Source organism: Frankia torreyi, assembly GCF_000948395.1.
Classification (GTDB): Bacteria; Actinomycetota; Actinomycetes; order Frankiales; family Frankiaceae; genus Frankia; species Frankia torreyi.
In genome coordinates, this window is the sequence record NZ_JYFN01000006.1 from 115,344 (window position 1) to 173,014 (window position 57,671).

Here is a 57,671-nt window from a genome sequence, read left to right on the forward strand (position 1 = left end):
GCTTCATGCTCGAGACACAGGTGCGGCACAGCCGGCCGGATTTGGCCGAAGTCAGTCGGAGTCAGTCGGAGTCAGCTGGAGCGGTGGTAGATCATGCCGGCACGGCCGATACCGGCTCTGGCCTGCGGAATCCAGCACGGAATTCGCGTGGTGAGCGGAGGGCGTGGGATTCGAACCCACGATGAGGATCACTCCCCATAGCGGTTTTCAAGACCGCCGCCATCGGCCTCTAGGCGAGCCCTCCCACCTGGCGTTACGCCAGACAAGCGAGTTCATCCTACAAGATCCGATCATCGCCCGGTCGCCGCCGCGACGCGACGGGCGGGCGGCTACCGGTCCGAGACGCGGGTGGGACGGGGCCAGGGATAGCCGTTCTCGCGCTCGCAGGTGATGTTGAAGCGGCCGAGCAGGTCGGCAAGGCATCGCCGGTCCTCGGCGGACCAGTCTCCGAGGACCTGGCCCAGCCCTCGCAGGACCACGTCGCGGTCGGCATGCAGGCGCGCCAGCCCCTGCGGCGTGACCGCCAGCTTGCGGGCCATCCCACCGTCGGGATCGGGGATACGCTCGACCAGGTCGGCGTGAAGCATCGCCGCGGCCTGCCGGTTGACGGTGGAGACGTCGAGGGCGAAGGCGTCGGCGAGCTGCCCGATGGTCATCGGCCCCTCCGCCTCGATCCGGCTCAGCAGTAAGTACGCCGAGCGGTCGAGGGTTCGGCCGTGTTGCTTGTGGCTGGACGTGGGCAGGATGTGATGGCGGGCGAGCAGCAACAGCTCTCGCTCGATCTCCTGCAGGTCCTCGAGCACGCTCGCCTCCGCCGCGCATCCGGGCACCTATGCCCTCGTCTGACCGTGACCTTTATCCCAGACTATGCGCAGCACCGGCGTCTGTGCACGGCACACATAGCATGTACGGTGCACATCAACGATCGTCCGTGGCAACCGAAACGATCTCGCAAACTCTCCTTGCAAGCGACATGGTCGTGCCGCACCCGCGGTCACTCGCGGTCCGCGCGCAGACGGTCACCTTCCGTCGGTGTTCCTCGCCGTCATCCACCCGGAGGCTCCCATGGCACAGGCGTCCGCCGACCCGACCAGTCGGCAGGAGGGCGCGCCCGCGCCCGGGCTGATGATCGGGGCCCTGGCCACAGCCGGGGTCGTGGTCTCGGTCATGCACACCCTCGTGGTGCCGCTCATCTCGGACCTTCCCGAGCTGCTGCACTCCTCCGCCTCGAACACGGCCTGGGTGGTGACCGCGACCCTGCTCGGCGCCGCGGTCTCGACGCCGATCGTGGGCCGCCTCGGCGACATGTACGGCAAGAAGCGGATGATGATGGTCAGCCTCGTGGTGCTGATCATCGGCTCGGTCGTCTGCGCGCTGAGCACCGCTCTGCTACCGATGGTCGCCGGGCGCGCGCTGCAGGGTCTGGCCACGGGTCTGATCCCGCTGGGGATCAGCGTGATGCGCGACGAGCTCCCGCCCGAGAAGCTCGGCTCGGCGCTCGGGCTGATGAGCTCCTCGCTGGGCATCGGCGGCGCCCTCGGCGTCCCGCTGTCGGCGATCATCGCCCAGCAGGTGAACTGGCACGTGCTGTTCTGGGGGGCTGCCGGGCTCGCCGTGCTGGTGCTGCTGGTCATCTGGAAGGTGATCCCCGAGTCGCCGGTGGGCGACAAGACCCACGGCCGCTTCGACTTCGTCGGCGCCCTCGGGATGTCCGCCGGCGTGCTGTGCCTGCTGCTCGTCATCTCCAAGGGCAGCGACTGGGGCTGGACCAAGAGCACCACGCTGGGGCTCGGCGTCGCCGCCGTCGTGATCCTGCTCGCCTGGGGCTTCTGGGAGCTGCGCACCCCGAGCCCGCTGGTCGACCTGCGGATCAGCGCCCGCCGTCAGGTCCTGATGACCAACCTGACCTCGGTCATCATCGGATTCGCGATGTACGGCATGTCCCTGATCATCCCGCAGCTCCTGCAGGCCCCCAAGGGCACGGGTTACGGATTCGGCCAGTCGATGATCGTCGCGGGACTGTGCTTCGCGCCGTTCGGCCTCGTGATGATGCTGGCCTCCCCGGTCACCGCCCGGCTGTCCGCGGCCTTCGGATCCAAGGTCACCCTGATGCTGGGCGCGCTGACCATCTCGATCGGCTACGGGCTGGGCCTGGTGCTCATGAACGAGGTCTGGGAGATCATCTTCCTGGCCTGCATCATCGGCCTCGGGGTCGCTCTGGCCTACGCGTCGATGCCCGCCCTGATCATGGCCGCGGTGCCGCCGACCGAGACCGCCGCCGCCAATGGCCTGAACACCCTGATGCGCTCGCTCGGCACCTCGTCCTCCGCCGCGGTGGTCGGCGTGGTCCTCGCGCACATGACCACGACCTTCAACGGCGCCACGCTGCCGTCCGAGGGCGGCTTCCGGCTCGCGTTCGTCCTCGGCGCGGGGTCCGCCCTGCTCGCGCTGCTGCTGGCCACCTTCATCCCCGGCCGGCGGGCGAGCGCCGCGGTCACCGTCCCCGCCCAGCGGGAGATCAAGACCACGGTCACCGACGCGGAGACGGTGGACGCGGTCCAGGCCTGAGCCGCATCCCGATCCGCCGGACGCGCGGGCGCCCACGGTGTGGGTGCCCGCGCGTCCGGGCATCCCGCCAGGGTGAGCAGACACCCCCGCCAGGACGCCGATCGCGCCCACAGCCAGCCGGGCGCCCGCGGCGCGAGCCGTGCCGCGGGCCGGGGCGGTGATCCCGGACCCGCGGACGGCCACCGCGGCCACCTGGATGGACAGCGCGGCGAGCGGTTGGACCGCACCCGGCCGGACCTCGACGACGCCACCGCCGAGGCGGTCGGCCGCCTCAGCGAGGCGCTGGAATGGGTGGAACGCGCCCGCGGTGCGCTGTATGAGTTCCACCAGCTCTCCGGGCGGGCGGACCGCACCCTGACGGAGGCGATCACCGGGCTGGAGGACGCCGGACACGCCCGGATCGCCGGGTTCGTGCGCAGCGAGCTGTACGGGCGCAACGTGCTCGACGGACGCTGGACCTTCCAGATCGTCGAGGAGTACGACGAGCTGTACTACCGCCCCTTCGCCGACGTGGACGAGGAGGTCCGGCGGCGGCTCACCGACGGGATGCGCCACGTCCACGAGGCCCGGATGAAGTCGCGGGAGCGCGCCCGGGCCGGCCGCGATCTGTGGGGCCCCGGCGCCTGAGCGGCGTCACCCCCGCCGGTGGCCAGGATGCGGACCGCCCCGGCAAGCCGACCCCGCAGGTCCTGAAGCACGGCGAGATGCTCCGCGCGCTCGACGATGTCGAGTGCGGCCACCACCCCCGCCCGGTCTCCCGTGGCGAGCGCCGCCCGGACCCGGACGAGAGCACAGCCCCGCACCGCGTCGACCGGGGGCGTCGAGGAGACCGGCGCGGGTGGCGGCGGCTCGGCCCGATCGGCCAGGGCGTCGGCCAGGCGCAGATGCCATCGCCGCAGCTCGTCAACGCTCGCGAGGAGCCGCGGACGGCAGCGGAGCAGCCCCGCCCAGGCGCCGGCCCGGCCCGCGGCCGGCGAGCCGGCTCCGACGATCTCGGCCCGCAGCGGGTGGGGGCCGGTCAGCCGCAGGGCCTGCGCGGTGCGCCGGATCCGCAGGGCACCCGCGGAGACCAGCATGAGCGCGTCGACGTCGAGCGGGCCGGCGGGCCGCTCGGACAGATATTGGCGGATCGCGTCGTCCAGCAGCCGGCCGGCGCGGACGGCCGTGCGCGCCATCCGGGCGATCTCCCGCGCGCTGCCCGGCTCCGGCGCGGCACAGGGCGGCTCCACCGCGACCCGGACGAGGAACTCGCAGGCGGCCCGGTACGCGGTGGCGGCCCGCTCGCGCACCAGCCGGGCCGCGGCCCCCGTCGGCCACAGCAACGCACCGACGACGACGCTGATCGCAAAGCCGAGGACCACGTCCTCGATGCGAACGAGACCGACCCGCCAGCCGGCCGGCTCGACGATGTTGAACAGCAGCACGACGGCGACGGTGAACCCGGCCTGGCCGGCGGCAAACGCGTTCGCCTTCCGGGCGTACCCGGCGATCAGGACCGCGACCGGCAGCAGCGCCCACAGGACCGGCCTCGCCGTGCCCGCCGCGACGACGGCGACCCCGCCGACGGCGATCCCCGCCACCGTGCCGACCAACGCGCGCGCGACGGTGATCCCGGTCGCCAGCGCGTTCGACCGCAGCACCGACAGGGTGCCGAGCACCACCCAGAACCCGTGCTGCAACCCCGTCGTGCGGGTCACCGCCACGGCGAGCGTGAGGCCGGCGGCGCCGCGCACGCTGTTGCGGAACCAGATCGCCCGGACGTCGGCGTACCCGGCGGCGAGCTCGCGGGTCAGGCGCAGGCGGGCCCGGACCCGCTGCCATCGCCCCGCGCCCGACATCGGCCGCCACAGCCGACGCTCCCCCGTCGCCACCAGTGTGTGCGCCGCGAGCTGCCGGGTGCCGAGAGCCAACTGGCGCAGCCGGAACGCCTCGGCCGCCGCGGCATCCGGTCCGGTCGGGCCGGTCGGGCCGGTCGGGTCTGTCGGACCGGTCGGGTCGGTCGGACCGATGGGCTGCCCGGCGGTCCGGCTGACCGCGTCGAGCAGCGCCTGTCCGATCCCCCGAGCGGCCCGGTCGAGTCGCTCCACCCCAAGCCCGCCGCCGCGGCGCCCGTCCCCGGCCGCGCGTCCCGCCCGCGCCGCGTGGCCCGCCCGCGCCGGGCGGGACGTCCCGTCGCGAGGGGCGAACCGGTCGAGCCGGTCGGCGACGCCGTGCAGGGTGTCGACGGCGGCCGCCAGGAGTTCGGCGGCCGGCTCGGGAAAGCAGTGCCGGCGCATCCGATCCCCGGCGGGGACGGCGAGCGCGAAGGGGACGACCCAGTTCAGATCGGCGATGGCGTGGCCGAGAGCGGCCGCGGAGCCGCCCGCCCCGGTCGGGCGGTACGACGTTGCGGCGAAGCGCCGGCGGACCTCCGCCACCGCAGAGCGCACCACGGCGCCCATCACCTCGGGCCCCCCGGACGCCTCCGACCCCCCGGACGCCTTCGACGCCCCGGACGCCTCGGACCCCCCGGACGCCTTCGACGCCCCGGACGCGGGCGCCTCCGACGTCTCCGACCCCGCGGCCGTGACGCCGGCAGGGCGGACGGCGACGCAGTCGGCCAGGGCCCGACAGGCTGCAGCCAGGGCCCGGCGGACCTCATCCGGCGGCCGGGCCGGCCACAGCACCACCAGCGAGAGCAGGGCGGCGACTGCGCCCAGACCCCAGCCGGCGAGCCGCTCCGGCACGGCGGACAGACCCGCCGGACTCGTCACCGGCAGCACGAAGGACAGCAGCAGGGCCGGCGCCGCGACCGCCAGGTACACGTTGATCACCCCGGCGAACAGGGCAACGAAGGCCACCACCGCCATCCCCCCACACGCCGCCCACGATGAACGGGAACACAGCGTGCCCAGGGTGATCAATGGCAGCCCGGCCACGGCCAGCCCGGCGTAGGCGGCGAGGCGCACCCGAGCCGGACCGCCGAAGTCGACGAAGACGAGCAGGGCGAAGACCGCGAACCAGGCGAACAGGCTCAGCAGGATCCGGTCGAACAGGTAGTAGCCGGTGGCCAGCACGGCGGGTGCAACGACGGCGGCCCGCAGCGCGCTGCGCAGCAGAAACGGATCGATACCGGCGAGGACGACCCGGCGCCGGCCGAGCCGCGACGGCCCGACACCTCCGAACCGCCCGAAACGCGCGCGGGGCCCGGCCAGCATCGGACCGCCGGCCGGTCCGATGCGGCCCGGCGGCCCGACACGCCCGGGCGCAGGCGCGATCCCGNCCCCCNCCCCCNCCCGTGAGCAACAGCACCCGCCAGCAGCGTCACTCAATGCAAGCGAGTACAGACGTGAGGTAGTGAAGCTACCGCTCGACGCGCGCCGGTGTCTCCTCTGCCGGCGGCTCCACGGGCCGGCGGCCCGTCGAACCGCTCGGCGTCAGGCGTCCCGGCGCTTGGCCAGGACCAGGCCGATCACGAACAGGCCCACGCACACCGCGGCGTAGTACACCAGCGAACCCCAGGGCCCGAACGGCATCCCCTCGATCGCGGGCGGGCCGTCATCGGTCTCGGGCTGGCCGGCGACGATGAAGTTGTTGCCGACGGTGTACGGCAGCCAGTGCTGGATGTGGTCGCCGATCCGGGGGATCGCCGGTAGCAGGTTCTCCAGCAGGAGCAGGTAGACGAGTTCGATGACGACGGCGCCGGCGGACTGCCGGACGATCAGGCCGACGGCGAGGGCCAGCACGGCGGACAGCAGATAGATCAGCCCGACGCCGAACACGTTGCGGTACTCCTGCGCCGTGTCGATTCCCAGTGGCGCGTCCGGCTGGATCAGCTTGGCGATGCCCCAGGAGCCGACCGCGGTGATCTCCCCGACGATCCCCGCCAGCAGAGCGACGACCACGGCCTTGGCGACCAGCGCCGGGGTGCGGGTGGGGACGGCGAGGAAGGTCGACCGGATCGTGCTGAACCGGTACTCGGTGGTGACCGCGAGCGTGGCCATCACCATCATCACCACAAGCCCGAAGCTGAAGGCGAACTGGGTGACGCTCGGAGTGAAGGTGGGCAGGTCGGCGGGCTTGGTGGTGGCCGCGAAGATGGAGGTCAGCCCCACCGTGAGGGCGGTCGCCAGGATCATGCACCACCACGGCGAGCGGGTGGAGAACAGCTTGATGCGTTCGACGGTGAGCAGAGTCATCGCGCGTCGCCTCCCCGCGTCGCGTCCACGGCCTCGGTCCGCCGCGGCAGCGGCCCGGTGGGCTGTGCCGGGGCGGCGGGTGTCCCGGCGGCCGGCGAGCCGTTCGGGGTCCCCGCGAGCGCACCGGCGTGGTACTCGACCTCGCCCCCGGTGAGCTGGATGAACGCCTGCTCCAGCGAGCCACGCTGGGCGGCCAGCTCGTGCAGCACCAGGCCGACCCGCCCGGCCAGTTCGCCGACCTGTTCGGTGCTGCTGTTCGACACGAGCAGCGCCGCCGGTCCGTCATCGCCGGCGGGCACGTCGCGGACCGCCAGCCCCTGGCCGATGAGCACCCCGTGCAGCCGATCCATCTCGGGGCCGCGGACCCGGACCGTCGACTCGGACGCCATGTCGATGAAGGCCCGGGTGCTGGTCTGCGCGATAAGCCGCCCGCGCCCGATGACGATAAGTTCCTGGGCGGTCAGCGCCATCTCGGAGAGCAGGTGGCTGGAGACGAAGACCGTCCGGCCCTCGTCTGCGAGCCGATGCATGAACCGACGGATCCAGAGGATCCCTTCCGGGTCCAGGCCGTTGACGGGCTCGTCGAACAGCAGCACGCCCGGATCGCCGAGCAGCGCGGTCGCGATACCGAGCCGCTGCGCCATGCCGAGCGAGAAGCCGCCGGCGCGCTTGCCCGCCACGCCGGTCAGCCCGACGATCTCCAGCACCTCGTCGACCCGCTTCGCCGGGATCCGGTTGGACGCGGCCATCCATCGCAGGTGAGAACGCGCGGACCGGTTGGGGTGCACCCATTTCGCCTCGAGTAGCGCGCCCACCTGGCGCAGCGGCTGCTTCAGCTCGCTGTACCGCCTGCCGTCGATGCGGACCGTGCCCGCGCTCGGGTTGTCGAGCCCCAGGATCATGCGCATCGTGGTGGACTTCCCGGCGCCGTTGGGCCCCAGGAATCCGGTCACCTTGCCGGGCTGCACCGTGAAGGACAGGTCGTTGACGGCGACCGTGCGTCCATACCGCTTGGTGAGCCCTTGTGCCTCGATCATTCGCCCCCTTTCGTCGGAGGTCGTCCCAGGTACGGGTCGTTCCAGGTACGGGTCGTTGCGGGTGCGGGTCGTTGCGGGTGCGGGGATGGGCGGCCCCGCGAAACGCCGACCACGCCGACGCGCCGGCAACCCGGGCACGCCCGGTGGGCATCATCGTCGTGGAGCCGCCGCGGTCAGGCCAGGCGTCGCCGCCGGCCAACCGTGTCGTCCTGCCGACAGTGAACAGCGCGGCGGGGGCGACGACCATCGGGCCAGCACCCGTATCCGACCGGGGGCGCGCCGGTCCGGGGACGAGCCGGTCCGGCGACGAGCCGGTCGGGCTGTCAGAGCACCCGTCGCCGGGCGAGGATCTCCCCGGCCAACTCGGAGACCCGCCGGCGCTCGTTGCGTGCGGTCCGCCGCAGGGTCTCGAAGGCCGAGATCGGATCCGTTCTCATCGTCGCCATGAGATATCCGACGGCGCGCTCGATGGGAACCCGGTATTCCAGGGCGTACTGAAGCTGCCGGGCGAGTTTGTCATTGCGATCGGCGATGAGCCCGGCGAGCAGCAGGTTCTCGAGAACCGCACCGAAATGAACCATCGCGTCGCGTTCGCTGTCGGTCCAGACGCGCGGGGAGTCGGCGGCGACGTTGAGGGTGCCGATCGGGCCGCCGCCGAGGCGCACCGGGACGCCGAGGACCGCGCGGATCCCGCCGTCCAGCAGGGCGGGGGTGACCCGCGGCCACCGGGTGTCCGTGGCCAGATCCTCGGACGCGACGATCTCGTCGATGATGAAGGACTCGACGCAGGGGCCCTCGCCGAACTCCTCCTGGACGCGTTCGAGCAGCGCCCCGCTGCTGTCGGAGGCGGCGATGCTGCGCAGGGCCCGGTCCGCGTCGACCACCAGGACGCCCGCACCCGTCAGGTCGAAGATCTCGGTGACCGCGTGCACGACCTCGCCGACCAATCTGCCGAGCTCGACCTGGCTCGGCGCGAGGTGGTGCAGCCGGGCCAGACTGGCGTCCAGCAGCAGCTTGTCGATCTCCATCGTGGTTCCCCCGTACCTCCAGCGTGACCCCGACCGCGGCAACCGGGCCGCCCCATCCTGCCGGATCATCCTGGGGGTTATCCCGCAGTTGCCGTAGACGCGGCGGTGGTCGACCTGGAGCTGGTCACTGCTTGCCATGCAGCATCTACCGTACGGAATCGTGGCACGCCCTGGGGCGTGAGGACGGTCGCCATCCGGTCGACGATCGGAGAGCATCCGGCGAGCGCGACCCGCACCCCCCGCTCCCGGCCCGCCCGCCAGAGCAGATGCAGCACCGTGAACCCGCGGACGTCGACGAACGCACCCGTCAGGTCGACGACGAGCGCGCTCGTGCATTCGTCCAGGCACGACCACAGCAGCGCCCGGGCCATCGGCTCGACGGCGGCGTCGAGGTCGCCCTGGAACGCGACCGTGAGACCGCCCGGACGGTGCCGCACCGCGGCGACGAGCCGACCCGGCCCGTCGATGCTCACCCGGGCCTCGCCGGCCGGCGAGGCCCGGCGAGCGGGCTGCCCGCGCTCCGGCCGAACTTCCAACCCCGGGCGGGTCGGCCGCACAGCGGGCTCGGCCCCGTGCTCCGGCTCCGCTGCGGCCCCGACTATCACGGCTTCGAACGCGACGGACCCGGGCACCAAGGGCCGGGCGGCGGCGCGGCCAGTCGGATCCGGAGACCTCACTGCGCACCCCCCGGGGTGCGGTGCCGCTCAGCCATCGCCCGCCTCGCCGCGAGACCCGTCCGTGCCCGGCTCGCCGGCGCGTTGGTGTGCCGCACTCGGCGCGCCGCCGCGTTCGTCCGCCGCGTCCGCCGCGTCGGGATCCGGGCGGTGCGACGAGCGACGGCGGCGCACCCCGACATCGACCTGGCGGCGGACGGTCCCGTCGATTGCGGCTGACCGCTCGGCCGCAATCGACGAGTTGATCATCCCGAGCAGGCGCTTCTGCTCATCGGTGGGGATCCCGGACATCAGGCTGGCGACCAGCTCAGACCCGGTGTCCACCGCGACCGCCGCCGAGGCGTCGTCCGCGGCCGCGGACGACGCCGGCTCGCCCTCGCGGGCGGCAGGAACAGCGGCGACGTCGCCGTGCTCAGATACGCGCTGATCAGCGTCCGGAGACGGGGCGCCTGGAGCGTCTGCGGGCATGCGTCACTCTCCGTGACTCGGCCGCAGACACAGGGCAGGCGAATTGGTCGGTTGTCGAGAGACTACCGCATGGGCTTCCCCCGGTCAGGGTGACGCGAGGGTGTTGATCGCGCTGGCGAGCCGACCCCACTGGGCGAGCGGAAGCTGGGTGGGCGTCGGGGTCAGGACCTGCACGGCGACGTGGTCTGCACCCGCCTGGTGGTGTTCGGCGATCCGGGCGAGGACGGTGTCCAGATCACCCCAGGCGACCAGGGCGTCGACGAGCCGATCGGAACCGGATCCGGCCAGGTCCGCGTCGGTGAAGCCGAGCCGGCGCAGGTTGTTGGCGTAGTTCGGCAGCCCGAGGTAGAAGGCGATGCCCTGGCGGGCCACCGCGCGGGCGCTCTCGGGGTCGCTGTCGAGCACGACCTTCTGCTCGGGGGCGAGCAGCGCGTCCGGCCCCATGATCTCCCGCGCCCGCCGGGTGTGCTCGGGTGTGGCGAGGTACGGCAGCGCACCCGCGCTGCGTCGGGCCGCGATCTCCAGCATCCGCGGTCCGAGCGCCGCCAGCGCCTGATCGGATCGGGGCACCCCGAGCTCGTCCAGCGTGTCGAGATAGTCGAGAAGGACCTCGACCGGCCGCTCCCAACGGCGGCCGGTCAGCTTCTCCACCGGACCTCGGTGCCCGACGCCGAATCCGAGCAGCAGCCGGTCGGGATGAGCCTTGGCGAGCATCGCGTAGTGATCGGCGACGATGTCCGCCTTCTCGGTCCAGATGTTCAGGATGCTCGTGCCGACCACGAGCCCTTCGGTGCCATCCAGGATGGCGGCGGGGAGCTCCAGATCCCCGCTGGCGGCACCGATCCACAACGTCGGGATACCCATCGCCGCCACCTCGGCGGCGACCTCCGCCCGCGACCGGACGTCCGTCGGCCACTGCCGCTGGGCTGCCCACAGCCCGATCCTGCCGACTTCAAGTACCACGACGAGCCCCTTCCGCGCAGGGAACTGCGACTGTCCGCACCATTGCCCCTGCAGCATTGCTACCCCGTGCGCACGCCCCCTATGTCGGCAGGTTTCACCGAACCTCGCGGGGACGCCGGTCGGGTCAGGCGGACGTCGGCAGATCGGGAACCGAGGTGGTCTGCGACACGGCGGCCTCGGGCCGCAGGTCCTCCAGGGAAAGCTGGTGGACGGGCGGGCCGTCGAGCACGATCCGTGAGGTCACCGTGAGATCGGCCGCAACATGGAGCAGCTCGCCGCTGTCCATCAGCCGCCAGCGCGGATCCTCGTCCATCCGCTCGCTCTCGACCACCACCGCCGGCTCGTCGAGCAGGTCGAGGGAGCGGACCCGGATCTCACTGAAGGGGCTGGCGTGGTCGAGATGGCGGCCGTTGCGGCCGCCGGCGCCGCGCTTCAGCACGTACAGGCCATTGGTGTCCGGGTAGCGCAGCGCCCACAGCTCCCCAGCGGTGATGAGAATCATGTTGATCGAGTAGAGGGGAAGATTCTGCGCCGTCCAGCGCGCCGCCGCGGCGATGCCCTCGCCGACGTCGCCGTCGTGGGCGTCGATCTCCCGGGTGACCAGCGCGAAGAATCGCTCGGAGTCGGTATCGCCGAGCACCGGCAGGCCGGCGGTGCCGAGCTCCGCGTCCAGCTTGCCCAGGCCCTCGATCACCCCGTTGTGGGCGAAGATCCGCTCGTTGCGGACGAACGGGTGCGTGTTGGCGTCGCTGGCCCGGCCGGTGGAGGCATGCCGCACGTGCGCGACGAAGGTCGACGAGGTGACGTCCTGCGCCTCCCGAGCGAACGCCGTGTCCGCGCGGCTGCGGATCGCCTGCCTCACCACCTGCGGGACGCCGTCCGCGTCGAAGGCGCCGAGGCCGGCGCCGTCCGGCGTCCGCAGGGTGGCCGCGCGTGGGCTGTCGGGCGCGTCCAGCAGCCAGAACGTGGCCTTGATCCGCTTCGGGCCACTACTCATCGCGAACAGGTGGCACATCGACGCCCTCCCTCACAGTCTCAACGGCCCCGGCCCAGCCGGGGCCCGGCTCACCGAGGCACACGGATCCGCCGGCCCGGCGTGGGGATGGCCGTCGGCGGAGCGAAAAGGGCAACGCTACCTCCGGCCCGAAGCGCTGACGATCCGCTCGACGCCCCGGACCCGCGATCGGCGGCACGTTCGGTGTAGTTCCCGCAAATGTTCTGTTCCCCGCGCCGATCCGGTCACTCCCGGCACATGCGGCGCGTCCCACGCCGGAGTCCAACGACCTGGATGTCGTATCGGAGTTGTACAGTCGGCCGTATTATTGTTTCGTTCCGTTTCGTCACGCCTACGCAACGACGGATGTAGCCGAATGGTGCCGCCGCGCCGCGGCCCAGACGCCCCTCAGGACCACGTCGGTCAGCCCCCCGGCCCGCTGACCTCCACGACGCTCACGACGCTCACGACGACACNCCCGCGNCCCCNCCGGCCGCCGCCGCTGTCCCGCCACGACCTCTCGGCCTTCGCGGCACGCACGAACACCGTCCCGCCTCGGGTCGTCGGGTCGGCCGCCCATCGTCTCGCCCGACAGAACCCGCCCGGCAGAATTCGGTCGGCACGAGGCGCACCCCGAGCGCAGCGCCTCGCCCACGAGAATGGCAGCCATCACCACGACGAGACCATTCAGATCGGCTGACCCGGACGTTCCGCGCACCTGCAATCCCCCCGGGCCCGACCCTCCGCCGCGGCAATCATCATGGGCACCTCGGCGAAATCGTATCCCCTACATTCCCACCCGAATGCCCGACCGTCCCTCCGGGGAAACGACAGCGCGCCACTTTTGCCCGCAAGCTCGGACGAAGGACCGACTCCCGGCCGGCCATCAAACGGTCTCGGACCTGCCCGGACGATATCGACGCCAGCACCACGTGACGCAATCCCACCACGCCCCACCGGACCATCCAGGGCGAATCACCGGACGCGCGACGGCAATCACCCGCAGCTCCGCGAGGTCCGCGAGATCCGCGGTAACGTATTCCCGTCATTCCCGCATGCTCCGGCGACCGGACCGATGGAAACGGAAACGCATGGCGGATTCGGTCCAATCGTTACGCGCCCTGTGCATCCTGTTCTTCTGCGAGCAGTACCCGCCGGTCGTCTGGGACGGCGCGGGCAGCTACACGGCGACGCTGGCCGTCGCGCTCGCGCGGCTCGGGCACGAGGTGCACGTGCTCTGCGCCCAAGGTCACCGGGTCGTCGACTCCGTGCAGGACGGGGTGCACGTGCACCGGCGGCCGCTGCTGCGGGTTCCGGTCACCCGCGGGCTGGGCCCGGTCGGGGCGCGGCTGCGCGGGCCGCTGTACCCGCGGGACTCGATCACGCTGCGGGTCAGCCTGCCGTTGTCCTACAGCTTCTGGATGCGCCGCCTCGGCCTGCGCCCCGACGTGATCGAGACGCAGGACGGGGAGACCCGCGGTCTGCTCCAGGCGCTGTACCGCACCCGCCCGCTCGCCATCCACCTGCACTGCCCGACCATGCTCACCGTCCAGCTCGCCGGCCAGCCCCTCGGGTGCAAGGGCCGGCTCGCCGACCGGCTCGACCGGATCTCCGCCGATCGCGCCGCCGTGGTGACCTCACCGTCGCAGCTCCTCGTCGACACCCTGCGCGAACGCGGCTGGCTGGGACGACGCGCCGTGGAGGTGATCCCGAACCCGTTCGATGCCCACCCCTGGCTCGACGTCCCGGACGTCGCCGGCACGGCGCCGACGGTCGCGGCGGTCGGCCGCCTGGAGGCGTACAAGGGGGTGGACGTCCTGCTCGACGCGTCCGCGCGGCTCAACCGCGCGGGCATCGCCCACCGGCTGGTGCTCGCCGGGCGCCCCGCCGGCACGATCGGCGGTGCCCCCGCCGGCGCCTGGCTCGCCCGACGCGCCCGGGAGCTCGGCCTGCACGTCGAGTTCCCCGGCCATCTGTCGGCCGACGAGCTCCGCGACCTCTACCGCCGGGCACGGGCCGTCGCCGTGCCCAGCCGCTTCGAGAGCTTCTCGATCGCCGCCGTCGAGGCGATGGCGGCCGGGCGGCCGGTGGTCACCACGACCCGGACCGGCGTGGCACCGTTCGTCGAGCGCTGGGGGTCCGGGACCGCGGTCCCGCCCGACGACGCCGAGGCGCTGGCCACCGCGCTCGCCCCGTTCCTGCTCGACCCCGCGCGCGCCGCCGCCTGCGGCGCCCGGGGCCGGCTCGGCGTCGCCGAGATCGACCCGGCGGCGATCGCCCGCCGCAAGGAGGACGCCTACCGCCGTGGCATCGCCCAGTTCGCCACGGCCGCCACACCACCGTCAGCCCGACCTGAACCCGACGGCGACAGGGGAGGTGCTGCCCTACCCGGGCGGATTCCGTAGGCCGAAGACCAGCTCGCGCAGCTCGCCGGCGGTGGGAAGCGCCTCGTAGGCACCGACCCGGCTCACCGTGAGCGCTGCGGCGGCCTGCGCGTGGTGGACGGCAGTGGCCGGGTCGTCGCCCGCGACCAGGCGGGCGACGAGCACGGCTGTGAAGGCGTCACTGGCCCCGGTCGTGTCGATCACCCTCGCCGCGACGGCGGGGTGGACGGTCGTCCCGCCGCCGGTGCGCAGCACACATCCTCGTTCGCCCAGGGTGACGCAGACGGTCGGGACGCCGAGCGTCTCGGCGACGGCTTCGGCGAGCCGGCCGGCGGGCCCGCGGGCGGCGGCCCGCCCGGCGAGCAGCGCGCGGGCCTCGGTCTCGTTGGGGACGAGGATGTCGACCTGCTCCCACGGAACGGCTCCGACGACCGCCGGGTCGGCCGGCGCCGGCGCCGGGTTGACGACAACCCGCGTGGCGGCCTTGGCGGCGGCGGTGACGAGGTCCGCGGCCCGTTCGGCGAACTCGAACGTCACCAGCGCCGCGTCGACCGGGCCGTCCGTCGCCGCCGCGGCGGCGTGGACCTGGTCTCCGGTGACGGCCAACGCCTCGGGGACCCGCCAGACGACCGCCTTCTCACCGTCACCCCGCACGTGGACGACGCAGACGGGCGTCGGCACGTCCGGGACCGCCGTTATCGCCGACACGTCCACCCCCTCGCCGGCCAGCGCCGCCCGCACGGCCGCACCCACGCCGTCCGCTCCGACCGCCCCCACCGCGGTCACCGGCAGGCCGAGCCGCGCCAGGGTCACCGCCTGGTTGAGCGCCTTCCCACCGGGCACGGTCCGCATCGCGTCGGCCCGCACGTCCCGGCCCCACCTCGGCAGCCGCCGCGTGCTGACCAGGCAGTCGAGCACGAACGCCCCGACCACGAAGAACCGCCCCGCCGGCCCGTGCAGTACCACCCGACCAGCCTCCGCCCCGCCCCATTGCGAGAACCCGGCTCGATCGACGCCGCAGGCGGGCACCCCCGCCCACAACCCGACCGCTCTCCCGGCACCCGGCCACCCGGCCGCGCAAAGCCACGGTAGATCCACCCCGAACAAGTGATCAGATTGCCCTCGAACCCGCCCATCACCAGGCCCCGCCCATCGCCTCCGCCGCCCACGGACAGAAAGCCAAGAACCCGCTACGCGCCCGTGGGAGTTCGCGGGCCTGGTACCCCTGGGCTTGCCGCATCTCCGCTGACCAGGGCTTTTAGGGCGCGTACGGCCGTGTCGGGGTTTGATCGGCGGGCCATTCGGGGGGGCGCTGAAGGCTCGGGGTGGATGTCGTCTGGTCCTCTCTGCTGCGCGTCGGGGCTTGGGGCGGGATGGGATGATCCAGCCGCCGTGTGCACCAACAAGGCGTGGACGAACGCCGTGTGATTTTCCACACCAGCCCAGCTCCGCGCGGAATACGCCGGGATCCAAACCGCGATCACCCGATCGGCGCGCTGCGGACTTCCCGGACAGACATCGCACACTCGGCATGTCGCGCAAAGTCACCGTCGGAATTCAGTGCTCCTCAGAGATTATCGCGCTATAGCCACACGAAGCTCGGACGTCAGTGCACTCGGGGACTCATCGGAGATCGATCACGACGGTAGAGCGCTCGCCTGGCAGATCCCGCCAGCCCGAACGCTCGACAAGCCGCAGCCAACTCCGTCCGAGCCATTCAAAGTCTTTTATGGTTCAAGAAGTCGCTCGCCGTGCGCGAATCTCGTCGGCTTTCTCGGCCGCAGGACGGATGATTTGCTGCTCGAGCGAGGCCAGGAGTTGAGACGGATCATCGTACACATATGGTTGCAGCACCCATGGATAGTCCCGAAAATCCTTGAACATCCCGTACTCGGTGTGTGAAGACTGAATCAGCGGCTGGACGGGAACCGAGGGCAGACTGGGGACTATCCGCATCAACTCTTGAGGAATGCTCTTCGCATCACTAATGTCGGCCACGATGAATCGCGCAAGGTGAGCCAGGGTCGAGACTGTCTCGGTAAGATTGCGCGATGCCGGACCATCGAAGTCGAACATTATCGGAAGATAACCCCGACGCCTAAGTTGATCTTTTAGGGAGTCGAGTATTTCTTTTCGCGGAGCGGTGAATCTCCCTAGGATCAACACCGCCTTCGATGTTATTGTGTCAATAACGTTACGGATCTTGCCGTTATTGAGCATAAGATGAACGAACTGAGCGACCTCAAGATCGTCGACTGTGACCACGGGCTCGCCGGGAGCAGTGATGACCAGGTCCTTCTGAGTAGCGCCACTCATTCGCAGTCCCCATGCGGAGATTCCATAGACGTGACACCCGGTAAGATCGGCACCTTCCAGATTGGCCTCAACCAGAGTCGTACTTCTTAGATCGGCACCCCGGAGATTGGCGCCCATGAGGTTCGGTGTTATCTTGGATTCCGATCCTTCATCGTCAAACTCTGCATAGCTGACGATGATTCCGTACGAATTGGTGCCGACATATGACCCCGATCCGAAGTGTATGTCATGCTGCCACACGGAGGGTGCAATGGTGGCGTCCACCAGCGTCGCCTCACGCAAGTCGGCGTAACTCAGATCCGCTCCGCTCAGGTTTGCCCGAAACAGGTCAGTACGCCGCAGAGAAGCCTGATCAAGTGTGGCGCGTTCCAGGCTCGCCCGCCGCAGGTTTGCCTCACTGAGGTTGGCTCCACTTAGGTCGGCACACGACAGGTCCGTGCCCCCGAGATCTGCACCTCCCCGGTAATCATGGACCTCTTCGAATCCTCGCACCGACAGAATGTGAGCTGACACTGGAGATTGGGTGCTGGTGAAGTCTGCGGCACGCAGATTGGCCCCATACAGTTGTGTGTCAACGAATCTGGTGTCTCGAAAATCTCCGCCATTCAGTTCGGCTCCGACAAGATTCGCCTCCCGGAATGTAACTCCACTGAATTCTGGCCGCACATCTGGATGCTTTCTACGCCACTCATTCCAGCCGTCTACGCCCTGGGATAGAAGATTTACATGTTCTTTCGATGCCATCGACAGTACTCCGTGTCCATGCCGCGCTCTTCGATGGATATGATATCCGCGAAATAGCGGAAGGACGATGGACTGCGGCTCGGGTCGGCACACTGACGTTCTCGGTGGCCAGTTCCAGCAGCGTCTCCCGGATGATCTCCAACGGTTGCGCGGTGGCGAGCTCCAGTTCGAGCCCGGCGATCTCCTCCCGCAGCCGGACCACCGTCTGGTCGACCTGGACCCGCCGGGCCGGTGCAACATCAAGGGGCCCCACGCCTGCTCCACCACCCACCGCTTTGGTTGCGGCGGGACGAACCCCCGCACCCGGACGCTCTATCGACGATCTCCACGGCGATGACGCGACCAGCACTGTGATCGCCAATGTGTTATGTAGAGGTGTCGAGGGTCCATACCTTCAAGCAGACTGAAGCCCCGCGTATCCGCAACCTGACACAACCGAAACCCACCGACATTGACCAACCGTCAGATGGTTGCAAATAGGACAACCACCGGGATTCCGATGGTCCCGCAACTCCCCCAAAACGGCACATACCCAGCTCACGCTGCGGTGATGAGACCTGACCGGGCTCGGCCCCTCGGCACAATTGCTAAATATCCCTGGTCAGGCCTCGTCTGCCCAGGGAACCCAGAGTGGAGCGGGCGACGGGAATCGAACCCGCGTTGCAAGCTTGGGAAGCTCGTGTTCTGCCTCTGAACTACGCCCGCGTAGTGCATCCGCATCGTACCGGATGCAGGGGCCGGGGTGGCAGGGCGGGGCGGCGCGGGAGCACGGGAAGGCTCCGTGTCCCCGCCCCGCCGCCGGTGGCTCGGCCGGCGCCCCGGTCAGATCGCCGTCGGCGCCCGGTCGGGCCGCCGACGCCGGGGCGGTGGTCAGCCGTCGATGCTGCTGCCGGTGCTGGAAGGGACCGCGCCGGTGAAGCTGCCGGCACCACCGCGGCCGCCGGTATGACCGCCGTGACCGCCGGTGTGGCCGCCGACACCGCCGTGGCCGCCGCCGACGCTGGCGGCGCCGCCCGCGCTGGAGCCCGCGCCGGGGTTCGACTGGCCGCCCTCGCCGGGCGGGCGCAGGAAGCGCAGCGGCTCGCGGCCGGGGGGCTGCCTGGGTCGTTCCAGCACGGGGGCGGGCGGCACGTCGAGGCTCACCGGCTCGTCCGGCTGGACCCGCACCGTCTGGCCGTGGTGGAGCAGGGTCATCGCCGGCCCCTCGGAGACGGTGTAGGTGGCCGTCGCATCGGACACCTCCACCCGCAGGTGGCGCCCGCGCACGCACAGGCCGAAGGCGAGCCTGGTCAGGCCCTCGGGCAGGCGGGGGGAGAAGGCGATGACCTCGCCGCCGTCGCGCAGGCCGCCAAAGCCCTCCACGAGCGCGATCCAACTTCCCGCGAGCGAGGCCATGTGCAGGCCGTCACCGGTGTTGTGCTCGATGTCGCGCAGGTCCATCAGCGCGGCCTCGCGCAGGTAGTCGTGGGCGAGGGAGAGATGGCCGCACTCGGCGGCCATCACGGCCTGGCAGCAGGCCGACAGCGAGGAGTCCCGGACGGTCAGCGCCTCGTAGTAGGCGAAGTTGCGGATCTTCTCGTCCATGGTGAACGCGTCGCCGCAGCGCTGCATCGCGAGCACGAGGTCCGCCTGCTTGACGACCTGCTTGCGGTAGAGGTCGAAGTAGGGGAAGTGCAGCAGCAGCGGGTACTGCTCGGCCGTGGTGTGCTCGAAGTCCCACACCTGGTGCTCGGTGAAGCCCTCGGACTGCGGGTGGACCCCGAGATGGGGGTCGTAGGGGATGAACATGTCCTCGGCCGCGTCCCGCCAGGAGGCTGTCACCTCGGCGTCCACGCCGAGCTCGGCGGCGCGGTCGGGATGGCGGCGGGCGGCGTCCGCGGCGGCGATGAGGTTCCGCTGCGCCATCAGGTTCGTGTAGACGTTGTTGTCGGCGATCGCCGAGTACTCGTCCGGGCCGGTGACGCCGTCGATGCGGAACCGGCCGTCGAGGTCGTGGTGACCCAGCGAGCGCCACAGCCGCGCAGTCTCGACCAGGATCTCGAGGCCGACCTCGCGTTCGAACCGCTCGTCCTCGGTGACGTTGACGTAGCGGGCGACCGCGTCGGCGATGTCGGCGTTGACGTGGAACGCCGCCGTCCCCGCCGGCCAGTACCCGGAGCACTCCTCGCCGTGGATGGTGCGCCAGGGAAACGCGGCGCCCGCGAGGTCGAGCAGCTCGGCCCGCTCCCGGGCCAGCGGCAGGGTCGCATGCCGCCAGCGCAGCGCGTCGCCCGCGGCGTCGGGGGCGGTGTAGGTCAGCACCGGCAGCACGTAGGTCTCGGAGTCCCAGAAGGCGTGCCCGTCGTAGCCCGGACCGGTCAGGCCCTTCGCCGGAATGGCGCGGCGCTCCGCCCGGGCGGCCGACTGCAGGACGTGGAACAGCGCGAACCGGACGGCCTGTTGGACCTCCGGATCGCCGTCGACCTCGACGTCGGCGCGCGCCCAGAACGCGTCGAGGTACTCCTTCTGCTCGCGCACCAGGCCGCCCCAGCCGGTCTGGCGGGCGGCGACGAGCGCGGCCGCGGCCTGGTCGCGCAGCGCCGGCAGGGACCGCTGCTCGGACCAGCCGTACGCGAGCCATTTGACCATCCGCAGCTTCTGGCCGGGCAGCAGCACGACCGTCGCGGTGACCCGACCCGCGTCAGGCTCGCTCTCCGAGGAGATGCCCAGCGAGTCCGGGCCCTCGAAGTGATGATCCATGGCGGCGGCGACCCGGATCTCGCTGTGCCGGGTGATGTGGACGGTCTCGACCTTGGTCCCGTCGGCACGGTGACGCTCGGAGATCAGCGGCGACTCCAGCACGGCGGCGGCCCGCGGATCCCCGCGCCAGGTCGGGAGCTGCTCGTTGGCGACCAGTTCCGACTGGATGACGACCCGGGCCGGATTCCCGATCGCCTCGACCTCGTAGTAGAAGGCGGCGATGGACCGCTGGGAGAACGACACCAGCCGCTCGGAATGCACCCGGATCGTCTGGCCGGCCGGTGAGACCCATTCCACGTCGCGGGTGAGCACGCCCTCCCGGAAATCGATCATCCGCTGATGCGACCGCAGTTCGCCGTACCGGATGTCGAACGGCTCGTCGTCCACCAGCAATCGAAGGATCTTGCCGTCGGTGACGTTGATGACCGTCTGCCCGGATTCGGGATATCCGTACCCGGCCTCGGCGTACGGCAAAGGGCGCAGTTCATGCACGGAGTTCAGGTAGGAGCCGGGCAGGCCGTGTGGATCACCCTCGTCGAGGTTTCCGCGCAGCCCGATGTGGCCGTTGGACAACGCGAACAACGATTCGGACCGGCCCAGATCGTAGAGGTCGACGCCGGATTCCCGGATCGCCCACGGTTCGATCAGGTAGGACGCCTTGTCGATCATGCCGGGCCGCGCCCAGGGGCGGACGGCGCGGACGGCGCGGACGGCGCGGACGGCGCGAGCAGATCGGCCAGATCCTTGACGACGACGTCGGCGCCGTGCCTGCGCAACTGCTCGGCGTGCCCCTGCCCGACCCGGTCGACGCCGACCACGTAGCCGAAGCCGCCGGCCCGGCCGGCCTCGACGCCAGCCAGGGCGTCCTCGAACACCGCCGCCCGCTCCGGCGGCACGCCGAGCAGCCGGCCGCCGGCGAGGAAGGTGTCCGGCGCCGGCTTGCCGCCCAGGTGGTCCCGGGCCGCGACCACGCCGTCGACGACCGCGTCGACGAAGGCGGCGAGGCCGGTGGATCGCAGCACCTCCACGCAGTTGGCGCTGGAGGAGACCACGGCCCGGGGCACCCCGCGCCTCGACAGCTCCTCCAGATAGGTCCTCGAGCCCGGATAGACCTCCACGCCGTCGGTCCTGATCCGCTTCAGGAGCAGGATGTTCTTGCGGTTGGACAGCGCGTTCACGGTCAGCGCGGACGGCGGGTCGTCCACGGTCCCCTCGGGCAGCCGGATGTGGCGGGCGGCGAGAAAGGCACGCACCCCGTCGACCCTGGGCCGGCCGTCGACGTAGTCGGCGTAGTCCCGGCCGATGTCGAACGGGACGAACGGTTCACCGGACCGGCTGGCCCAGTTCTCCAGAAAGTCGTCGAACATCTCCTTCCACGCGGCCGCGTGCACCGTCGCAGTATTGGTGAGCACCCCGTCGAGATCGAACAGGCACGCCTGAATGTGATCGGGTAGCCCGAACATGCTTCTCCCGCCTGTGTCCGCGTTCCCCGCCCTTCCGCCGGGACGCCCCGTTCCGACCGGGCGTTCCCCGAGCGGACACGCCTCTACCTACCCCTGTCACGCTACGTCTCACTCCCTCGGGCGAACCCTCGACCGGCGGTGGCCGGGCGGACGGACGATGAAGATCGACCACGCATGCTCTAACGTCCTCGACGTGCTGCTGTCCGACCGGGACATCCGGACCGAGATCACCGCGGGCCGGATCCGCCTCGACCCCCACGACCCCGCCCTGATCCAGCCGTCCAGCATCGATCTGAGGCTCGACCGCTGGTTCCGGGTCTTCGCCAACCACCGGTACAGCCACATCGACCCGTCGGTCGAGCAGGAGGATCTCACCGAACTCATCGCACCCGACGGCGACGAGCCGTTCGTGCTGCACCCGGGCGAGTTCGTGCTCGGCTCGACGCTGGAGATCATCACCCTGCCGGACGACCTGGCGGGCCGGCTGGAGGGAAAGTCGAGCCTGGGCCGGCTCGGGCTGCTCACCCACTCGACGGCCGGCTTCATCGATCCCGGCTTCTCCGGGCACGTCACGCTGGAGCTGTCGAACGTCGCGACACTGCCGATCAAGCTCTGGCCGGGTATGAAGATCGGCCAGCTCTGCCTGTTCCGGCTGACCTCGCCGGCCGAGCACTCCTACGGCTCGGCCGTCTACGGCTCCCGCTACCAGGGCCAGCGCGGTCCGACGCCATCCCGCGCCTACCGCGACTTCACCCGCGCCGCCGTCCCGAACGGCGAGCTCCCGCCCGCCTGATCCACCGCCGAAAGGGCAACGACCCGGAACCCTCGCGGCTGGCGAGGGTCCCGGGTCGCGGCGGGGCTGGCGCAGGTCAGCCGACGGGCTCGGCCGGGGTCGTGGCCGGCGTCGCCGGGGCCAGCGAACGGGCCAGGAGCTGGGAGACGTCGAGCACCTCGACGCTCTCCTTCGCCTCACCCGCGAGCTTCTTCTCAGTGACGGCGTCGGTCAGCATCACGATGCAGAACGGGCACGCGGTGGACACGACGTCCGGGTCGAGGCCGAGGGCCTCCTCCATCCGGTCGACGTTGACCCGCTTGCCGATCTTCTCCTCCATCCACATCCGCGCGCCGCCGGCGCCGCAGCAGAACCCGCGCTCCTTGCAACGGTGCATCTCCTGGCCCCGGATGCCGGGGATGGCCTCCAGGATCTCCCGCGGCGGGGTGTAGACCTTGTTGTGCCGGCCGAGGAAGCACGGGTCGTGATAGGTGACCGACGAGTCGATCGGGGTGATCGGCACCAGCTTGCGCTCCTCGACGAGCTTGCCGAGTAGCTGGGTGTGGTGGACGACCTCGTACTCGCCGCCGAGCGAGGAGTACTCCCGGGCGAGGCTGTTGAAGCAGTGCGGGCAGGTCGCGACGATCTTCTTGACGCCCGTCTCGTTCAACAGCTCGATGTTCGCCTTGGCCATCTCCTGGTACAGGTACTCGTTGCCGAGCCGGCGGGCCGGGTCACCGGTGCAGGACTCGTTGGTGCCGAGGATCGCGAACTCGACGCCCGCGGTGTGCAGCAGCTCGGCGAAGGCCCGCGCGACCTTCTTCGCCCGGTCCTCGATGGCGCCGGCGCAGCCGACCCAGTAGAGGTACTCGACGTCCTCGGGAATCTGCTCGCCGTCCCCGATGATCCGCACCTCGAAGGGCAGGCCCTCGGTCCACTCGGTGCGGGTCCGCGGCGACACGCCCCAGGGGTTGCCGTTGTTCTCCAGGTTGCGCAGCATGACGCCGGCCTCGGACGGGAACGCCGACTCGATCATCACCTGGTAACGGCGCATGTCGACGATGTGGTCGACGTGCTCGATGTCCACCGGGCACTGCTCGACGCAGGCACCGCAGTTGGTGCACGACCACAGCACGTCGGGGTCGATGACCCCGCCCTCCTCGGCGGTCCCGACGAGCGGCCGGTCCACCTGCGGCTGGCCGGGCTCGGGCACCCGGCCGAAGCCGGACTCGGGCACGCCGTGGTGAGCNTGGGCGTGCGCGTCCTCCTCGACCCCGGTGACCGCCTTCGGTGCCTCCTCGCCCTCGGCCTCGCCCTTCGTCGACAGCAGGTACGGAGCCTTGGCGAACAGGTGGTCGCGCAGGTCCATGATCAGCAGCTTCGGCGACAGCGGCTTGCCGGTGTTCCAGGCGGGGCACTGGCTCTGGCAGCGCCCGCACTCGGTGCAGGTGGCGAAGTCGAGCATCGCCTTCCAGGTGAAGTCCTCGACCTTGCCGACGCCGACGAGCGGCTCGTCCTCCTCCATCAGCTTCTCGATGTCGGGAGTGCTGCCGAGCGGGCCGAGGGCCGCCGGCTCGCGCTTGAGCACGACGTTGATCGGGGCCAGGCCGATGTGCAGGTGCTTGGAGTACACCACCAGCACGGAGAAGCCCATGATGACCGCGATGTTGAGCAGCAGGAAGGCCGTCTCGATGTCCTCGTTCACATCGTGCGAGAGGCCCGAGAAGATCCGGCTGACGACGTAGGAGGCGAAGGCCCACTTGGTCTGGCCCTGCGGCAGGTTCCCGGTGTTGTACTGGGCGCCGCGGTAGATCAGCAGGGTCACGACGACGGCCGTGATCAGGCCGAGGATGACCCACGCCGGTCCGGTGTGCGAGCCGTAGAAGCGCGACTTGCGCTCCAGTCGGGCGGGCGCGTTCTTGATCCGGATGATCGTGAACGCGATCAGTCCGGCGAGCACCGCAACGGAGAAGAAGTCCTCCAGGAAGCCGATGGCCGCCCAGTGGCCGAATCCCGGAATGTGGAAGTCGTCGTCGAACAGACCGCCATAGGCCTCGATGACGGTCAGCAGCAGGATTGTGAAGCCCCAGAAGGTGAAGAAGTGCGCGATGCCCGGCACCGACCACTTCAACAGCTTCCGCTGACCGCCGACCTCGCTGATCTCGGTCCAGATGCGCTTCGGCAGGTCGTCCAGCCGGCCCTGCACCGGCTGTCCCGACCTGATCAGCCGGAACAGCCAGAACACCCGGCGTCCGGCTACCGCGAGAGCGATCAGCGTGATCGCTCCACCGATCGCAATTCTCACAGCATCCTCCATCTGGCACCCACCATCGCGGGTGAGCCTACTCGTACCGGCTAGTAACAAATGGGACGAGTGATCCGCACCACCCGTTCGACGAGCCCCGTCCCATCCACCGGCCAAGGTCGTCTTCGCGATCCGGATACGGACGGCGTTGACCTCTTCAGCCGGCGGCGAGCCCGCCTACCACCCGACCCTGCCACGACGTGGTCCGAGCGGCCCGATATAGGGGGTCCGAAGGCCCGATCACCCGCGCCGGGTGCGCTGGACTGCTACTTTCAGTGGCAGATGCCCAACCGACGCGCAACGCCCCGCACCGCCGCGACTACCGCGCCGTCACGCATCCGCGCACCCGCGCCGGCGTCGGCGGGTGGCCGGCGGCGGGCGCGGCGCCAGCACCGTCCCGCCACGTCCGACCACGTCCCGCCCACGTCCGCGCCGCGATGGCACCCGAGTCGATGATGTCAACCCTTGTGCTGCAAGGATCTTCGACGCACCATGGGGACGGCCTTTCGCCCACAGTGGACCGGGCGATCGTGTGTCCCGCGGTGCATGCTTCCCCTAGGCATGCGTGGGCTCGGTGCCAGCGCTGTCGCGACGATGCCCGGCGTTCCCGGCGGACGGGCCGCTACCAACGTTGACGACCCCTGCGAACCATGGTGGGCACGATGGCAACGAGCACCCGGCCGACGATGACCCGAGTCGGCCGTCCCGGGCAGTCCCTGGAGACGGAATACCAGCGGGCCCGGGAGAACCAGGCACTGGTCCGGCGGGACCGGCTGACGCGGCAGGTCCCCCGCATCGCGGCGCGGGCGGCGGTGGTCGGCTTCGTCCTCGCCCTGGTCATCGGCTTCGGGGTCGGGCAGCCCGGCATCGCGATCGCGGTGTTCTTCCTGGTCTTCCTGGCCTGGCCGGCCGGCATCATCATCGCCGCGTACGGCACCGCACCGGACATCGAGTCGCTGCGGGAGGGCGCCGAGGCCGAGCGCAGGACCGCCCGGGCCATCGCCCGGCTGCGTAGGCAGGGCTACATCATCCTCCACGACCGGTCCGTGCCGTACTCCGAGGCGACCATCGGCCACCTCGTGATCGGCCCCGGTGGGGTGATGGTGATCGGCAGCGACAACAGCAAGGGGACCGTGCGCTACACCAAGGGCGGGGCGATCTGCGACGGCGAGTCACTCAAGCCGGTGATCGACCGGACCTCCTGGCTGGGTGGCGAGGTCCGCAGCCAGGTTCGGGCAGCGCTGCCGATGCTCAAGATTCCGGTCAACCCGATCCTGGTGATGGTCGAGGCCAACGTGCTGTGGAGCGACGGCGCCCTCGACGGTGTGACGATCATCAGCATCAAGGACGTCGCCAACTTCATCCGGAAGAAGCCCGGCCGCCTCAACCCGGGTGAGGTACGGCAGATCATCGCCGCGGCGGAGCGGCTGTTCCCGGCCTTCTCGGCCAACCGGCTGGCCGACCAGGTCACCGTCGACCGCGACCAGTGGCTGACCCTGATGGACGCGCTGCGCACCATCCGCGAGCGCGACGGCGACGCCAGCGACATGCTCGACCGGCTCGCCCAGATCGAGGCCGACCTGGGCCGGCAGGCCGACCTCAGCGAGCGGACCGGGATGCCGCTGGCCGTCCCGGGTCGCGAGGCGCCGGCCCAGGCCGCGGATCTCGCCGACGACGACCCGCCCGATGCCGCCGGCCCGGTGACCTCGATCGGCCTGGCCGCTCCGGGTGGCGGGGGCGCCCGACCCCGGGCAGGCGCCCGCCGGGGCCGCATCCTGGCCGCCGTGCGGCCGCCGCGGGCAGCCGCCGCGCCACCCCGCAACGGCGCCGCGGGCAGCGTGGGCGACCCGCCGGACAGCTCCCCGTCCGGAGATGCGAAGCCGAAGCCGCAGCCGCCCGCCGACTCCTGACCGGGCACCGTCCGCCCCGATTCCGCACCCGACGCCGCCCGCCGGTCCCTGACCCGGCGGGCGGCGTCGGGTCTGTGGCATGCCCGCAGCCCCCGGCGCTGGCGGGCGAGCCGGAGGTTCTCGCATCGCCCGACCGGGCGCCCCCGCGCGGCGATCCCGCGCGGCGACACCCGACCGCGCCCGCCATCCGCCGGAGGGCCGGACACGACCGGCCGCACCACCGATCGGTGTCTCCCGCCGGACCGCCTCCGCGGGAATCACACCCGGGTCGGTAAAGTTGAGTCTGGCAGACTCACCTCTGCCGGGTTATGCTAGGAGCCGTCATCATGAGTCAGGAAGGCTCAACCTCCTGATACGCCCTAGCGTTAGCAGGACCGCACTCTCCGGGTGGCCCTCGGAGAATCGGTCCACCGAGAGGTTCCACCCCACGAGGTCGGCTCGCACGCACCGTCTGCGCGCCGACACGGATCGAGAGGCACACAGACATGGCACGAGCGGTCGGCATCGACCTCGGCACCACGAACTCCGTCGTGAGCGTGCTCGAGGGCGGCGAACCCACGGTGATCGCGAACGCCGAGGGCTCTCGCACGACCCCGTCGGTCGTGGCCTTCGCGAAGAACGGCGAGGTCCTGGTCGGCGAGGTCGCGAAGCGGCAGGCGGTCACCAACGTCGAGCGCACCATCCGGTCGGTCAAGCGCCACATGGGCACCGACTGGAAGATGAAGGTCGACGCGAAGGACCTGACTCCGCAGGAGATCAGCGCTTTCATCCTGCAGAAGCTCAAGCGGGACGCCGAGTCCTACCTCGGCGAGACCGTCGCGGATGCGGTCATCACCGTCCCCGCCTACTTCGACGACGCCCAGCGGCAGGCCACCACGGAGGCCGGCACGATCGCGGGCCTCAACGTTCTGCGGATCGTCAACGAGCCGACCGCGGCGGCCCTCGCCTACGGGCTGGACAAGGGCGAGAAGGAGCAGACCATCCTGGTCTTCGACCTTGGTGGCGGCACCTTCGACGTCTCGCTGCTGGAGATCGGCGACGGCGTCGTCGAGGTGAAGTCCACCTCTGGCGACACCCACCTCGGCGGTGACGACTGGGACCAGCGGATCACCGATCACCTGATCAAGACCTTCAACGGTCAGCACGGGGTTGATCTCGGCAAGGACAAGATGGCCCTGCAGCGGCTGCGGGAGGCCGCCGAGAAGGCGAAGATCGAGCTCTCCCAGTCCAGCCAGACGTCGATCAACCTGCCCTACATCACCGCCTCGGCGGAGGGCCCGCTGCACCTCGACGTGTCGCTGACGCGTGCCGAGTTCCAGCGGATGACGTCCGACCTGATCGACCGCTGCAAGCACCCCTTCCAGCAGGCGGTGAAGGACGCGGGCATCAAGGTCAGCGACATCGACCACGTCGTTCTCGTCGGTGGTTCCACCCGGATGCCCGCCGTCGTCGACCTGGTCCGCGAGCTCACCGGCGGCAAGGAGCCGAACAAGGGTGTCAACCCGGACGAGGTCGTCGCCGTCGGCGCCTCGCTGCAGGCCGGCGTGCTCAAGGGCGAGGTCAAGGACGTCCTGCTGCTCGACGTCACCCCGCTGTCGCTCGGGATCGAGACGAAGGGGGGAATCATGACGAAGCTCATCGAGCGCAACACCACGATTCCCACCAAGCGCTCGGAGATCTTCACCACCGCCGAGGACAGCCAGCCCTCCGTGCAGATCCAGGTGTTCCAGGGTGAGCGCGAGATGGCCGCGTACAACAAGAAGCTCGGCATGTTCGAGCTGACCGGGCTCCCGCCGGCCCCGCGCGGCCTGCCCCAGATCGAGGTGACCTTCGACATCGACGCGAACGGCATCGTGCACGTGTCCGCCAAGGATCTCGGCACGGGCAAGGAGCAGTCGATGACGATCACGGGTGGGTCCGCCCTGCCGCGCGATGACATCGACCGGATGGTCCGCGACGCGGAGCAGTACGCCGAGGAGGACCGTAACCGCCGCGACGAGGCCGAGACCCGCAACAAGGCGGAGACCCTCGTCTACTCCACCGAGCGGTTCCTGGCCGAGAACGGCGAGAAGATCGACGCCGCGGTGAAGTCCGACGTGGAGGAGAAGCTCGGCACCCTGCGTGGTGCCGTCGCGGGCACCGACACGGCGGCGATCCGCGAGGCCGCCGACGCTCTGGCCGCCGCGAGCCAGGCGATGGGCCAGGCCATGTACGCGCAGGCCGCCCAGGAGGGGGCGGGTGCCCCCGGTGCCGGCGGACCGGCCGACGACGACGTGGTCGACGCCGAGATCGTGGACGAGGAGGACAAGAAGTGACCTCCGGTCAATCAGGTGACTGGTGGGGTGCGAGCGGGTCCGGCAGTCGAGACGACGAGGAGGAGCCTCGCGTGGTCGTGCGCGACCGGCGGCGGATCGATCCGGAGAGCGGTGAGGTGCGGGCAGATGCCGCCGCCGGGCCCGGCGGGGTGGCGGGCGCCGCTGCCCCCGGAGCCTTCGGCCAGGAGGCCGACGGCGAGCTCGTCGCATCCCTGCAGCAGCAGATCTCCGAGCGCACGGCGGATCTGCAGCGGCTGAAGGCGGAGTTCGACAACTACCGCCGGCGGGTCGAGCGGGACCGCCAGCAGATCGGCGAGCAGGCGAGCGCCAAGCTGCTCGCCAGCCTGCTGTCGACCCTCGACGACATCGGCCGCGCCCGCGACCACGGGGATCTCGAAGGCCCCTTCAAGGCCATCGCCGAGGCCCTCGAGGCGACGTTGGAGGCCGCCGGCCTGGAGCGCTATGGGTCGCCGGGCGACGAGTTCGACCCGTCCGTCCACGAGGCACTCATGCACTCCTACCGGGCTGACGTGACCGGCCCGACCTGTGTGGACGTCTTCCGAGCCGGCTACCTGCACGCGGGTCGGGTCCTGCGCCCCGCGCAGGTGTCGGTCGCGGAGCCCACGGGCGAGGTGGCGGCGCCGGCCGAGGCCGAGCCAGCAGCCGACGAGGCGGCGCGCGGCGGGTCCGGGCTACCGGACGAGCAGGCGGCGGAGCGGTCGAGCCCCATCCCGGACGACACCGGCAGCATCCCCGGCCCGGACAACGGCGGGCCCACTGTCAGCGCCGACTGACACGACGCCGACTGACACGACGAGGAAAGGAGGGGCGCCGTGAGTGTTCGCGACATGGTCGAGAAGGACTATTACGCCGCTCTCGGCGTTCCCAAGGACGCCTCGGCGGCCGACATCAAGAAGGCGTACCGCAAGCTTGCCCGGGAGCTGCATCCGGACAAGAACCCCGGCGATGCGAAGGCCGAGGCGCGCTTCAAGGAGGTGTCCGAGGCCTACGACGTCCTCTCCGACGAGAGTCGTCGGCGGGAGTACGACGAGGCCCGGGCGCTGTTCGCGGCCGGCGGCCGGGCGGGCGGCCCCGGGGGTGGACGGGCCGGCGGCTACGGCTTCGGTGCGCCCGGCGGTTTCGGTGCGCCCGGCGGGGGTTACGGGGGCGGACCGAACGTCAACTTCGAGGATCTCCTCGGCGGATCGGGCGGTGGTCTCGGTGGCTTCTTCGACATGTTCCAGCGGTCGTCGCCGGGCCGCGGGCCGCGCCGGGGCGGCGACATCGAGGCCGAGGTCACCATCCCCTTCGAAAAGTCGCTGACCGGGCTGGAGGCTTCGGTCCGCCTGCCCGGCGCCGCGACCTGTACCACCTGCGAGGGCAGCGGGGCCCGGCCGGGGACCACCCCACGGACCTGTCCGACCTGCCGCGGGCTGGGCGTGGTCTCCCGTTCCCAGGGGGGATTCGCGCTGTCCGAGCCCTGTCGCGACTGCCTGGGCAAGGGCACGCTGATCGATCATCCCTGCCCGGACTGCCGGGGCTCCGGTCGACGCGAACGCGAACAGCGCATCCGCATCCCCCCGGGCGTCAGCGACGGCCAGCGGTTGCGGGTACGCGGCCGCGGCACGCCCGGGGAACGCGGCGGCCCGGCGGGTGACCTGGAGGTGACGGTCCACGTGCTGCGTCACCCGGTCTTCGACCGGGAGGGCAACAACCTGACCATCACGCTCCCCGTCACGATCACCGAGGCGGCCCTGGGCGCGTCGGTCCGGGTGCCGACCCTCGACGGCGCGCCGCTCACGGTGAAGGTGCCGGCCGGCACCTCCAGCGGGCGGCGGCTACGGGCCCGTGGTCGAGGCGTCCCTGCGCCGGGCGGCGGACACGGTGACCTCATCGTGACGTTGGAGGTGACCGTGCCCAAGCCGGCGGATCTCTCGCCGCGGGCACGCACGGCGTTGCTCGAGTTCGCCCAGGCCCATCCCGAGGACCCACGGGCGCCGCTGATGGAACGGATGGAGGCAGAGGGATGACCGCGCGTCCGAATCGCACGTCCGACCCGCCGGCCGCGCCGCACGCGCGGACGTCTCCGGCCCGGCGGTCGGAGGATCGACCGCCGCTGGACCCGATGGCATCGGCCACCGAGGTCCGGCCGGAGGGGTACTACCCGACCGGACCGCTGCCCGGCCCCGCCCACGACGAGGACGCACCGGTCTACGTCATCTCGATCGCGGCGCAGCTCGCCGGCATGCACCCGCAGACCCTGCGGTCCTATGACCGGCTCGGGCTGGTCACCCCGGGCCGCACCGCGGGGCGGGGGCGGCGTTACTCCGCCCGGGACGTCGCCCTGCTGCGGGAGGTCCAGCGCCTGTCCCAGGAGGAGGGCGTCAACCTTGAAGGCATCCGGCAGATCCTCCACCTGAGCGCTCAGGTGATGGCGCTGCAGGCGCAGGTCCGCCAGCTCACCGAGGAACTCACCCGGGCTCGCGTCGACGCGGAGCGGCAGGTGGCCGAGGCGCATGCCAGCCATCGGCGCGACCTCGTCCCGGTCGACCGCGGGGCGATCGTGGTATGGCGGCCGCTTCCCCGCCGTTGACCGCCTGGCCGGCAAGGGCGCCGGCCGGCGCGGCAACCGACCCCAGGGGCTTCTCCCGGTCCAGAACGGGCCACGAGGAGCCCCTCTCGCCTTTCCGGGAACGCGCGAACACGAATCAAGGTTGAGCGGGAACGACTCAGGTATGCTGAGCGTTGTAACGGATGACACTGCACGCACCTGACCACACTGGGATCCGCCATGAACGCTGAACGCCTCACCGCCCGCTCGCAGGAGGCCCTCTCCGCGGCGATCAGTCGAGCCACCGGCGACGGGTCACCGCTCGTCGACCCCCTCCACCTGCTCACCGCCCTGCTCGAGGCTCCCGACGGGGTCGGTGCGGCGCTGCTGTCCTCGGCCGGCACCTCCGTCGACACGGTCCGGGGCAAGGCCGAGGCCGCCGTGTCCCGGCTGCCCAGAGCCACCGGGATGAGCGTCTCGGCGCCCCAACTGTCCCGCCAGCTCCTCGCCGTGCTTGACAACGCCGAGCGGCAGGCGGGTCGCCTGGGCGACGAGTACACCTCGGTCGAGCACCTCGTCGTCGCCCTCGCCGAGGAGGGGGGCGAGGCCGGCCGCATCCTGACCTCCGCCGGCGCGAGTCCGGACGCGCTGCGCGGCGCCTTCGACAAGGTCCGCGGCGGTGCCCGGCGGGTGACCAGCCGCGACCCCGAGGGTTCCTACCGCGCGCTGGAGAAGTACTCGATCGACCTCACCGAGCGGGCCCAGCAGGGCAAGCTCGACCCGGTGATCGGCCGGGACGCGGAGATCCGCAGGGTGATCCAGGTGCTGTCCCGGCGGACCAAGAACAACCCGGTCCTCATCGGCGAGCCCGGCGTCGGCAAGACCGCGATCGTCGAGGGCCTCGCCCTGCGGGTCGTGGCGGGCGACGTGCCGGAGTCGCTGCGTGGCCGGCGGATCGTCTCGCTCGACCTGGGCTCGATGGTCGCGGGTTCCAAGCTGCGCGGCGAGTTCGAGGAGCGGTTGACCTCGGTCCTCAACGAGATCCGCGAGGCCGAGGGCCAGATCATCACGTTCATCGACGAGCTGCACACGGTGGTCGGCGCCGGCGGCGCCGAGGGCGCGATGGACGCGGGCAACATGCTCAAGCCCATGCTCGCCCGCGGTGAGCTCCGCATGATCGGCGCAACCACGCTGGAGGAATACCGCACCCGGATCGAGAAGGACCCGGCGCTGGAGCGCCGCTTCCAGCCGGTCCTCGTGGGCGAGCCGACCGTCGAGGACACCATCGGCATCCTGCGCGGCCTCAAGGAGCGCTACGAGGTGCACCACGGGGTGCGCATCACGGATGCGGCGCTGGTCGCCGCGGCGACCCTGTCCGACCGCTACGTCACCGCCCGCTTCCTGCCGGACAAGGCGATCGACCTCATGGACGAGGCCGCGTCCCGGTTGCGGATGGAGATCGACAGCCGTCCGGTGGCGATCGACGAGCTCGAGCGGGCCGTGCGCCGGCTGGAGATCGAGGACATGGCGCTGTCGAAGGAAAACGACGACGCCTCCCGGGAGCGACGCGGGCGGTTGCAGCGCGAGTTGGCGGACCGGCGGGAGGAGCTGTCGAGCCTCACGGCGCGCTGGCACCGGGAGAAGGACTCGATCTCCGAGGTCCAGAAGATCAAGGAGGAGCTGGAGAACGCGCGGCGGGCGGCGGAGCTCGCCGAGCGCGACCTCGACCTGGCGAAGGCCGGTGAGCTGCGCTACGGCACGATCCCGACGTTGGAACGGCGGCTGACCGACGCCACCGACGCGCTGGCCGCTGCGGACTCCCCCGGCGGGGCGATGCTCAACGAGGAGGTCGGTCCGGACGACGTCGCCGAGGTCGTCGGCGCCTGGACGGGCATCCCCGCCGGCCGGCTGCTCGAGGGCGAGACGGCGAAGCTGCTGCGGATGGAGTCCGAGCTGCACGCCCGGGTGATCGGCCAGGACGAGGCGGTGCGGGCGGTGTCCGACGCGGTGCGCCGGGCCCGGGCCGGCATCGCCGACCCCGATCGGCCCACCGGTTCGTTCCTCTTCCTCGGCCCGACCGGCGTCGGCAAGACCGAGCTCGCGAAGGCGCTGGCCGACTTCCTGTTCGACGACGAACGGGCGGTCGTGCGCATCGACATGANCGAGTACGCCGAGAAGCACTCGGTCGCCCGGCTGATCGGGGCCCCGCCCGGTTACATCGGGTTCGAGTCCGGTGGACAGCTCACCGAGGCGATCCGCCGGCGGCCCTACAGCGTCATCCTGCTCGACGAGGTCGAGAAGGCCCACCCCGACGTCTTCGACGTGCTGCTGCAGGTCCTCGACGACGGGCGGCTGACCGACGGTCAGGGGCGCACGGTCGACTTCCGCAACGCGATCCTCATCCTGACCTCGAACCTCGGCTCGCAGTTCATCGCCGATCCGACCCTGAGCCCGCAGGTGCGGCGCGAATCGGTGATGGTCGCGGTGCGGGATGCCTTCAAGCCGGAGTTCCTCAACCGGCTCGACGACGTCCTCGTCTTCGACCAGCTCGGCCGGGAGGACCTGGCCCGCATCGTCGATCTCCAGCTCGACCGGCTGCGGGCGCGGCTGCAGGAGCGGCGGATCGGCCTCGAGGTCACCGACACCGCCAAGGGATGGCTGTCCGACGTCGGTTACGACCCGGTGTTCGGGGCGCGGCCGCTGCGGCGCCTCGTCCAGACGGCGATCGGCGACCAGCTCGCCCGGGAACTGCTCGCAGGGCAGGTCCGCGACGGCGACGACGTGCTCGTCGACGCCGTGCCCGGCGGCTCCGGACTGATCGTCTCCGGCACGGTCAAGCCGCCCGCCAAGGCACTGTAAGGGCGGCCGGCGTGGCCCGCGGCCGGATCCGGGCGCGACGCACTCTGCGGTGCGCCCGGACCGGCGGCGGCCCGGTCACATGAGCCCGTCGGGAGGTTACGGTAAGCAGTGGTCGATCGCCGAGTACTGGCGGATCCGCGCCGAGGGTGGGAGCCGACGATGTCCGTACTTCCCGATCCCGACACCGCGTTCGGGGCGAAGGTCGCTCGGCGGCTGGGCGAGGACCGGATCGCCTGGCTGACGTCGACCGACCGGTCCGGCACCCCGCAGCCGGCGCCGATCTGGTTTCTGTGGGACTTCGCCACCGACAGCGCCCAGCTCTACAGCGAACCCACCGCCCGGCGACTGAGCCGGATCCAGACGAATCCGCGCAGCTCCCTGCNCCTCGACGACGACGGCCGCGGCGGTGACTTCGTCGTGCTCACCGGCGTGCTCACCACCGACCCGGATGCCCCGCCCGCGGATCGGAACCCGGGGTACCTCGCCAAGTACAGCGACTGGGCGAAGAACGTGTTCGGTTCGGTCGAGCGGTTCGCGACGCTGTACAGCGTGCCGCTGCGGTTTCGGGTCGAGCGGACCCGCGGGCAGTGAGCCGCGGGTAGTGCAATGAGACGCCGATCGGGTGGGGCGTCGGGACGTAGGGTCGGCGCATGACGGGCAGATCGAACATCGTCGTCTCGGCAACCGTGCGGAACGCCCTGGCCGCCGGGGCGCCGGTGGTCGCGCTGGAGTCGACGTTGATCGCGCACGGGCTGCCCCGGCCCCGCAACCGCGAGGTCGCCGTGGAGCTGGAGGAGCTGGCGCGCGAACGGGGAGCGACCCCCGCGACGGTCGCGGTGATCGACGGCGTGCCCCGGGTCGGCCTGGACGAGCCGGATCTGCACCGCATCGCCGACGACGCCGACGTCGTCAAGTTGTCCGTGCGTGACCTACCGGTCGCCTGCGCGACGGGGTGGACCGGGGCGACGACGGTGGCGTCCACCGCTCTACTCGCGGCCCGCGTGGGGATTCGGCTGTTCGCCACCGGCGGCCTTGGCGGGGTGCACCGCGGTGCCGGAGACAGCTTCGACGAATCCGCCGACCTGGTGACCCTCGCGGCCACACCGATCACCGTCGTGAGCGCCGGAGTCAAGTCGATCCTCGACATCGGCGCGACCCTCGAACGGCTCGAGACGTTGGGCATCACCGTCGTCGGCTATCGGACGTCGACCTTCCCCGGCTTCTACCTGCCGCACACCACCTACGACCTGGACTGGCGGGTCGGCGACGCCGGTCAGGTCGCCGCGACGATGACCGCGGCGGACATGCTGGGCCTCACCTCGGCGATCGTCGTGGCCAACCCGCTGCCCACCGACCAGGCCCTCGACCCGGCCCTGCACGACCGGGTGCTGGCCGACGCCCTGGCCTGGGCCGAGGACCGCGGTATCCGCGGTAAGGCCGTCACCCCGTTCCTCCTGGAGACCTTCCACCGGGAGACCGGCGGAGCGAGCCTCGAGGTCAACATCAACGCCGTGCGGAACAACGTCGCCGTCGCGGCGGACATCGCCCTCGCCTGGTCCGCCACGGACCGGTCCGCCACGGACCGGTCCACCGCAGACCCGGTCACCGCAGACCCGGCCCCCACAGACCCGGCCCCCGTAGCGCGAGCGCATCGGCCGTAGCCGGCAGCCGGGCCGCGGAGCTGCGACGATTCCGTCAGGGCCGCGACGCCGGGCGAGCCAGGGGATCGCGACAGCACCACGGTCGTCATCATCCGGCGCCGCCTGCCGGTGGACGGGGCGCAGCACTGCCGAGGAGGGGGCTGGCGGGTCGTGTCGTGGGTGATCGGACGCCGCTCGGCCTGGCTGGTCATCGTCCTCTGGCTCGCGGTCGGGGGGGCGGCCAGCCCGATCGCGTTCCGCCTCGCCGACGCCCAGAAGAACAACGCGGCCGCGTTCCTCCCGGCGGACGCCGAGTCGACCCGCCTGCTCGCGGCGCAGCGCCACTTCCCCGGCCAGGACGCCGTACCGGCCGTCGTCGTCATGACCAGGCCGGCGGGCCTGACCCCGGCAGACCGGTCCGCCGCCACCGCCATCGGTGGGGCGCTGCGTCCCTTCGCCGCCGGGCCGATCCTCGGGCCCATCGTCTCCCCCGACGGCCGCTCGCTGATCCTCACCGTCCCCCTTGCCCAGCTCGACGACGCCGCCCGGTTCACGGACAACGTCCGCGAGATGCGCCGGATCGCCGCCCGGATCGCCCCCGCCGGGACCGAGACCGCGATCACCGGGCCGGCGGGCCTGGTAGCCGACGCCTTCCAGATGTTCAGGACGATCGAGAGCCGGCTTCTCATCGTCACCGCGGGGATCGTCGCCGTGATTCTGCTGATGGTCTACCGCAGCCCGCTGCTGTGGCTGGTCCCCCTGGTGTCGGTGGGCATCGCCGACCAGACCGCGGCCGGGATCGTCAGCCTGCTCGCCCGGCACGGCGGGCTGACCGTCAACGGGCAGAGTTCGGGCATCCTGCGGGTGCTCGTCTTCGGGGCCGGCACGGACTACGCCCTGCTGCTCATCGCCCGCTATCGGGAGGAACTCACCCGCCACCGGGATCCGCGCCGCGCCATGCGCGAGGCGATGCGGCACGCCGGCCCCGCGATCCTGGCCTCCGCCGGCACCGTCGTCATCGGGATGCTCTGCCTGCTGTTCGGGGTGCTGGCCTCCGACCGCGGGCTCGGGCCGGTCGGCGCGATCGGCATCGCGACCGCCCTGGTGACGATGACCACTCTGCTGCCGGCGGCGATGGTGCTCTGCGGACGCCGGCTGTTCTGGCCGTTGATCCCCCGATTCGGGGAGCATCCCCCCGTCACCGACACGGCCCGACGGGGGCCGGCGGCGCGGGCCGCCCACGACAACGCGCTGGCCGCGCCCACCGCCCCCGGCCACGAGGATCTCAGCGAGTTCGACCTCGCCGAGGAGCCGGGACGCTGGGTCAGGATCGGCGAGGCGATCGACCGGCACCCGCGGGCGGTGTGGGTGGGAACCTCGCTGGCGCTGGGCATGCTCATCGTCGGCCTGCTGACGATGGACACGTCGCTGCGGCAGGACGAGGGCTTCCGGCACCGGGTGGAGTCGGTGCGCGGCATCGAGCTGATCTCCGCGGACTTCCCGCCGGGCGTCGCGGCGCCGACGTACGTCATCGCCGCCGAACGGGCGGCGCCCCAGGTCAGTGCCGTGATCCGGGCGACGCGGGGGGTGGCGGGGGTGGCCGAGGTCGGCCGCGCGGGCGACCGGGTGCAGTTCCTCGTCGTCCTGAGCGACCAGCCGGACAGCCCGGAGTCGTTCGACGCCGTGCGCGAGCTGCGATCCCGGGTGCACCGGGTGCCGGGCGCGGGCGCGCTGGTCGGGGGGAACACGGCGGTGAACCTCGACGTGCGGCACGCGGCGGCGCGGGACCGCCAGGTGATCATCCCACTGGTCCTCACGGTCGTGCTCGTGGTGCTGATGTTCCTGCTCCGCGCGATCGTCGCCCCGCTGGTGCTCATGGCGACGGTCGTGCTGTCCTACCTCGCCGCGCTCGGCGGGAGCGCGGTCGCCTACCACTGGATCTTCGACTTTCCCGGCGCCGACCCCTCGCTGCCGCTGCTGGCGTTCATCTTCCTGGTCGCGCTCGGCGTGGATTACAACATCTTCCTGATGACCCGGGTCCGCGAGGAGGCCGGGCGGATCGGCCCCCGGCCCGGCGTGCTGCACGCGCTGGCCGTCACCGGCGGCGTCATCACGTCCGCGGGCGTCGTACTCGCCGCCACCTTCTCCGCTCTGATCATCTTTCCGCTCGTCCAGCTCGTCGAGGTCGGCTTCGTGGTCGCGTTCGGCGTCCTGCTCGACACCCTGGTCGTGCGGTCGATCCTCGTGCCCGCGTTGACGCTGGACATCGGCCGGCGCATCTGGTGGCCCAGCCGGTTGGCTCGCCCGGACGACACCGCCGGCGACACGCCCCCGGCGGCCTCCCCCAGCGCGCCGGCNCCCCCGCCGCGCCCGCGGACACCGCGCCATCCCGTCTAGGCTCGCGGACGCCCACGGCCGCCCGAACGGGGCGAGATCCGCGCCGGACACCCGGACGGCCGCGATCCACTCGTCCCATTCCGGTCGGACGTATCCGGGGCGCGACTTATCGTTGCGGCATGCCCGACGCTCTCCTGCCGGATCCCGAACAGTGGCGGGTCCTGCCGCCGGAGCTGCGGCGGCTGCGACGGACGCTGCTGGTCCTCGGGGCCGTTCCGGCGTTGGCGCTCACGCTGCTGATCTCGCTCTCGGTCGGCGGCTGGCCCTGGGTCCTGCTCACCGCCGCCCCGCTGCTGGCGGCCGCCGCGGCCTGGCGATCCATCGGCGTGGGCTGGCGGGCCTGGCGCTACGCCGAGCGGGAGGACGATCTGCTGATCAGCCGGGGTGTGCTGGTGCGGCGCCTGGTCGTCGTGCCGTACGGACGGATGCAGCTCGTCGACGTCAGCGCCGGGCCGCTCGCCCGGCGCTTCGGCATCGCCAAGGTGCAACTGCACACCGCGGCGGCGGCCAGCGACGCCGTCATCCCGGGGCTGCCCCCGCGGGAGGCCGCCCGGCTGCGCGACGCCCTCACGGAACGTGGCGAAGCCCGGTCGGCCGGGCTGTGACCCCCGAGCGGGAGATCACCGAACGAGGGGCTGCCGAGCGGGGGGTTGCCAAGCGGGGGGTTGCCAAGATCGACGGCCTCTTTTCGGACGCCTCCCCGGCGGGCGCGCCGATGGCCGTGCCGGACGGGTTCCACCGGCTGCATCCCCTCACGCCATTCCTGCGGGGCTGGGTGATCGTCGCCGCGTTCGCCGCGAGCGTCGGGCGCAACCTCGCCGAGGATGTCACCGCCCGGGCCATCGGCCTCACCCTGATCTTCCTGATCCCGGCGGCCGGCACCTACGGCTACTGCGCCTGGCGGTTCACCCGGTACCGGATCGAACGCGACGGCCTGCGGCTGGACACCGGTCTGCTGGTCCGGCGCACCCGCTACGTCCGGCTGGACCGGCTGCAGTCGGTGGACATCGTCCAACCGCTGCTCGCCCGGATGATCGGGTTGGCCATCCTGCGCCTCGATCTGGCGGGCCGGGAGCACCGGGAACGGTCCGACTCGGACGGGGGCGACTCCGGGTCCGACCTGCGGTACCTGTCGATCGGGCATGCCCACCGGCTGCGCGCCGAACTGCTCGCCACCGCGGCCGGGCTCGCCCCCGACGTCGGCGAGGCGCCGTTCCATCCGCTCGCCGAGGTGCTGCCGAGGCGGCTGATCGCGGCGATCGCCCTGTCGCCCGCACCCTGGGCGGCGCTGTTCGGGGCGGCGGCGATCGCCACGCCGTCGCTGCTCACCGGCACCCGCGCCGGCGTCCTGGGCGCGCTCCCGCTGCTCGGCTGGCTCTGGCACACCACCTTCCGGATCTTCGCCGCCGGCTACCCGTACGCCGTGTCCGAGTCGCCGGACGGGCTGCGCATCGACAGCGGGTTGCTCGAGCGCGCCCACGCCACCGTCCCGCCGGGGCGGGTCCAGGCGATCAGTATCGGGGAGCCGTTGCTGTGGCGCCCGAGCGGCTGGGTGACCATCCGGATGAACGTGGCCGGCGGCGGTCCGTCGGTCCTGCTTCCGGTCGCCCGCCGGGACGAGGCGCTGGAGCTGATCGGCAAGCTGCTACCCGGGGTGGATGTGGCCGCGGTGGAGCTGGCCCGCCCGCCGCGACGGGCCGCGCTGCTCGCCCCGATTCACTGGCGGGTGCTGTCCTGCGGCGCCGACGACGTGGTCTTCGTCGCGCGTCACGGGCTGCTGCGCCGGTACACCGATCTGATCCCGCACGGCAAGGTGCAGAGCATCCGTCTGGTGGCGAACCCGCTGGCCCGGGTGCTGCGCCTCGCCGACGTGCACCTGGACACCACCGGCGGACCGGTGCGGGTGCGGGCCGGCCTGCGCGACCGGGCCGAGGCGCTGCGGATCGTCGCCGCCCAGGCCGAGCGGTCCCGGCTGGGGCGCCGCGCGGCCGTGCCGGACCGGTGGATGACCTGACGCCTCGCCAGCCAGAACCCGGCCCCGCGGACAACCGGTGACGGACCTGGGAACGACGGCCGGGGCGGGTCAGCCGAAGGTCGGGAACTCCGGGCCGAACACCGAGCCCCAGAGGGCCACGGCCTCCTCGTGGTCCCCGGCCTGCTCCGCGTCGACCGCCTTCGCCGAGTAGATCCGGGCGAGCCGGATGGTCTCCGCGAGCGCGTCGACGTCCTCGGGGCGCAGGTAGGCGGACAGGTCACCGCCGACGTCCGCCGGATCCGCCGCGACCAGGCCGACCTCGTCCATGTGGCGGAAGACCTCGGCCAGTCCCTGCCGGGTGTTGAGCCCGCGACCGACGAGGACCTGCCCGGCAAGCGCCTCGATGTGGAACGAGCGCAGGTGGCTGCCGCACACCCGGTTCCATGCCTTGAGCAGGCGCACCGCCGAGATCACCCGGGGGCCGAGGTCCGCGGTCCAGCTCGTGTGCCGCTCCGGGCGGGTCGGCAGCCAGCCGCCGACCCGGTCGGGCATGACGTAGCCGGCCCGGGGGTGATCGAACGCCGGGACGAGGTGCACGTCCGGCGGCGAGTCGTAGACGATGCGCAGCGCCTGGCCGCGGCTGCCGATCGTCTGGATCCGCTCGCCGCCGATCGCGTTGCGCACGCAGAGCACCAGATCGCGCGAGTCCCAGCGGAACCGCTTCCACGCGCTGTTCGCGGCGGAGAAGACGGCGAAGATGTCGACCTCGTCCAGCGGCTGGATCATGGTGTCCCGCCCGGCCGAGCCGATCGTCGCGACGCCGACCAGCGGCAGTGCGCACCGGGGCGGGAAGATCGCCCGCAGCGCCCGCTCCGCCTCGTCCCGCCGGGCGGCGATCACGGCCTTGTCCTCGGCGCTGAGCCGGATCAGGTCATCCAGCTTGGCGAAGGCCCGCGCGGTGGTCCCGACGAGCAGGGGACCGGTCATCGCCCCGGTCGTCGGATTGATCGGCGGCGGAACCTGCTGGCCCGACGCGCCGCCATCGGGTGGAAACAACGCGTTGGGCGCGCCCGGCGTGGACTCGTTGGACCGCCGCCAGTGCGACGGAATGATCAGGTGGTCGTAGGTGACCTCCCCCGGCCGGACTCCGGCCGGTGTCCCCCGAGGGGTATCCACGCTCATGCTGCTGACCTCCCAGGCGCAGGTAGCGCCGAACCGTTCGGGCTCCCCTCCCCGGACGCGAGACGGACCTCCCACGGACCGCCCCGGACGCCCCGCCCTCACTCAGCCCGTCGGCCAACGGTCGCGACATCGCTTTACATGGTGCCCCAGGGCATCACGGTCTGAACAGGGGGCTGCCACCGCGGCGTGTCCACCGCTCGCCCTCTGCCGCCGAAATTACGAGAAGACGGTTGTCGCCCGGCTGACAGGAGGCCACTGTCACGGCAACGCCGACACAACATTGCACAGGCCCATCCATCAACGCTGGGCAGGCACTTTCGGTCCGGCGACCAGGAAACGGGCCGGTCCGGGCGCGGGGAACGCCGGGACGGCCGCGGTGACACCGTGCCGGCGGGCACCCAACCGGGCCACGTGACGGTGCGTGACGTCGAGGGTGATCAGCCCGTCGGCGGACGCAGCCAGATCCGCCACCAGTCGGCTATCAGAACGGGGGTGGGCACGAACGAGGTCGCCTGCCCCAGGCGCTTTCCGATCCCGTCACCGCGGCGGATCCTCGTCTCCACCAGGGCGCCGCGGTACTCGAACCAGCCGGCGACCGCGCGGACGGCCTCGGTCGCATAGCCCTCGCGCCGGCAGCCGAGCACTATCGACACCCCGACCACGGCGCGCCGGCCGTGGGTGTCCGCGGCGACCAGGCCGACGGCCGCCGGCCCCGACCTTCGCCGCAGCACCCAGGTCAGCACCGACCGCCCGGCGCCGGCCCGGCGGCGCAGCTCGCGGCGCAGCGACCCGGCCGGGTCGAGGGGATCCGGGGCGGCGGCGTGCGGATCCGTGCCGACGATCCCGCCGTAGGGGCCGACCCCGTCCCCGCCGCGCCCGCCGGACCGGGCGACCACCGCCGTGAACGCCAACGCCGGCGCGAGCTCCTCGGCGACGTAGCCGGCGTTCCAGACCGTCAGCGGCAGGGCGAGCAGCCGGGGGGTGGTGAGGGTGGGGCCTTCACCCACGGCGGGACGGTTCCCGAACGCCGAGCAGGCCCCGTTCCCGCAGCCACGACTCGGTGCGGCCCATGCCGTCGGCGAGTGGCACGGCGGGCGACCAGCCGGCCAGGCTGCCGATCCGGGTAATGGAGAAGCCGGCGTCCCGGGTCAGTTCGCGCACGCCGAGCGCGCCGAGGTCCACCCGGGCGCGCGGGTCGACGCCGGCCACGAGCCGCGCGCCGAGGCCGCGGACCAGGGCTCCGGCGGGGCGGCCCGACACGGGCGGCGGGGTGGCGACGCCGGGCGGGTCCGGCGTCGCGGTCCTGGCGGGCGCCGACTCCGCCGCGGCCGGCACACCGCCGGCTGGCACACCGCTGGCTGGCACACCGCCCGCCGACGCCGGCGACCTCGGGGCCGCCAGCCCCGCGCCGAGTGCCCGCACCCGGTCCCACGCGTCCACGGCCCCGAGCAGCCGGCCCGGCACGGACCGCGGCGAGGGCAGGTCCAGCATCCGGCTGTAGTACCCGAAGAACTCGGCGGCGCTGACCTGCTCGCCCCCGGTGACGTGCAGCACCTCGCCGGCGACCGCGGCGCGGTCCGCGGCGGCGACCGCCATCACCGCCGCGACCACGTCGTCGACGTGGACCGGGCTGAGGACCCCGCGGCCGCCGTCCACCAGCACGAACCGGCCGGCCCGCATGAGCAGCACCGGCCACAGCGTCCAGCGCCCCGCGCGGGGACCGTAGGCGTCGCCGATGCGCACCACGGTGGCACCGAGCCCGTGCGCCGCGGCCGAACCCACTGCCTGCTCGGCGGCGGCGAGCGCGTCGGCCCGCACGTCGCCGGTGAGGCCGACCGGGGCGGTCTCGTCCACCAGCGGCCCGCCCACCAGGCCGGCCTCGGCCCGTTCGCCGTCGCGCGGCGCCACCCGCGACAACACGTCCACGCAGGACAGGTGCAGGAAACGCGCGACCCCGGCGCGCCCGGCCGCGTCGAGCAGGGCGGCGGTACCGCCGAGCGTCACCCGCCGGACCTCGGCGCCGGGAACCCGCAGCGGTGCCCCGGCGCGCCCCGGGCGCACCGGGGTGAGCTCCGCGACGCCGCCGGTCCCCACTGCGGCGGCGTGGATGACCAGGTCGGCGCCGTCGAGCGCCCGCTCCCACTCACCCGGCCGGCTGATGTCGGCCTGCACCACGCCGGGCGCGCGCCGGACATCCAGCGCGACGACGTCGGCGCCCTGCCCGCGCAGGGCATGCGCAAGCGCTCCGCCCAGAAACCCGGCCGCGCCGGTGACCACCGCCCGAACCACGGCCCACTCCTCCTACCCGGGTCACCCACGCCCGGGTCACCCGCGTCGACGGTCCTGTCGCGATCGCCGCGGTCCGCTCCGCCGGCCGTGCCGCCCTCGCTGCCGTCGGCGACGACGTCCCGACCCTACGGGATCGATCGGCCCGCAGCGGCGGACCATCGGCGCGAGTCGACCCGGCCGGCCGGCCCCCTCCACGCCCGAAACCGGAATCCGCCGGTGCCGGGGGCGGGCGCCACCTCTCGGGCCGGACCGGCCGATCGCGTCAGGGGCCCGTTTCGGGGGTCGCGAAGTCCTGCGTCCAGTAGTAGCCGTAGGTCCCGCCCGTCGCGAGGCCGACGCCGATCCGCGTCAGCGAGCAGGTGAGGATGTTCGACCGGTGCTCGGGGCTGTCCATCCAGTCCCGGACGACCTCGGCGGCGCTGCGCTGTCCGGCGGCGATGTTCTCCGCGGCGACGGAGTAGTCGAAGCCAGCCGCCGCCATCCGGTCGAAGGGGCTGCGGCCGTCGGGGCTGTCGTGGCGAAAGTAGCCGGACACTGCCATGTCGACGCTGTGCGCCCGGGCCGCCGCCGTCAGCACCGGATCGGCCACCAAGTCCGCGCAGCCCGCCGCCCGCCGTGCCCGGTTCGTGGCCGCGATCACGTCGGCGATCAGGCGGGCCCGGGCGGGCGGCTGGCCGGGCGCGGCCAGACCGGCGGCGCCTGCGGCGGCCGGTCCCGACGCACCCGGGCCGGGCCGCTGCGCCGACGGCGACCCCGCGGCGCCACCGATGGGCGCCGCCAGCGCTCGGGCCGGCGTGCGCGCCGCGGTGACGGTGCCCGGCCCGGCCTGGCCTGTGGCTGCGCCCGCGGCCGCGCCAGCGGGGTTCCCCGTGGACGACCGCTCGGCCGCCGACGTCGCGCCGGCCACACGGAGGGCGAGTCCCCCGGTAGCCGCGCCGGCACGGCCGGTGACCCACAGCGCGAGCGCGAGCGTGGCCAGGAGAACGCCCGCCGCCGCGCCGTACGCGGGCAGCACCGGGCGCCGGGGCGCCCGGTGGCGATTACGCGTGCGCTGCATCGGACCCTTCGCTCGGTCGGCCCCCCCGACCTCGTGCCTGGATCGATCAAGGCTAGCTAGGCGTAGTCAGGAACTACCATCATCAACGCCCATTGCCTACCCGATGTGATCTGGTAGCGATGTGGTGGAGATTACCCGCCGGATCGATCAGGGCAGCGGCCCGGCCACCGGGGGCACGAAGGGACAACGCCGACGTCCTCCGGCGGCGAATCGCGGCGAACGGTCGAAGACCTGTGGCGAAGACCTGTGGCGGAGACCCGCCGGTCACCGGTCCCGATCGGTCGCCGAGGCGGCCGAGGGATCCGGTTCCGCCGTCGGCACCGGTGCCGGTGCCGGTACCGAACCGTCATCCGGGTGGGGGTCGTCACGCACCGGCCCCCGGTCGGCGGTGGCCTCGGGGACCGACTGCCCGTGGGTGGTCCGGCCCCGGGCGGTGCGGCGGCGCAGCAACTCGCCCCCGACCCCCGCCAGGACGGAGGCGACCACCACCACCAGCGCGAGCCAGCCCGTGGCGTCGCGCAGGCCAGGAATGGCGGAAGCCGCGTAGCCCAGCAGGATCAGCCCGGTCCCCCACACCACCGCGCCGGACACCACGGCGACGAGGAACCGGTGCCACGGCATGGCCACGGCCCCGGCCAGGACCGGGGCGAACGTCCGCGCCCACGGGACGAACCGGGCGGCCACGAGGGTGACTGCCCCGAACCGCCGGTAGAACTCCTCCGTCCGGGCCAGGGCCGGGGCGTAGCGGCGCTCCAGGAAGGGCCGGCCCAGCCGGTGCCCGGTGTAGTAGCCCGCGGCGGCGCCGGCGCTGGCCGCGAGGGCGACTCCCACGCACAGGACATAGATGGAGACGTCCGCGCCGGCGTCCGCGGCGACCAGGCCGGCCGCGAACAGGATCGTGTCCCCGGGAAGCCAGAACCCGATCAGGATCCCGCTCTCGGTGAAAATCATCGCGAACAGGACGATGTACAGCGTCGTCCCGGACAGGCTGCCGACGTCCACGTGACCAGTGTGCCGGGCGGGCCCGGCCGGGTGGCGGGCGCGTCGCCGCGGTCGGCGTCCCGGGCCTGCCGACGGACCACACCCGTCCGGGCCATCCCCTCCCCTGCCCCTGGTCGCGACGCCCGGCGAGCCTCGGCGTCCCGCCGAACAGGCAATGCGCACCGGCGCCGCGTCGGTGACCGACTTTGTCCCGGCGACGTCGGCCGCATCCGACCACCCCGACGGGGCGAGCCGTCATACCCTTCGCCCACCAACAGTCCAACGGCGGTCTGCCGGCCCTGTCGGGCTGCTCAGCGCCGCCGTCCATGGCTGATCGGCGCCCCGACAGGTTCGACAAGGAGCCCCACCGATGCCCATCGCCACCCCAGAGGCCTACGCCCAGATGCTCGACCGGGCGAAGTCCGAGGCCTTCGCCTACCCCGCGATCAACGTCACCTCGTCGCAGACCCTCAACGCCGCCCTGCGGGGATTCGCCGAGGCGGGCAGCGACGGAATCGTGCAGGTCTCCACCGGCGGGGCGGAGTACCTGTCCGGTTCGACGGTGAAGAACATGGTCCTGGGCGCGGAGGCCCTGGCCGAGTATGCCCACCACGTCGCGAAGGCCTACCCGGTCACCATCGCGTTGCACACCGACCACTGCCCGGCGGACAAGCTCGACACCTACATCCGGCCGCTCATCGCGATCTCGAAGGAGCGGGTCGCCGCCGGCCGCGAGCCGCTGTTCCAGTCCCACATGTGGGACGGCTCGGCCGTCGAGCTCGAGGAGAACCTCAAGATCGCCGAGGAACTGCTCGCCGACGCCACCGCCGCGAAGATCGTTCTTGAGGTCGAGATCGGCGTCGTCGGCGGCGAGGAGGACGGCGTCGTCGGCGCGATCGACGAGAAGCTCTACACCACGCCGGGCGACATGTGGCGGACCGCCGAAGTCCTCGGTTCGGGCGAGAAGGGCCGTTACCTGCTGGCCGCGACCTTCGGCAACGTGCACGGGGTGTACAAGCCGGGAAACGTCAAGCTTCGTCCGACGATTCTTCGCGAGGGCCAGGATCACGTCGCCCAGAAGCTGGGTCTGCCAGCCGGATCGAAGCCGTTCGATCTCGTCTTCCACGGCGGCAGCGGCTCGGACCTCAGCGAGATCCGGGAGACCCTGGACTACGGGGTCGTGAAGATGAATGTGGACACCGACACCCAGTACTCATTCACCCGTCCCATCGTGGACCACGTCTTCAAGAACTATGACGGGGTACTCAAGGTGGACGGCGAGGTCGGGGCGAAGAAGGCCTACGACCCGCGCACCTACGGAAAGCTCGCCGAAAGCGGCATGGCGGCCCGGGTGGCCCAGGCGTGCGAGGATCTCCGCTCGGCCGGTCGGTCCCTCAGCAGGGCCTAGCCACCACCCGCTCCCGAGCCCGGCCCGACCGCAACCCTCCCGGCCCGGAGGATCACACCCGGCGATCGTCGCGCCGGGTGTGCCACCGGGCACCGCCCGGACCGACCCGGGCACACCTGGGGCCGGGCCGGCCATTCGGGTGGCTTTTCTCGACTCTGCCGGCTTGGCCGGCGGACCGCTCGGCCCGGCCCCGGCGCGCAGCGGCAACCATTCCGGCGGCCGCGCGGATCCCCACCGGCCCCCGACGGTCGGGACGGAGCGACCGGCACAGAACGGACATCCGGCAGATCCACCCCATCGATCGTCTCGATGATGTCCCGTATCATGCGGGCACCCACGGTCCCCCAGTTGCGTCACGCGACTGGGGGACCACTGTCTTTCGTCGAGTGGTCCCCCTCGGGTCCGTTGCCCGGCCACGCTTATCAGCAGCAGGTTTCGGCCAGATCGACCCACACGAGGCGGACGTGCGGCCGCATCGGACGCCCCGAGTGCCCCACCAGGACATCCTCCCCCGAGACCTGGGCCTCCGAGCGTCGCTACGCCGCTGCGTGCCTGACCGGGCGCGGCGGGCACCCGAATGACAAGGTCGTAAGTCACCACCAGGTTTCCGTAGTTTTTCTCACACAGGTAGGCTGCCCAGGACGAACCGGGGTAAGCGGACCATTGCGCCCATCCAGCGCGCCGCGGCACAGTCGATATTGCTTCTCCGCAGGTCACCCATTCGGCGTGATTCACCACGCTCTGCTCGCCATAACCCATCGGCAAACAGGGTGATCAGCCGGCCACAAATACCCCCGTCCGCGATAACGCCAGGTTGATGAGCGGGCGCGCACGCGCGATACCAGTCACCCAGCGGGCACTCAAGCAGGCGCGCCGACTGTGCTCTTTTTCACGTGCCCTATTCAATGCTTGGCGACTCGCCGGCCGGCGTGGTTATGGTCTTCGCCGTGCCGACGACAACGTCTGGCATTCGTCGGGCGGCACGCCGAATCCTGCCCCCGGTCGACGATTTCTCCAGACCAGACGGCAGGAACGGGGGAACCATCTCCGAGCGTCGAAGGGATTCGATGCTCTCGGGGTGAAGCCGTGAGTGACGGACGCACCAGGGTCTTTCGGTGCGAGCACACGTCCCCAGGAATCCCTGGCATGGCCGGGCAGTTCCCAGCCCGAATCCGACAGCTCACCTCGCAGGCGTGGGGAAGGACCACAAACATATGTCCGACGCACGTACCAGTGGCCGACAATGGAGCGCCGGCACCCGTATCCGGGCGCGGGCCCTCATGGTTGCTCCGGTTCTCGCGGCGGCGGTCGGGGGTACCCTTGCGGTCAGCCAGCCGGCCGAGGCGCAAACCTGGGCGGGTCTGCGGCAGTGCGAGTCCGGCGGTGACTACACGACGAACACCGGCAACGGCTACTTCGGCAGCTATCAGTTCTCGGCCAGCACCTGGCACAGCCTCGGCTACAGCGGGCTGCCACATCAGGCGCCCCCGGCGGTCCAGGACGAGGCCGCCCTCCGGCTCGCCCAGCGCTCCGGCTTCGGCCAGTGGCCGGTCTGCGGTCGCGGCATGGGCGCCGACCAGCTCGCGGGCGGCTCGTCGGCCAGCGGCGCGGCGCAGGCGTCGCGCTCAGCGGCGCGGGCCCCGCTGACCGTCAGCCCCGCGGCCTCCACCACCCCGAACTTCACCCGCAACCTCACGGCCGCGCTGGTCGGGCAGGACCGGGCCGACGTGCGCGCCTGGCAGACCCGGATGAGCCAGCTCGGTTACCCGATCGCGGTGGACGGACACTTCGGGCCGCGCTCGGCCGCCGCCGCCCGCTCCTTCCAGGGCTCCCACGGTCTGGCCGTCGACGGCATCGTCGGCCCGGCGACCTGGCACGCCACCTTCGGCTGAGCGCCACATCACGCGCGGTAGCCATCCGGCCGATCGCCGCGCCGCCAAACGGCACCATGCGCATGTAGTCCATCCGACCCGGGACGCGGGGACGCGCGTCACGGCTCTCGGACGACCTTCCCACCCCGGTGACACCGGCCAGGGGAGCTCACCAACTCGCCCCGACCGGCCCGCCCGGACGCCCGGACGATCTCCGTGCGCGTTCCGAAACGGGCCGGTCGGCCACCCACTCCGCACCGGATGCCGACGCCGCCGTGGTGATACCCCGCGGTGCCGGCGGCACACCCCGCCACCCGATCGGGCGGCACCGTCGGGCTCCGCCGTTCGCGCGTCCCAACCTGGTTACTGCGAACCACCCCGGTTTGCGCCCCCTGGACCGTTATCGCTAGAGTGCCGATCACTCGCCACCCGGCGAGGTCGCTCGGACGGACGCCGAGTCCTGCCCGACGTGCGAGCGGCTGGAACTAGTACGCACCGCAACGGGCAGGAGTGGGGGACCCACCAATTCGGGCGTTCTGGACGCCCTTGGGGTTAAGCAGGCTCGTCCCAGCCATCCGGTGTGGGGAGAACGATTCCCACGCACCACCGACGGCCCGGGGCGGACCGGCCGGGCCATCCCAGCCCGCACCCGACAGCTCACCCCGCAGGCGATCGGGATTGGACTGACATGCCGTCAGGACGGCGTGGTGGTAAACATCGGGCCCCGCAGACCCACTCGACCGCGGGTCGCATCCTTCGCACCACCGGCGCGGTGACGGCCATCGTCGGCAGCGGGCTCGCGGTCACCGCGGCCCCCGCCGGCGCCGCCACCGCCGACGACTTCGCCAAGCTCCGGCAGTGCGAGTCCGGCGGGAACTACTCCATCAACACCGGCAACGGCTTCTCCGGCGGGTACCAGTTCGACGACCAGACCTGGCACAGCCTCGGTTACTCCGGCCGGCCCTACCAGGCCTCCCCCGCCACCCAGGACGAGGCCGCGGCCAAGCTCTACAACTCGCGGGGCTGGCAGCCGTGGCCGTCCTGCTCGCGCAAGATGGGCCTGACGAACAACGGCCCGGCCTCGGTCGGCTCCGGCTCCAGCGACGTCATCGAGCAGGCCCTCNCCCCCGCCGAGCCGCCGATGACGCTCGACCGCGCCCGCCAGGAGATGGGCGACAACGCCTACAAGGGCACCGTCCTCAACGCCGGTTACGGCGACGACGTCCGGCCGGACGCGTTCGTCTGGCAGGCCGCGATGCGCAACAAGAGCTTCCTGCTCACCGTCGACGGAAAGTTCGGTCCGCAGTCGCAGGGCATCGCCGCCCTCTATGGCTACCTGACCCGGGTCAGCGACGGCCAGCCCGGCGCCGTCGGCCAGAACCTGTGGAACGTCACCGTCCGATCGTGACCCGCCGCGACCGCCCACCACACCCGTGCGGCAGGTCGCCACGCCCGTGCGGCAGGATGCAGCCATGACGACGCCGTCCGACCCGGGCCGCAACCTGCTCTCAGGCCCGCCGCCGACGCTGCTGCCCTCCGACGCCATCGCCACCGACGCGCTGGCCGCGGGGGAGGCGCCGACGGCCGTGGCCGCCGCCTCGCCCGCGCTGAGCGCCCCGTGGGCCGCCCTCGCCGAGCTCGCGCTGGCCGGCGACCGGCCCGTCGAGGCGTACGCCTACGCCCGCACCGGATACCACCGCGGACTCGACGCGCTGCGCCGCGCCGGCTGGCGGGGCAACGGGCCGATTCCCTGGTCGCACGAGCCGAACCGCGGCTTCCTGCGGTCCCTGGCCGCGCTCGGGCGGGCCGCGGCGGCCATCGGGGAGGCCGAGGAGGCCACCCGCTGCCAGACCTTCCTCGCCGACAGCGATCCCGTCGCCGCCCGCGAACTCGGCTTCGACGGACCGTGAGATGCCGAAGCCGGACGGTAGATGCATCGCCCGACCGGCCACGCGCGAGTGCCATCCCTAGTAACCTCGCCCGGTGCCCGCTCTCGTCCTCATCGGCGCCCAATGGGGCGACGAGGGAAAAGGAAAGGCGACCGACCTTCTGGGCGGCGCCGTCGACTACGTCGTCCGTTATCAGGGCGGCAACAACGCCGGCCACACGGTGGTCATCGGGGAGGAGCACTACGCCCTCCACCTGATCCCCAGTGGCATCCTGCGGGCCGACTGCGTGCCGGTGATCGGCAACGGGGTTGTGATCGACCCTGGCGTCCTGCTCACCGAGATGGACGGGCTCGCCGCCCGGGGCATCGACGTCTCGCGCCTGCTGATCAGCGCGAACGCTCATCTGATCATGCCTCATCACCGGGCCCTGGATCGGGTGACCGAGCGCTACCTGGGCAAGGCGCGGATCGGCACCACCGGCCGCGGCATCGGCCCGACCTACGGCGACAAGGTCGCCCGCACCGGCATCCGGGTCCAGGACCTGCTCGACCCGGGCATCTTCCGCAAGAAGCTCGAACTCGCGCTGCGCGAGAAGAACCAGGTCCTGGCGAAGGTCTACAACCGGCGCCGGATCGAAGTGGACGAGGTCGTCGAGGAGTACGCCGGCTACGCCGAACGCCTCGGCCCGCACATCGCCGACACCAGCCTCGTGCTGGACCGTGCGCTGCGCGAGGGCAAGGTCGTGCTGCTGGAGGGCTCCCAGGGCACGCTGCTCGACGTCGACCACGGCACCTATCCGTTCGTGACCTCGTCGAACCCGACCGCCGGGTACGCGGCGACCGGCGCCGGCATCGGGCCGACCCGCATCAATCGGGTCGTCGGGATCATCAAGGCGTACACCACCCGGGTCGGCGCCGGCCCCTTCCCCACCGAGCTGGACGACAAGGTCGGCGAGGAGCTACGGCGCATCGGCGGCGAGTTCGGTGTGACGACCGGCCGCGCGCGGCGCACCGGCTGGTTCGACGCGGTGATCGCTCGCTACGCGGTGCGGGTCAACGGCCTGACCGACCTGTTCCTCACCAAGCTGGACGTGCTGTCCGGCTTCGACCGCGTGCCGATCTGCGTGGGTTACGACATCGGTGGCGAGCGGGTCGACGAGATGCCGATGACGCAGACCGAGTTCCACCACGCCCGTCCCATCTACACCGAGCTGCCGGGCTGGCATGAGGACCTCTCCGAGGTGCGGAAGTACGCCGACCTGCCCGCGGCCGCGAAGGACTACATCCGGACGCTGGAGGAGCTCTCCGGTGCTCCCGTCTCCGCGATCGGCGTCGGCCCGGGCCGGGACCAGACCCTGGTGATCAACGACCTGGTCTGACCGCGCCCGGCGCGGCCCCGGACGGCCGTCCCCCCACTTGCACAACGCAGAGTTACCGTCGAGGCTTGGACGGTCACAGTAAGCGATGGCGGGTGGGGGTGAGGACGGTGTCCGGTGCAGGGGCCCGCCCGTCCAGTGACGATCACTCCGTGCCCGGCCAGATGCCGGCGCCGCCCACCCCCGTCCCGGCCGACGCCCGCGCCACGGAGGCCCACGCCGCCGACGCCCGCGCCGCCGACGCCCGGCCGATCACGGAGCCCTTCGCCGCCGACGCCCGGCCGGTCCCCGACACCCGGCCGGCGCTGTGGGCGCCGGCGGCACGGCACCGGTACCTGCGCCCGACCGACTCCGACGCCTGGCCGGTCGGGTTCTCCCCCACCGGCGAGGCGCTGCCGGAGACGCTCACCGACGTGCTGCTTCGGGGCAGCCACGCCATCCGCAGCTCGAAGCGGGCCGAGGCCCAGCGGCTCGAACGCGCCGCCGCGGTCGCGAACCACGTCGACGCCCAGATCCGCGACTTCCTGGACTTCTGCGCCGCGGAGAACCTGGTGCCGCCGGTCACCGTGCGGGCCCGCGGCACCGTGGCGCGCCGGTCCGCGGGCCGGCACGGGTCCCGGCCGCGCGCGGTCGTCGACCCGCAGGGGAGCATCCCAGCGCGGGTCGCGCCGGATGCCGGCGACGATCCGGCCGCCGGCGGGCAGCCGGCACACCGGGTGCACCGCCGTGAGCGGCTGAAGGCCTGGCCGCTGCTGTACTGGCGGTGCGAGTCCTTCCCGGCGGCCGGGCGGTCGCTGCACCTGTTCGTCGAGCCAGGCGGGCGTGCCTTCGAGGGACGCGACGATCCGTCGCCGCTGACCGTGCTCGGCCGAGAGGTCCGGGTCTGGCCGGTCGACGCGGCCGTCATCGTCGCCGGCATGGCCGAGGTGGACGCCCGCCGCTGCGCCCTGCATCTGGTGCACGGGATGGCCCACCTGCTCTGGCGCGCGGGCGTCGGCCTCTAACCGCCCGGGCGGAGCCGGTTGCGGTGCGTTCTGCACGGTCTGAGCCCTGGAAACGTGCCGATCGCACCGCCGTGCGGCCCCGGCCGCCGCCGGCCGAGGGCCCGGAATCCGCGATCAGGCCACGACACGACCGAGCGTCGCGCGCCCGGTTTGTCCTGATAGGCGACCGTCGACGGGTGGGCGCGGAACGCCTGATGATCAGTTGCACGCTAGGCTGGGGCAGTGACCCGATCCGACCGCCACGGCCCCCGGCCCGTTCCGGCGGTCGCGGGGGTTCCGCGCCACCTGGTGCAACCGCGCCGGCTCCTCTCCCCGGCGCCGCGCGTCGGGGACCAGCTTTGACGGCCGCCCCCGGCCGCCGTCTGCGCTGCGTTCCGCTGCGGCGCGGCTGCGGCCCCGCCGGCTGTGGCCGCACCGCGCCATCCGATCGCACCGTGCCGTCCGACCGCACCGTCCCCGCCCCGGCCGTCCGCCAGGCCCCCGGTGCCCGCCGACGCGCGGCCGGCCGCCGTCCCCGCCCCGAGGTGAACAGATGAAGGTCCTGGTCGTCGGCTCCGGCGGGCGCGAGCACGCGCTGTGCCGGGCGCTCGCTCGCGACCCGCGGGTCGACGCGCTGGTGTGTGCGCCAGGCAACGCCGGCACGGCCGAACTCGCCGAGCCCCGCCCGCTCGACGTCGCCGACCCGGACGCGGTCGCCGACCTCGCCGACAAGGTCGGCGCGGATCTCACCGTGATCGGCCCCGAGGTGCCGCTGGTCGCCGGGGCCGCCGACGAGGTGCGCGCCCGCGGCCTGCCGGTGTTCGGCCCGAGCGCCGCCGCCGCCCGGCTGGAGGGCAGCAAGGCCTTCGCCAAGGGGGTCATGCGCGCCGCCGGCGTGCCCACGGCCGCCGCCCGCGACCACACCGAGGTCGAGCCGGCCCTCGCCGACCTCGACGAGTTCGGCCCGCCGTACGTGGTGAAGTACGACGGGCTGGCCGCCGGCAAGGGCGTCACCGTGACCGAGGACCGCGAGGCCGCCGTCGCCGCCGTGCGCGCGAGCCTGCGCGGCCCGGATGACCGGGTCGTCCTGGAGGAGTACCTCGACGGGCCGGAGGTGTCGCTCTTCGCGATCGTGACCGAGTCCGGCGCGGTCCTGCCGCTGTTGCCCGCCCAGGATCACAAACGGGTCGGCGACGGCGACACCGGGCCGAACACCGGCGGAATGGGCGCGTACACCCCGCTGCCCTGGGCATCGCACGGGCTGAGCGCGGAGATCGTCGCGACGGTGATCCGCCCGACCGTGGACGAGATGGCGCGGCGCGGCACCCCGTTCACCGGCCTGCTCTACGCGGGGCTCGCGCTGACCACCCGCGGCCCCCGGGTGGTGGAGTTCAACGTCCGCTTCGGCGATCCCGAGGTCCAGGCCATCCTCGCCCTGCTCACCACGCCGCTGACCGACGTGCTGTCCGGACGCCGCGCGCCGGTGTGGCGCTCCGGCGCCGCCATCAGCGTCGTCGTGGCCGCGCCCGGCTACCCGGCGGCGCCGCGCCTGGGTGATCCGATCCGGGGGCTCGCCGCCGCCGGGGCGCTGACGGGGGTCGACGTCCTGCACGCCGGGACCCGCCGGGACGCCGACGGGCAGGTCGTCTCGTCCGGCGGGCGCGTGCTGTCCGTCACGGCGATCGGCTCCAACCTGGAGTCCGCGCGAGGATCTGCCTACGAGGCCGTCAGCCGGATCTCGCTGGCCGGCGCCCACTACCGCACCGATATCGGGGACCCGTCCCGGATGCGTCATGCGGCTGACGTACACCGCGCGGACACCGCGCCGGGCGAGGACCCGACGCGGCCGAAGAAGAAGGAGTAGACCGTGTCGCAGAGCAGCACCGGGCCGGACCGTCCCCGGGTGGCCGTCGTCTTCGGGTCGCCGTCGGACACCCAGACGATGAGCAAGGCCGGCGCCACCCTGGAACGCTTCGGCGTGCCGTACGAGCAGGTGTCGCTGTCGGCGCACCGGGCCCCGCGCACCCTCGCCGAGTACGTCGGCCAGTTGCGCGCCCGGGACATCTCGGTGGTCATCGCCGGGGCGGGCCTGGCTGCGGCGCTGCCCGGCGCCGTCGCCGCGCTGACGACGCTGCCGGTGATCGGGGTGCCGATCTCCGGCGGGGCGCTCGACGGGATGGACTCGATGCTCGCCATCGCCCAGATGCCCCCCGGTGTGCCGGTCGCCACCGTCGGGCTGAACAACTCGACGAACGCGGCGATCCTCGCCATCCAGATCCTGGCGCTGTCCGACCCGGATCTGAGCCTCAAGCTCGCCGCGTTCAAGGACGACTTCGAGCAGGCCGCGGCGGACGCCCTGAGCGCGGCAGCCGACGCCGGCGCCGGCGCCCGGCCGTGATCGGCCGGTACACCCTGCCCGACATGGGCCGGGTGTGGTCCGAGGCGCACAAGTACGAGCTGTGGTGCCAGGTCGAGGTGCTGGTCATGGAGGCGCACGCCGCCGCCGGCCGGATCCCCGCCGACTCCGTCGCACCGGTCCGGGCGGCCCCCGCCCCCACGCCCGAGGCGGTCGCGGAGATCGAGGCCGTCACCCAGCACGACGTGATCGCCTTCCTGTCGGCCTGGGCGGACCGCACCGAGCCGCGCTCGGCCGCCGCCTACGTCCACTTCGGCATGACGTCGTCCGACCTGCTGGACACGGCGCTGGCCCTGCAACTCGTCGAGTCGACCGACCTGCTGCTGGCCCGCGCGGACACCCTCGTCGCGGCGCTGCGCGACCTGGGCCTGGCCCACCGGGACACCCTGCGGGTCGGGCGCACCCACGGCATCCACGGCGAGCCGACCGTGTTCGGCCACCGGGTCGCCGACCTCGCCTTCGGTCTCGCCCGCTGCCGCGACCGGCTGCGGGCGGCCCGCGCCGACGTGGCCGTCGCGAAGATCTCCGGGGCGGTCGGGACGTACTCGAACATCACCCCCGACGTCGAGGCGTACGTCGCCGAGAAGCTCGGCCTGCGCCCGACGCCGGTGGCCACCCAGGTCGTGCTGCGTGACGGCGTCGCGAACTGGGTGGCGGCGCTCGCCGGGCTCGCGACGCTGTGCGAGGCGGTGGCGCTGGAGGTGCGCCACGGCCAGCGCACGGAGGTCCGCGAGCTGTCCGAGCCGTTCGGCTCCGGGCAGAAGGGCTCCTCGGCGATGCCGCACAAGAAGAACCCGATCATGTCGGAGCGGATCGCCGGCCTCGCCCGGATCGTGCGCGCCCAGTACGTCCCCGTCCTGGAGGGGGTGCCGCTCTGGCACGAGCGCGACATCTCGCACTCGTCGACCGAGCGGATCGCCCTGCCGGACGCCGCGGCCGGCGTCGACTACCTGCTGCACCTGACGACGCGGCTGGTCACCGGCCTGGTCGTCGACACCGCGCGGATGCGGGCGAACCTCGACGCCACCGGCGGGCTGGTCTACACCTCGGCGGTGCTGCTGGAACTGGTCGAGACGGGCCTGTCCCGCGAGGACGCCTACGCCGTCACCCAGGCGGCGGCGATGGAGACCTGGCAGACCGGCGTGCCGTTCCGCGAGACCCTGCGCAAGCACGCTGGCGACCGCGGCCTGCCCCTCGACGAGGCCCGCCTCGACGAGGTCAGCCGCCCCGAGCGCTACACCGAGCGCCTCGGCCCCGTCTTCGCCGCCCTCGCCGCCCTCACCTGACCCGCGGCTGCCGGGGCCGGCTGGCGCCACCAGCCGGCCGGCCCCGGATACCTTCGCCTTCCGTCGTCGCATGATCACGCCAATCCACCGATCAGGCATGCCGCGGCCAGTCACGGACACGTACCTCGTCAAGCCGGCGTTCGACGACGGTACCCACCGGCCAGTCACCGACGAGCTGCATCAAACCGTCGGCCAGGTCGTCGGCGCCGGCGGCAGGCCATCGCTGCGCCTCGAGACTCGCGCGCAGCGCACTGACGTACCGGCGGCGGTCCGTTGCGACGTCACGAATCATCGCGGTCGTCGTCGCCCGGTGGGAGGACATCCCTGCGAACGCGCGCCCACAGCCACATCCGCCGTCGGGATTCCGGCGATCGGTCGCGCAGACGAGCCCGATCCACACGAGCTCCCCCTCGATGCAGTAGTTGAAGTCGTTGTGTCGGCGGCCCTGGGCGGTCGCCGTCGCGGTAAGGATCTTCAAGGTGGCTCCTCGGGTCAGGGAGGAATCGACTGCGCCGACGCCAGGTGGCGCTGGTCGCCGGGTGGAGCGGAAGAGGGACGGCGCCGGACCCGCGCATCGAAACATCCGGGAGCTCGACAGACGAGGAGCAAAAGTCACCGCAATGACATGATCACGACATCGCTGCAGCTAGGAGT

At 72.2% G+C, this 57,671-nt stretch carries 43 protein-coding genes, 2 tRNA genes, 5 pseudogenes and 2 riboswitches; of the genes and pseudogenes, 27 read left to right on the plus strand and 23 right to left on the minus strand.

Going from position 1 to position 57,671, the window contains the following annotated elements; translation table 11 throughout:
- Nucleotides 1-155: 155 nt before the first annotated feature.
- Nucleotides 156-244: transfer RNA gene (locus FF36_RS05845), tRNA-Ser, on the minus strand.
- Nucleotides 245-329: 85 nt separating this feature from the next.
- Nucleotides 330-830 carry a MarR family winged helix-turn-helix transcriptional regulator gene (locus FF36_RS05850; RefSeq protein ID WP_242422324.1) on the minus strand — a complete coding sequence of 167 codons (501 nt, stop codon included), beginning with the start codon at nucleotides 828-830 and terminating at the stop codon, nucleotides 330-332.
- A gap of 235 nt (nucleotides 831-1,065) precedes the next feature.
- Here FF36_RS05850 and FF36_RS05855 point away from each other — a divergent pair, with 235 nt between their 5' ends.
- Together FF36_RS05855 and FF36_RS37205 are read left to right on the plus strand one after the other, a co-directional pair.
- Entirely contained in the window at nucleotides 1,066-2,568 is a 1,503-nt protein-coding gene (locus FF36_RS05855; RefSeq protein ID WP_044884020.1) for an MFS transporter, read from the plus strand.
- 72 nt (nucleotides 2,569-2,640) lie between these two features.
- Nucleotides 2,641-3,195 carry a hypothetical protein gene (locus FF36_RS37205; protein ID WP_242418398.1) on the plus strand — a complete coding sequence of 185 codons (555 nt, stop codon included), beginning with the start codon at nucleotides 2,641-2,643 and terminating at the stop codon, nucleotides 3,193-3,195.
- A 713-nt stretch (nucleotides 3,196-3,908) separates the two neighbouring features.
- On the opposite strand, the pseudogene FF36_RS40335 reads toward FF36_RS37205, so the two are convergent.
- From FF36_RS40335 to FF36_RS05900, 8 genes and pseudogenes are all read right to left on the minus strand, one after another.
- A pseudogene (locus FF36_RS40335) lies at nucleotides 3,909-5,765 on the minus strand (FUSC family protein); the annotation flags it as partial.
- 219 nt (nucleotides 5,766-5,984) lie between these two features.
- Nucleotides 5,985-6,746 (minus strand): ABC transporter permease, encoded by a 762-nt coding sequence (locus FF36_RS05870; protein WP_044883939.1) that lies wholly within the window; start codon nucleotides 6,744-6,746, stop codon nucleotides 5,985-5,987.
- Nucleotides 6,743-7,783: an ABC transporter ATP-binding protein gene (locus FF36_RS05875; protein WP_044883940.1), complete on the minus strand. Its 1,041-nt coding sequence runs from the start codon at nucleotides 7,781-7,783 to the stop codon at nucleotides 6,743-6,745. The genes FF36_RS05870 and FF36_RS05875 overlap by 4 nt, the downstream gene beginning before the upstream one ends.
- A 323-nt stretch (nucleotides 7,784-8,106) precedes the next feature.
- The gene (locus FF36_RS05880) at nucleotides 8,107-8,811 is read right to left on the minus strand and encodes a GAF and ANTAR domain-containing protein (protein ID WP_044883941.1); all 705 of its coding nucleotides are present in this window, start codon (nucleotides 8,809-8,811) and stop codon (nucleotides 8,107-8,109) included.
- Nucleotides 8,812-8,888: 77 nt separating this feature from the next.
- Nucleotides 8,889-9,284 carry an STAS domain-containing protein gene (locus FF36_RS05885; RefSeq protein WP_044883942.1) on the minus strand — a complete coding sequence of 132 codons (396 nt, stop codon included), beginning with the start codon at nucleotides 9,282-9,284 and terminating at the stop codon, nucleotides 8,889-8,891.
- Between the two features lie 231 nt (nucleotides 9,285-9,515).
- The gene (locus tag FF36_RS05890; RefSeq protein ID WP_044883943.1) at nucleotides 9,516-9,953 is read right to left on the minus strand and encodes a hypothetical protein; all 438 of its coding nucleotides are present in this window, start codon (nucleotides 9,951-9,953) and stop codon (nucleotides 9,516-9,518) included.
- A gap of 84 nt (nucleotides 9,954-10,037) precedes the next feature.
- A complete protein-coding gene (locus tag FF36_RS05895; RefSeq protein ID WP_044883944.1) occupies nucleotides 10,038-10,916 on the minus strand; it encodes an LLM class F420-dependent oxidoreductase in 879 nt (292 codons plus the stop codon).
- A 124-nt stretch (nucleotides 10,917-11,040) separates the two neighbouring features.
- Nucleotides 11,041-11,931, minus strand: a complete 891-nt coding sequence (locus FF36_RS05900; protein WP_044883945.1) for a class II glutamine amidotransferase — start codon at nucleotides 11,929-11,931, stop codon at nucleotides 11,041-11,043.
- Between the two features lie 1,070 nt (nucleotides 11,932-13,001).
- Between FF36_RS05900 and FF36_RS05905 the strand changes: the two genes are divergently transcribed.
- Nucleotides 13,002-14,315 carry a glycosyltransferase family 4 protein gene (locus FF36_RS05905; RefSeq protein WP_044883946.1) on the plus strand — a complete coding sequence of 438 codons (1,314 nt, stop codon included), beginning with the start codon at nucleotides 13,002-13,004 and terminating at the stop codon, nucleotides 14,313-14,315.
- Here the strand turns inward: FF36_RS05905 and FF36_RS05910 are convergent.
- The 5 genes from FF36_RS05910 to FF36_RS05930 all read right to left on the minus strand — a co-directional run bounded on the left by FF36_RS05910 (nucleotide 14,295) and on the right by FF36_RS05930 (nucleotide 21,556).
- A complete protein-coding gene (locus FF36_RS05910; RefSeq protein ID WP_044883947.1) occupies nucleotides 14,295-15,260 on the minus strand; it encodes a carbohydrate kinase family protein in 966 nt (321 codons plus the stop codon). The genes FF36_RS05905 and FF36_RS05910 overlap by 21 nt on opposite strands.
- Nucleotides 15,261-16,028: 768 nt before the next feature.
- Nucleotides 16,029-17,354 carry a pentapeptide repeat-containing protein gene (locus FF36_RS05915; RefSeq protein WP_044883948.1) on the minus strand — a complete coding sequence of 442 codons (1,326 nt, stop codon included), beginning with the start codon at nucleotides 17,352-17,354 and terminating at the stop codon, nucleotides 16,029-16,031.
- A gap of 631 nt (nucleotides 17,355-17,985) precedes the next feature.
- Nucleotides 17,986-18,059, minus strand: a tRNA-Gly gene (locus FF36_RS05920).
- 165 nt (nucleotides 18,060-18,224) lie between these two features.
- Entirely contained in the window at nucleotides 18,225-20,762 is a 2,538-nt protein-coding gene (locus FF36_RS05925; RefSeq protein WP_044883949.1) for a glycoside hydrolase family 65 protein, read from the minus strand.
- Nucleotides 20,759-21,556 (minus strand): beta-phosphoglucomutase family hydrolase, encoded by a 798-nt coding sequence (locus tag FF36_RS05930; RefSeq protein WP_044883950.1) that lies wholly within the window; start codon nucleotides 21,554-21,556, stop codon nucleotides 20,759-20,761. The genes FF36_RS05925 and FF36_RS05930 overlap by 4 nt, the downstream gene beginning before the upstream one ends.
- A 193-nt stretch (nucleotides 21,557-21,749) precedes the next feature.
- On the opposite strand from FF36_RS05930, the gene dcd reads away from it, so the two are divergent.
- Nucleotides 21,750-22,349 (plus strand): dCTP deaminase, encoded by a 600-nt coding sequence (gene dcd / locus FF36_RS05935; RefSeq protein WP_044883951.1) that lies wholly within the window; start codon nucleotides 21,750-21,752, stop codon nucleotides 22,347-22,349.
- A gap of 76 nt (nucleotides 22,350-22,425) precedes the next feature.
- Here dcd and FF36_RS37215 read toward each other — a convergent pair.
- Together FF36_RS37215 and FF36_RS37220 are read right to left on the minus strand one after the other, a co-directional pair.
- Nucleotides 22,426-23,577: (Fe-S)-binding protein (locus FF36_RS37215; protein WP_242422326.1), on the minus strand; the 1,152-nt coding region annotated here is incomplete at its 5' end.
- Nucleotide 23,578: 1 nt separating this feature from the next.
- Nucleotides 23,579-24,633 (minus strand): annotated as a pseudogene (locus tag FF36_RS37220) (Fe-S oxidoreductase); the annotation flags it as partial.
- 662 nt (nucleotides 24,634-25,295) lie between these two features.
- Here FF36_RS37220 and FF36_RS05945 point away from each other — a divergent pair.
- The 13 genes and pseudogenes from FF36_RS05945 to FF36_RS05995 all read left to right on the plus strand — a co-directional run bounded on the left by FF36_RS05945 (nucleotide 25,296) and on the right by FF36_RS05995 (nucleotide 40,319).
- Nucleotides 25,296-26,543, plus strand: a complete 1,248-nt coding sequence (locus tag FF36_RS05945; RefSeq protein ID WP_044884023.1) for a nuclease-related domain-containing protein — start codon at nucleotides 25,296-25,298, stop codon at nucleotides 26,541-26,543.
- A 485-nt stretch (nucleotides 26,544-27,028) separates the two neighbouring features.
- Nucleotides 27,029-28,858 carry a molecular chaperone DnaK gene (gene dnaK, locus FF36_RS05950; RefSeq protein ID WP_044883953.1) on the plus strand — a complete coding sequence of 610 codons (1,830 nt, stop codon included), beginning with the start codon at nucleotides 27,029-27,031 and terminating at the stop codon, nucleotides 28,856-28,858.
- 77 nt (nucleotides 28,859-28,935) lie between these two features.
- Nucleotides 28,936-29,652: a nucleotide exchange factor GrpE gene (gene grpE, locus FF36_RS05955; RefSeq protein WP_370657242.1), complete on the plus strand. Its 717-nt coding sequence runs from the start codon at nucleotides 28,936-28,938 to the stop codon at nucleotides 29,650-29,652.
- Between the two features lie 39 nt (nucleotides 29,653-29,691).
- Nucleotides 29,692-30,888 carry a molecular chaperone DnaJ gene (gene dnaJ, locus FF36_RS05960; RefSeq protein ID WP_044883955.1) on the plus strand — a complete coding sequence of 399 codons (1,197 nt, stop codon included), beginning with the start codon at nucleotides 29,692-29,694 and terminating at the stop codon, nucleotides 30,886-30,888.
- A 95-nt stretch (nucleotides 30,889-30,983) separates the two neighbouring features.
- A complete protein-coding gene (locus FF36_RS05965; protein ID WP_370657203.1) occupies nucleotides 30,984-31,451 on the plus strand; it encodes a heat shock protein transcriptional repressor HspR in 468 nt (155 codons plus the stop codon).
- Between the two features lie 198 nt (nucleotides 31,452-31,649).
- Nucleotides 31,650-33,570: ATP-dependent Clp protease ATP-binding subunit (locus FF36_RS05970; RefSeq protein ID WP_242422328.1), on the plus strand; the 1,921-nt coding region annotated here is incomplete at its 3' end.
- Nucleotide 33,571: 1 nt separating this feature from the next.
- Nucleotides 33,572-34,268: pseudogene (locus FF36_RS37225) on the plus strand (AAA family ATPase); the annotation flags it as partial.
- Nucleotides 34,269-34,427: 159 nt separating this feature from the next.
- The coding region (locus tag FF36_RS37230; protein ID WP_242422330.1) for a PNPOx family protein at nucleotides 34,428-34,650 on the plus strand (223 nt) is incomplete at its 3' end.
- 1 nt (nucleotide 34,651) lies between these two features.
- Nucleotides 34,652-34,859 (plus strand): annotated as a pseudogene (locus FF36_RS37235) (TIGR03667 family PPOX class F420-dependent oxidoreductase); the annotation flags it as partial.
- Between the two features lie 59 nt (nucleotides 34,860-34,918).
- Complete coding sequence (locus FF36_RS05980; RefSeq protein ID WP_044883959.1) at nucleotides 34,919-35,929, plus strand: pseudouridine-5'-phosphate glycosidase; 1,011 nt, start codon at nucleotides 34,919-34,921, stop codon at nucleotides 35,927-35,929.
- Between the two features lie 150 nt (nucleotides 35,930-36,079).
- A partial coding sequence (locus FF36_RS05985) for an MMPL family transporter (RefSeq protein ID WP_242422331.1) occupies nucleotides 36,080-38,265 on the plus strand: 2,186 nt, incomplete at its 3' end.
- A gap of 159 nt (nucleotides 38,266-38,424) precedes the next feature.
- A complete protein-coding gene (locus FF36_RS05990; RefSeq protein ID WP_044883961.1) occupies nucleotides 38,425-38,910 on the plus strand; it encodes a PH domain-containing protein in 486 nt (161 codons plus the stop codon).
- Nucleotides 38,907-40,319 (plus strand): PH domain-containing protein, encoded by a 1,413-nt coding sequence (locus FF36_RS05995; RefSeq protein ID WP_370657202.1) that lies wholly within the window; start codon nucleotides 38,907-38,909, stop codon nucleotides 40,317-40,319. The genes FF36_RS05990 and FF36_RS05995 overlap by 4 nt, the downstream gene beginning before the upstream one ends.
- Before the next feature lie 69 nt (nucleotides 40,320-40,388).
- Here FF36_RS05995 and FF36_RS06000 read toward each other — a convergent pair whose 3' ends face one another.
- The 5 genes from FF36_RS06000 to FF36_RS06020 all read right to left on the minus strand — a co-directional run bounded on the left by FF36_RS06000 (nucleotide 40,389) and on the right by FF36_RS06020 (nucleotide 45,810).
- Nucleotides 40,389-41,462: an SMODS domain-containing nucleotidyltransferase gene (locus tag FF36_RS06000; protein ID WP_044883962.1), complete on the minus strand. Its 1,074-nt coding sequence runs from the start codon at nucleotides 41,460-41,462 to the stop codon at nucleotides 40,389-40,391.
- A gap of 437 nt (nucleotides 41,463-41,899) precedes the next feature.
- The gene (locus FF36_RS06005; RefSeq protein ID WP_044883963.1) at nucleotides 41,900-42,469 is read right to left on the minus strand and encodes a hypothetical protein; all 570 of its coding nucleotides are present in this window, start codon (nucleotides 42,467-42,469) and stop codon (nucleotides 41,900-41,902) included.
- On the minus strand, nucleotides 42,462-43,751 hold the full coding sequence (locus tag FF36_RS06010; protein WP_044883964.1) for an NAD-dependent epimerase/dehydratase family protein: 1,290 nt from the start codon (nucleotides 43,749-43,751) through the stop codon (nucleotides 42,462-42,464). The genes FF36_RS06005 and FF36_RS06010 overlap by 8 nt, the downstream gene beginning before the upstream one ends.
- Before the next feature lie 262 nt (nucleotides 43,752-44,013).
- The gene (locus tag FF36_RS06015; RefSeq protein WP_044883965.1) at nucleotides 44,014-44,808 is read right to left on the minus strand and encodes a CAP domain-containing protein; all 795 of its coding nucleotides are present in this window, start codon (nucleotides 44,806-44,808) and stop codon (nucleotides 44,014-44,016) included.
- A gap of 264 nt (nucleotides 44,809-45,072) precedes the next feature.
- A complete protein-coding gene (locus FF36_RS06020) occupies nucleotides 45,073-45,810 on the minus strand; it encodes a DedA family protein (protein WP_044883966.1) in 738 nt (245 codons plus the stop codon).
- Nucleotides 45,811-46,159: 349 nt separating this feature from the next.
- Between FF36_RS06020 and fbaA the strand changes: the two genes are divergently transcribed.
- The 10 genes and pseudogenes from fbaA to purB all read left to right on the plus strand — a co-directional run bounded on the left by fbaA (nucleotide 46,160) and on the right by purB (nucleotide 57,017).
- Entirely contained in the window at nucleotides 46,160-47,197 is a 1,038-nt protein-coding gene (fbaA, locus tag FF36_RS06025; RefSeq protein WP_044883967.1) for a class II fructose-bisphosphate aldolase, read from the plus strand.
- A 983-nt stretch (nucleotides 47,198-48,180) separates the two neighbouring features.
- Nucleotides 48,181-48,392, plus strand: a riboswitch (cyclic di-AMP (ydaO/yuaA leader).
- A gap of 19 nt (nucleotides 48,393-48,411) precedes the next feature.
- Nucleotides 48,412-49,089 carry a transglycosylase family protein gene (locus tag FF36_RS06030; RefSeq protein WP_044883968.1) on the plus strand — a complete coding sequence of 226 codons (678 nt, stop codon included), beginning with the start codon at nucleotides 48,412-48,414 and terminating at the stop codon, nucleotides 49,087-49,089.
- A 462-nt stretch (nucleotides 49,090-49,551) separates the two neighbouring features.
- Nucleotides 49,552-49,754, plus strand: a riboswitch (cyclic di-AMP (ydaO/yuaA leader).
- 2 nt (nucleotides 49,755-49,756) lie between these two features.
- A partial coding sequence (locus FF36_RS37240) for a transglycosylase family protein (protein ID WP_242422333.1) occupies nucleotides 49,757-50,191 on the plus strand: 435 nt, incomplete at its 3' end.
- Nucleotide 50,192: 1 nt separating this feature from the next.
- A pseudogene (locus tag FF36_RS37245) lies at nucleotides 50,193-50,476 on the plus strand (transglycosylase family protein); the annotation flags it as partial.
- Nucleotides 50,477-50,540: 64 nt separating this feature from the next.
- The gene (locus FF36_RS06040; RefSeq protein WP_044884025.1) at nucleotides 50,541-50,978 is read left to right on the plus strand and encodes a DUF3151 domain-containing protein; all 438 of its coding nucleotides are present in this window, start codon (nucleotides 50,541-50,543) and stop codon (nucleotides 50,976-50,978) included.
- Between the two features lie 73 nt (nucleotides 50,979-51,051).
- Nucleotides 51,052-52,335 carry an adenylosuccinate synthase gene (locus FF36_RS06045; RefSeq protein ID WP_044883970.1) on the plus strand — a complete coding sequence of 428 codons (1,284 nt, stop codon included), beginning with the start codon at nucleotides 51,052-51,054 and terminating at the stop codon, nucleotides 52,333-52,335.
- Nucleotides 52,336-52,442: 107 nt separating this feature from the next.
- Nucleotides 52,443-53,336, plus strand: a complete 894-nt coding sequence (locus FF36_RS06050) for a hypothetical protein (protein WP_044884026.1) — start codon at nucleotides 52,443-52,445, stop codon at nucleotides 53,334-53,336.
- 532 nt (nucleotides 53,337-53,868) lie between these two features.
- Complete coding sequence (purD, locus tag FF36_RS06055) at nucleotides 53,869-55,179, plus strand: phosphoribosylamine--glycine ligase (protein WP_044883971.1); 1,311 nt, start codon at nucleotides 53,869-53,871, stop codon at nucleotides 55,177-55,179.
- A 3-nt stretch (nucleotides 55,180-55,182) separates the two neighbouring features.
- Entirely contained in the window at nucleotides 55,183-55,713 is a 531-nt protein-coding gene (gene purE / locus FF36_RS06060; protein ID WP_044883972.1) for a 5-(carboxyamino)imidazole ribonucleotide mutase, read from the plus strand.
- Nucleotides 55,710-57,017, plus strand: a complete 1,308-nt coding sequence (purB, locus tag FF36_RS06065; RefSeq protein WP_044883973.1) for an adenylosuccinate lyase — start codon at nucleotides 55,710-55,712, stop codon at nucleotides 57,015-57,017. The genes purE and purB overlap by 4 nt, the downstream gene beginning before the upstream one ends.
- 91 nt (nucleotides 57,018-57,108) lie before the next feature.
- Here purB and FF36_RS06070 read toward each other — a convergent pair whose 3' ends face one another.
- Nucleotides 57,109-57,495, minus strand: coding sequence for a DUF7715 family protein (locus FF36_RS06070; protein WP_044883974.1), 387 nt, complete (start codon nucleotides 57,493-57,495; stop codon nucleotides 57,109-57,111).
- Nucleotides 57,496-57,671: the final 176 nt, after the last annotated feature.

What these genes read in the sequence shown, in the direction of transcription:
- FF36_RS05870 (WP_044883939.1), bottom strand. Translation starts at nt 6,746, where the DNA reads ATGACTCTGCTCACCGTCGAACGCATCAAGCTGTTCTCCACCCGCTCG.
- FF36_RS05980 (WP_044883959.1), top strand. Translation starts at nt 34,919, where the DNA reads ATGACGGGCAGATCGAACATCGTCGTCTCGGCAACCGTGCGGAACGCC.
- FF36_RS05905 (WP_044883946.1), top strand. Translation starts at nt 13,002, where the DNA reads ATGGCGGATTCGGTCCAATCGTTACGCGCCCTGTGCATCCTGTTCTTC.
- FF36_RS06030 (WP_044883968.1), top strand. Translation starts at nt 48,412, where the DNA reads ATGTCCGACGCACGTACCAGTGGCCGACAATGGAGCGCCGGCACCCGT.
- purD (WP_044883971.1), top strand. Translation starts at nt 53,869, where the DNA reads ATGAAGGTCCTGGTCGTCGGCTCCGGCGGGCGCGAGCACGCGCTGTGC.
- FF36_RS05945 (WP_044884023.1), top strand. Translation starts at nt 25,296, where the DNA reads ATGGCAACGAGCACCCGGCCGACGATGACCCGAGTCGGCCGTCCCGGG.
- FF36_RS06015 (WP_044883965.1), bottom strand. Translation starts at nt 44,808, where the DNA reads ATGCAGCGCACGCGTAATCGCCACCGGGCGCCCCGGCGCCCGGTGCTG.
- fbaA (WP_044883967.1), top strand. Translation starts at nt 46,160, where the DNA reads ATGCCCATCGCCACCCCAGAGGCCTACGCCCAGATGCTCGACCGGGCG.
- FF36_RS06040 (WP_044884025.1), top strand. Translation starts at nt 50,541, where the DNA reads ATGACGACGCCGTCCGACCCGGGCCGCAACCTGCTCTCAGGCCCGCCG.
- FF36_RS05890 (WP_044883943.1), bottom strand. Translation starts at nt 9,953, where the DNA reads ATGCCCGCAGACGCTCCAGGCGCCCCGTCTCCGGACGCTGATCAGCGC.
- FF36_RS05900 (WP_044883945.1), bottom strand. Translation starts at nt 11,931, where the DNA reads ATGTGCCACCTGTTCGCGATGAGTAGTGGCCCGAAGCGGATCAAGGCC.
- FF36_RS05930 (WP_044883950.1), bottom strand. Translation starts at nt 21,556, where the DNA reads ATGTTCGGGCTACCCGATCACATTCAGGCGTGCCTGTTCGATCTCGAC.
- FF36_RS05990 (WP_044883961.1), top strand. Translation starts at nt 38,425, where the DNA reads ATGCCCGACGCTCTCCTGCCGGATCCCGAACAGTGGCGGGTCCTGCCG.
- FF36_RS05880 (WP_044883941.1), bottom strand. Translation starts at nt 8,811, where the DNA reads ATGGAGATCGACAAGCTGCTGCTGGACGCCAGTCTGGCCCGGCTGCAC.
- FF36_RS05855 (WP_044884020.1), top strand. Translation starts at nt 1,066, where the DNA reads ATGGCACAGGCGTCCGCCGACCCGACCAGTCGGCAGGAGGGCGCGCCC.
- FF36_RS06000 (WP_044883962.1), bottom strand. Translation starts at nt 41,462, where the DNA reads ATGAGCGTGGATACCCCTCGGGGGACACCGGCCGGAGTCCGGCCGGGG.
- FF36_RS05965 (WP_370657203.1), top strand. Translation starts at nt 30,984, where the DNA reads ATGGCATCGGCCACCGAGGTCCGGCCGGAGGGGTACTACCCGACCGGA.
- FF36_RS05915 (WP_044883948.1), bottom strand. Translation starts at nt 17,354, where the DNA reads ATGGCATCGAAAGAACATGTAAATCTTCTATCCCAGGGCGTAGACGGC.
- FF36_RS05925 (WP_044883949.1), bottom strand. Translation starts at nt 20,762, where the DNA reads ATGATCGACAAGGCGTCCTACCTGATCGAACCGTGGGCGATCCGGGAA.
- FF36_RS05875 (WP_044883940.1), bottom strand. Translation starts at nt 7,783, where the DNA reads ATGATCGAGGCACAAGGGCTCACCAAGCGGTATGGACGCACGGTCGCC.
- dnaK (WP_044883953.1), top strand. Translation starts at nt 27,029, where the DNA reads ATGGCACGAGCGGTCGGCATCGACCTCGGCACCACGAACTCCGTCGTG.